We start from the raw sequence: 56,377 nt of genomic DNA on the forward strand, positions 1-56,377 counted from the left end.
TTGCGCGAAGCGCTGACACGCGACGCCGTGCGAACGCTGCTCGGCATCACGAAACAAGCGCGCTTCACGCCGATCGGCCGCATGGTCGACGAGCGCGTGATCGTCAACGCGATGGTCGCGCTGCTCGCCACCGGCGGCTCGACCAACCACCTGATTCACTGGGTGGCGGTGGCGCGCTCGGCCGGCATATTGATCGACTGGACCGACTTTTCCGACCTGTCGCACGCCACGCCGTTGCTGACGCGTGTGTACCCGAACGGCACGGCCGACGTGAACCAGTTCCAGTCGGCCGGCGGCCCGGGTTTCGTGATCCGCGAGCTGCTCGACAGCGGCGCGATGCACGCCGACGTGACCACGGTCACCGCCGGCGGCATGCGCGACTACACGCAGTTGCCGGTGAAGGAGGGCGCGCAGCTGAGCTGGAGCGCATTGCCGAAGGACAGCGGCGACGACTCGGTCGTCCGCACGGCCGCTCAACCCTTCAGCCCCGAAGGCGGCCTGAAGCTCTTGACCGGCAACCTCGGCCGCGCCGTCATCAAGGTCTCGGCCGTGCCCGAAGACCGCCACGTCGTCGAAGCGCCGGCCATCGTGTTCGGAACGCAGGAAGAATTGCAGGCGGCCTTCAAGGCCGGTGAGCTGGAGCGCGACTTCATCGCGGTGGTGCGCTTCCAGGGCCCGCGTGCGAACGGCATGCCCGAACTGCACAAGCTGACGCCGCCGCTCGCGGTGCTGCAAGGCAAGGGCTTCAAGGTGGCGCTCGTGACCGACGGCCGCATGAGCGGCGCTTCTGGCAAGGTGCCCGCGGCCATCCACGTCAGCCCCGAAGTGCTGGCCGGCGGCCCGCTCGGCAAGGTGCGCAGCGGCGACGTGATCCGGCTCGACGCGGTGGCTGGCACGCTCACTGCATTGGTCGACGAGGCGACCTGGGCGAAGCGCGAGCACGTCGTGCTCTCGGACGAACAGGCCGAGGTCAACGCCCACGGCCTCGGCCGAGAACTTTTCGGCGGCATGCGCCGCAACGTGCTGACGGCCGAAGAAGGCGCCGTCACCTGGTTGTGAATTCCGGAGCAATGTGATGAACACACTCGAACTCGTGCAATACGGCCCGGTGATTCCGGTCATCGTGATCAACCGACTCGAAGACGCGGTGCCAATGGCGCAGGCGCTCGTCGACGGTGGTGTGCGTGTGCTCGAAGTGACGCTGCGCACGCCGATCGCGCTGAAGTGCATGGAAGCGATCGCACGTTCGGTGCCGGGCGCGATCCTCGGTGCCGGCACGGTGCGCAGCACGGCCGACGCGCAGGCCGCGAAAGACGTGGGCTGCAGCTTCGCGGTGAGCCCGGGTTACACCAGCGCCATCGGCAACGCCTGCCGCGAGATCGGCCTGCCGCTGTTGCCCGGCACCGCGACCGGCAGCGAAGTGATGCAGGCGAATGCCGACGGCTACTTCTTCCTGAAGTTCTTTCCCGCCATGCAGGCCGGCGGCATCCCGATGCTGAAGGCCCTGGCCGGGCCGTTCACCGACGTGGTGTTCTGCCCCACCGGCGGCATCACGCTGGAGACGGCGCCGCAGTTCCTCGCATTGCCGAACGTGAAGGTCTGCGGCGGTTCGTGGCTCACGCCCGCCGATGCGGTGGCGTCGAAAGACTGGGCGCGCATCACCAGGCTCGCGAAAGAGGCGAGCGCGCTGCGCGGTTGAGGCCGATCAGCCGGCGCGCAACGCGTCGGGCGAGTCCGCGGTTTCCTTGCGCTCGATCAGCTCGACCTTGTAGCCGTCGGGGTCGGTGATGAAGGCGATCACGGTGGTGCCGCCTTTCACCGGGCCGGCCTCGCGCGTGACGTTGCCACCGCCGTGGCGGATCTTCTCGCAGGCCGCATACGCGTCGGGCACCCCGATCGCGATGTGGCCGTAGGCGGTGCCGAGTTCGTACGACGAGACGCCGTGGTTGTAGGTCAACTCGATCTCGGCGTGTTCCGGGTTCTTGCCATAGCCGAGGAAGGCCAGGCTGTAGTTCTGCGACGGGTTCTCTGATTGGCGGATCAGCGTCATGCCCATCACCTTCGTGTAGAAGTCGATCGAGCGTTGCAGGTCGCCGACGCGCAGCATGGTGTGGAGCAGTCTCATGTCAGGTTCTTTCTGGCCTCATGGGGCATCGAAGATGAAACAGGTGGTCGATGCGTGAGCGTACAGCTTTCCGTCGGGGCCGACCAAACGGCCTTCGGCCGTGGCCATGCGCCCGCCGACGTGGATCACCGTGCCGATCGCGCGCACCAGCGGAACCTTCACTGTCACCGCACGCACAAAATTGACCTTCAGTTCGGCCGTCGTGTAGGCCTTGCCGGCGGGCAGCGTGGAATGCACCGCGCAGCCGACGCACGAGTCGAGCAGGGTTGCGATCCAGCCGCCGTGCACCGTGCCGATCGGGTTGTAGTGCTCGAGCTTGGGCCGGCCCTGGAACACCGCGCGGCCGTGCGTGACTTCGACCGGCAGGAACGACAGCGTGGTGCCGATCGCCGGCCCGGGCGCACCACCGGCGAAGAGCATCTCGAAGAATTCGAGGCCGGTCTTGCCCTGCACCTGCTCCGGCTTGGCCAGGCCGGGGCCGGCCATCGCCGCCCGGCGCCGCTGTTCGTCGGCTTCCCATTGCGCCAGCACCTCGGTGGCATCGGTCGTCGTGCTCATGCGTTTTCTCCTGAACATTGCAATTACAACAATTGTAGCTACAATCAATTTCATGTCCAGCCAAGCCGACCTCAAGACGCGCCGCGGCGACGTGCCTGCATTGCCTGTGCCGCGCGGCTGCACCAACCTGAAGCTGCGCCAGCTCGGCCGCCGCGTGAGCCAGCACTACGACCGCATCGTCGGCACCGTGGGCTTGAAGACGAGCCAGTATTCGCTGCTCTCGCACGTCGTCACGCTCGGCCCGATCCGCCCCGGTGATCTGGCGGCGCAGATGGAGATGGACGCTTCCACGCTCACGCGCAACCTGCAGCCGCTGGTGGCGCAGGGCTGGGTCGAAATCGGCCCCGGTGAAGACGGTCGCAGCCGGCTCGTCACCGCCACCGACGCCGGGCGCGACAAACGCGCCGAGGCGCAACGCGAATGGAAGCGCGCGCAACTCGCGCTGAACGGCAAGCTCGGCATCGAGCGCGTGGCGCAATTGCACGCGCAGATCGACGAATGCCTCGCTTTGATGAACCAGGAACCCGGAGACACCGATGAGTGACACCCCCACCACCTTGCGGCGCTACGGCGTCGGCCTGGTCTTGCTCGCCGCCGCCGGCACCTTCGCGGTGACGATGGGGGTTCGCCAATCGATGGGCTTGTTCCTGAACACCATGAACAGCTCGACCGGCCTCGGCCTCGCCAGCATCAGCCTGGCGTTCGCGTTCGGGCAACTCTGGTGGGGCCTCACACAGCCGTTCGCCGGCATGGTGGCCGACCGCATCGGCACGGCGCGCGTGGTGGTGACCGGCGTGGTGCTGATCGCGATCGGCACTGCGCTCACGCCCTACATGACGAGCACGCTCGGGCTGATCTTCTCGATCGGCGTGCTCGCCGCCGGCGGCGCCGGCATGGCCGGGCCTTCGGTGTTGATGGCGGCGACCACGCGCCTCATCCCGCCCGAGAAGCGTGGCATGGCGACCGGCATCGTCAACGCCGGCGGCTCGTTCGGGCAGTTCGTGTTCGTGCCGATCGCCGGTGCCATCACCGCGGCGGCCGGGTGGGTCGGCGCGCTGCAGGGCATGGCGTTGATCACGCTGCTGGCCTTGCCGGCGGCCTGGGTGCTGCGGGGCAATTCGGTTCAGGCCGCGGTGGCCGGCGCTGCGCCCGTCAAGTCGGAAACCACGAGACAAGCCGTGTCGCGAGCGCTGGCCACACCGAGCTTTCGCCTGCTCGCGGCTGGCTTCTTCGTCTGCGGCTTCCACGTCGCTTTCATCGCCACGCACCTGCCGGGCGTTGTGGCGGCCTGCCAGTTGCCGGCATCTGTCGGTGCATGGTCGCTGGCCGTCGTCGGCTTGTTCAACATCGTCGGCAGCTTCACGGTGGGCTGGGCTGTGGGCCGCTGGCGCATGAAGTCCTTGCTGTCGCTGATCTATGCCGCACGCGCACTGGCCGTCATCGTCTTCGTGCTGTCGCCGAAGACCGAGGCGGTGATGCTGGTCTTCGCCGCGGTGATCGGCCTGACCTACCTCTCGACCGTGCCGCCCACAGCGGGCCTGGTCGCCAAGATGTTCGGCACGGCGCACATGGCCACGCTGTTCGGCCTGGTGATGCTGTCGCACCAGCTCGGCGGCTTTCTCGGCGCCTACATGGGCGGCAAATCCTTCGAGTGGACCGGCGCCTACGACTGGATGTGGTACGCCGACATCGTGCTGGCCGTCGGCGCGGCGCTGATCCACCTGCCGATCAGGGAAGCGAAGCTCGCGCCGCGCGCGGTGCCTGCGTGAACGCCCCAGCGTGAACCGCCGTCAGGAACCTCGCGCCGTTTCCGGGCCGGGGACCACGTTGTCGCCGTAAGCCGTTTTCCACAGCGCAGCGAGCTTTTCGCTCGCATCGAGCCGTTCACCCGGCAGGCCGTCTTCGGCATGCCAGTTCGCCACGCGCGATTCGACGGCGTAGTGCGAGGTGGGCTTGAGTGCCGACGGGTCATCGAAGGCGCCGACCGTCAGGTCCATCGACGCCGAATGCGGGAACTCGAAGCTGAGTGGCGTGCCACAGTGGCCGCAAAAGCCGCGCCGCGCGATCTTCGACGACGCGTAATACGTGGGCGCGGCGGCCGTCCAGGTGACCTGGTCCTTGCGCAGGTTGATGAACGCCGCACGCGTGTTGCCCACGGCGAGCTGGCACATGCGGCAGTGGCAGTAGTAGCCCTCGCGTTGGTCGGGCCGCGCTTCGAAGCGCACGCGGCCGCACAGGCAGCCGCCGGTCAGTGCTGCGGTGTCGTTCATGGTGCCACCGTGTAGTTGAGGGCCAGCCGCCCGCCGTCCACGTAGACGACCTCGCCGGTCATGTAGCTGGCCGCACTGCTGACGAGAAAGGCGCACACGTCGGCGATCTCGCCCGGCTCGCCCAGGCGCTTCATCGGCGTGCGGCTGAGGATGCGCTGCTTCGCTTCTTCGCTGCCGAGCACGGCGTTCTTCGCGAGTTCGGTCGCGATCGTGCCCGGCCCGACCGCGTTGACGCGGATGCCGTGCTCGGCGAGCGCGAGCGCCATCACGCGCGTCAGCTGGTTCACGCCGCCCTTGCTGGCGTTGTAGCTGGCGATGCTCGGGATCGCCATCACCGCGTTGACCGAACTCATGTTGACGATGGCGCCGCCGCCGGTCTTGGCCATCTCGCGCGCCACTGCCTGGCCGACGAGGAAGGCGCCTTTGAGGTTCACGTCGATCACCGCGTCCCAGTCGGCTTCGGTGATGTCGAGAAAGTTCGCGGCCTTGAAGATGCCGGCGTTGTTCACGAGCGCGTCGATGCGGCCGAAGGCCTTCAGCGTGGCAGCGACGCAGGCCTCGACTTCGGCGCGCTTCGCCACGTTGCAATGCAGGTAGACCGCGCGCTGCCCACGCGCTGTGATCGCATCCGCCAGGGCTTGCCCGCGCGCATCGTCCACGTCCCACAACGCGACCGCGGCGCCGTCTTGCGCAAGCCGTTCGGCACACGCCGCGCCGATGCCTTGCGCCGCGCCGGTGACGATGGCGACCTGGCCTTCGAAATGAAATTGCACTGGGTTCATCGTGCTCTCCGGTTCAGCCACACGGCCATGCCCTGGGCGTTGAGTTCGAGGTCGAGTGCGAGCAGTTCGAGGATCTGCGCATCGGGCAAGGTGCAGCCGTGCGCGCGGAGGCTCGCGACATAGATCTCGCCGAAGCGCTGCGCCATGCGCGCATGGCGCTCGGCGTCGTTCGGCAGCGATCTGGCGAACGCCACCATCTGGTCCATCAGCCCGAGCATCAGCGTGCCGAGACGCTGCACGTCGCCCACTCGACCGTAGTGCGTGAGGTACAGGCACTCGGGCTCGAAGGCGAGCATGCGTTGCACCGAAGCGCGCATCGCTTCGGGCTCGAACTGGACCGGCGTGGAAGTCGGCATCAACCACGCGCCCCGGGCCGTGTCGAAGTCGCGGTACGACAGGCCGAAGGTGTCCCCGGTGAAGAAGCCGCGGCTGCGCTCGTCCCAGATGCAGTGGTGGTGGCGGGCATGGCCGGGCGTGTCGAGAAACTTCAGCGGCCGGCCCGCCAGCGCGAGCACGAAGCCGTCTTCGGTGCGAAGCACCCGTTCGGCGGCCACCGGCACGATGCGGCCGTAAGAGCGGGTCACCTCCGGCTCGCCGTACACGGCTCGGGCGCCGTTCGTCAGCCTTTCCGGGTCGATCATGTGGCGCGCGCCGTGCGGGTGCACCACGAGCCGGGCGTTCGGCAACTGCTGCATCAGCAGCCCGGCGCCGCCGGCGTGGTCGAGGTGCACGTGGGTCACGATGACGAAGTCGACGGCTTCAGGGGCGAGCCCCAGCGATGCCAGCGTCGCCATCAGCCGGGGCACCGCGTGGTTGGTGCCGGTGTCGACGAAAGCGGCGCGGCCGTTCTCATTGATCAGAAAGCTCGCGTCGAACAGCGGCCGGTGAAAGCCGGTGTCGATCACGTGGATTCCGTGGGCGATCGCTTGCACGAAGGGCAGGGTGGGCATGATTCGATTCTATGGAGTCGCGCTGAAACTCTTGCGGGTGGGTGGGGTCAGAATGCGCTGGCGAGCAATCTTCGGAGGTGAGCATGGTGTCGAATCTGGTTCCACGCGCGGCGCTGCTGTTCGCAGCACTGCTCGCCGGCTGCGCGGCGCTCGCGCCTGCGGCGGCGCCGCTGGGCACGCCGATCGCAGAAGTGCGGCGTGGCTCCTTCGGCCCGACCGGCGAATACCCGTTGCCCGGCGGCGGCACGCGGCTCGAGTTCGCGCAGGGTTCGTTCGGCAAGCAGACCTGGATGATGGACTTCGACGCCCAGGGCAAGCTGGTGGCCAAGGAACAGGTGCTCACCGAAGCCAACTTCGCGCGCATCGTGCCCGGCATGCAGGGTACCGAAGTGCAGATGCGCCTGGGCCGGCCGGCGCATGTGTTCTCGGTGCAGCGCCAGCACCTCCAGGTCTGGAACTACCGATACTTCGGCGGTGACTGCGTGTGGTTCCAGGTCTCGGTGAGTGACGCCGGGCCTGTGACGCAGGCAGGCATCGGCACCGACCCGGCCTGCGACGGGCCGAGCAACGCACGCGACTGAGACCACCCCATGACGATCAAGCTCTACGGCATCCCCAATTGCGACACGGTGAAGAAAGCGCGCGCCTGGCTGGCAGACAACAGCCGCGACGTTCAGTTCGTCGACTTCAAGAAGGGCGGCGTGCCGTCAGCGCGGCTCGACGCCTGGCTCGCCAGCGTGGGCTGGGAGACGCTGCTCAACCGCAAGGGCACCACTTGGCGCAAGCTCGGCGACGACGTGCGCGAAGCAGTGGTCGACTCGGCGAGTGCGCGCAACTTGATGCTCGAACAGCCGAGCGTGATCAAGCGGCCGGTCGTCGAATGGGCCGACGGTCGCACCACGGTCGGCTTCGACGTTGCCGCCTGGGCGAAACGCTGAAGCCCGCGCTCAGAGCCGCAGGTCGAAGCCCGCGCTCGCCACCACCTGCCCGTTGATTCGCAAGTCGACCGCGTGGTGCCCGGCGTGGTACACGCGGGTCGTGATCAGGCGCATCGAATGGCTCTTGCGCAGCGCGCGTTGCTCGTGCGCCGCGAGTTCGATCGTCCAGCCCTTGAACACCTTGTCGGTGGTGCCACCGTTGGCTTTCACGTGGTGAACGGCGTAGTCGATCACGAGCTTCTGCGCGCGGCTCGCGGTCGACGCGAGCGTCACGGCCAGTTCGAGGTTGCCGCCGACCGCCACCCGCTTCGGCGTGATCGAAAGCGCCGCAGTCCCGCGCAGTGGCTTGCCCAGGCCCCAGGCCTTCAGCACGCGCGCATCGCCCTTCTTCACGAGGGTGCGCGTGGCGTGCTTGAGCAGCGCGCGGCGTTCTGGCGAGGCATCGGCCAGGTGCTGTTCGAGCCACTCGGCGACAACGGCAGGGTGATCTTTTGCGATGTCGTTCAAGTGGTTCGCCACGCTGCGGCGCACGTAGTCGCTCGCATCGTCCTGCAGTGCCAGCAGCAGCGGCAAGGTCGGCGTCGGGTCCTTGATCAGACCCTTGAGCTGCAAACCCCAGGGCAGCCGCGGCCGGCTGCCCTCGCTGACCAGCCGGCGCACGTGTTCGCTCGGGTCGGTGGCCCATTGCGCCAGCGTGGCGAAGGTGAGTTCGGGGTGCTGCTCGATGAACGCGCGGATCGGCCATTCGGCGGTGAAACGTTGCGTCAAGGCGTGCAGCGCGGCGAGCGCGCGCTCGGGCGACTGCAGGCCGCGCCTCGACACGTATTCGCCCATCGGCCAGACTGCCCATCCTGCGAGTGCGCCATTACCTACCTGTGCCCAGCGCGGGTCGTTCTGCGCGCCGGGTGGGGCGAGCGTGGCTTCGAGCAAGGCAGCGGCCTCATCGAAGTCCTCGGGCAAGGTCGCTTCCAGCGCGGCGCTCACGTGGCGCGCGCGGGCCTTGAATTCGAGCGCGTCGAGACCGGTCTGCCCGAGCTTCAGGAAGCGTTTTCGGTCGAAGGCCGGCCAGGCTTTCTGCAGCGCTGTGCCGATCGCCTCGACCGTGCCCTGGTTGATCAGGTTCTTGAACGGCTCCATCGACCGATCAGGCCAACAACTGTCGCAGCACGAAGGGCAGGATGCCGCCGTGCTTGTAGTAGTCGACCTCGATCGGCGTGTCGATGCGCAGCGTCAGGTCGACCTTGCGTTTGGAACCGTCGGTGCCTGTGATCACGAGCTTCGCCTGCTGCTGCGGCTTGATCTCGGCCGCGAGCTCGATGTCGAAGGTCTCGTTGCCCTTGATGCCGAGCGACTCCCAGGAATCGCCGGGTTTGAACTGCAGCGGCAGCACGCCCATGCCGACCAGGTTGCTGCGGTGGATGCGCTCGAAGCTGCGTGCGACCACGGCCTTGATGCCCAGCAACTGCGTGCCCTTGGCGGCCCAGTCGCGGCTCGAGCCGGTGCCGTATTCCTCGCCACCGAAGATGACCGTGGGCGTGCCGGCGGCCATGTACTTCATGGCGGCGTCGTAGATGAACATCTTCTCGCCCGAGGGCTGGAACAGCGTCACGCCGCCTTCTTCGCGCGAGCCGTCGGCGCCGGCCGGAATCATCAGGTTCTTGATGCGCACGTTGGCGAAAGTGCCACGCACCATCACGTCGTGGTGGCCGCGGCGCGAGCCGTAGGAGTTGAAGTCGGCCTTCTGCACGCCGTGCGCTTTCAGCCAGGCGCCGGCGGGTGAAGCTTCCTTGATCGCGCCGGCCGGCGAGATGTGGTCGGTGGTGATCGAGTCGCCGAACAGCGCCATCGCGCGGGCGCCCGTCACGCCGGCCACCAGGGCGGCCGGTTTCATCGTGAAGCCGTCGAAGAACGGCGGCTCGGCGATGTAGGTCGAGCGAGGCCAGTCGTAGACCTGCCCCTTCACGCCCTTGATGTTCTTCCACAGCTTGCCGGGTTCGCTCGCGACCTTGTCGTAGTTCGCGCGGAAGGCCTTGCCGTTCATCGCGTACTTCATCAGTGCGTAGATCTCGTCGCTGGTCGGCCACACGTCGCCGAGGTACACGTCGCGCCCGCCCTTGCCTTTGCCGAGTGGCTCGCTCATCAGGTCCTTGTTGACGGTGCCGGCGATCGCGTAAGCCACGACCAGCGGCGGGCTGGCGAGGAAGTTGGCCTTCAGGTTCGGGTGGATGCGCGCTTCGAAGTTGCGGTTGCCCGAGAGCACGGCGGCGCAGATCAGGTCGTTCTTGGTGATGGCTTCGTTGAACTCGGGGCGCAGGTCGCCGGCGTTGCCGATGCAGGTGGTGCAGCCGTAGGCCGCCACGTTGAAGCCGAGCTTCTCGAGGTAGGGCAGCAGGCCGGCCTTTTCGAGGTATTCGGTGACGATGCGCGAGCCCGGTGCGAGCGAGGTCTTGATGTGCGGCGCGACCTTGAGGCCGGCCTCGACCGCCTTCTTCGCCAGCAGCCCGGCGGCGAGCAGCACGCTCGGGTTCGAGGTGTTGGTGCACGAGGTGATCGCGGCGATCAGCACGTCGCCGTTGCCGAGCGAGATGTCGCCGGCCTTCGGCGGAATGGGCGGCGCTTCGGAATGCGCTGCTTCGAGCGTCGGGTGGCCGCCCACCATCTCGACGACCTGGCGCGGGGCGCCCGGCGCGGCCGCAGGCACCGCGGCCGGCGCCTTGGCCACCGCGTCTTGCGCGCGCACCACATGGCGGGTGTGCAGATGCGCGGCCGGCAGGTTGAAGCCGTTCTCCGAAGGCGGCTTGCTGTAGAGCGACGCGAACTGCGTTTTCACGTGGCCGAGTTCGATGCGGTCTTGTGGCCGTTTCGGCCCGGCCAGGCTGGGCGCGACCGTGCCGAGGTCGAGCGACACGACCCGCGTGTACTGGATGTCGGCGAGCTGCTTCGAAGCACCCGCCGCCCCCGGCACGCCGAACATGCCCTGGGCGCGGAAGTAGGCCTCGAAGGCTTCGATCTCGGCGGTGGTGCGGCCGGTCCCCTTGAAGTAGGCGAGCGTCTTGTCGTCGACCGGAAAGAAGCCCATCGTGGCGCCGTATTCCGGTGCCATGTTGCCGATGGTCGCGCGGTCGGGCAGGGCCAGGCTGGCCGTGCCTTCGCCGAAGAACTCGACGAACTTGCCGACGACCTTTTCGCGCCGCAGGATCTCGGTGACGGTGAGCACCAGGTCGGTCGCCGTCACGCCTTCGCGCAACCGGCCGGTGAACTCGAAGCCGACCACGTCGGGCGTCAAGAAGTACACCGGCTGGCCGAGCATGCCGGCCTCGGCCTCGATGCCGCCCACGCCCCAGCCGACCACGCCGATGCCGTTGATCATGGTGGTGTGGCTGTCGGTGCCCACGAGCGAGTCGGGGTAGTAGGTCTTGTCCTTCGTCTTGTGCACGCCGCGCGCCAGGTACTCCAGGTTCACCTGGTGCACGATGCCGAAGCCGGGCGGTACCACGCCGAAGGTGTCGAAGGCCTGCATGCCCCACTTCATGAACTGGTAGCGCTCTTCGTTGCGCTTGAACTCGAGCTTCATGTTCAAGTCGAGCGAGTTCTTCGTGCCGTAGTGGTCGATCATCACCGAGTGGTCGACGACCAGGTCCACCGGCACCAGCGGCTCGATCGTCTTCGGGTCGCGGCCCATCGCCTTGGCCACGGTGCGCATCGCGGCCAGGTCGGCCAGCAGCGGTACGCCGGTGAAGTCTTGCAGCACCACCCGGGCGACGACGAACGGGATCTCGTTGACACGCTCCGCGTTCGGCTGCCAGTTGGCCAGCTCGGCCACGTGTTCTTTCGTGACCTTCTGGCCGTCGCAGTTGCGCAGCACGCTCTCGAGCACGATGCGCATCGAGACCGGCAGGCGGTTCACGTTCGGAAAGGCCTTGGCGAGCTCGGGCAGTGAATGGAAACGGCCTTTTTTGCCTGAGGCGGTCTCGAAACTCTTGAGGGTCTTCGCGAAAGCGTGGGCGGGCTGGCGGGCGTTCATGGTGTGGTCCTTTTCGAGCTTGGGCACAGCGAAAAGAACATTGTGTCAGCCCCGTGTGACAGCGCTGGCCAGCGGGTGATTCGGCCGACGGCAGCCTCAGCCTGAAGCGGCCACCAGAAAGCGTCGCAGCACCGCATTCAGCTCCTGTTCGTGAAAAGGCTTGGCCAGGTGGTCGTTCATGCCCGCGTCGATGCTGCGCTGGCGGTCGCTCTCGAGCGCGTTGGCGGTGAGGGCCACGATCGGTACGGGTCTCGCCGCACCAGCGCGCTCGGCCGCGCGGATGCGCGCCGTCGCCTCGAAGCCGTCGACCCCGGGCATCTGGCAATCCATCAGGATCAGCGCGTAGCGTGTGGCCGCAGCGCGCGCCACGGCCATCGCACCGTCGGCGACGACGTCGACCTCGAGGCCGGTGCGCAACAGCAGCGCTTCGGTGACGATGGCGTTGACGGGGTTGTCTTCGGCCACGAGCACGCGGCCGCTGAGGATCAACTGCGTCTCGGGCACGGCCGGCACCTGCACCACGGGCGCGCCCGGCGGCAGCGGCACGTCGAGCACGAAGCGCGCGCCACCCGTCGGCGCTGCGGTGCAAACCAACTCGCCGCCGAGCGCGCGGGCGAGCTCGCGCGAGATCGTCAGCCCCAGGCCCGTGCCACCATGTTTGCGGCCGAACGACCCGTCGGTCTGGTGAAAGGCGTCGAAGATCAGCTCGTGCTGGTCGGCGGCGATGCCGGGGCCGGTGTCGGTCACTTCGATCTGGGTGGCGCCGGCCGGTGCGCGCTGCACGCTCAGCCGCACCTGGCCGGTGTCGGTGAACTTGACGGCGTTGCCGGTCAGATTCAGCAAGACCTGGCGCAGGCGGGCCGGGTCGGAATGCACCCAGCAGGGCGACGGCACACCGAGGTCGAGCACCAGGGTGAGGCCTTTCTCGGCCGCCGAAATGCGCGCCAGGTCGGCGACCGATTCGACGAGCGCGGCGAGATCGAAGTCGACGGGTTCCACGCGCAGATGGCCACCTTCGATGCGCGAATAGTCGAGCACATCGTTGATCAGGCCGAGCAGGTGCTCGCCGGTGCGCTCGATCATCTGGAGCCGCTGCGTGCGATCGCGCGCCGGGCTGTCGGCGGGGGCCGACCGGAGCAGGCGCGTCACACCGAGAATGCCGTGCAGCGGCGTGCGCATCTCGTGGCTCATGGTGGCGAGAAACTGGCTCTTCACAGCGCTGCTGCGCTGTGCTTGGTCAAGTGCCTGCAGACGCTGCAATGCGAGCTCGTCCATGCGAAAGCGCAGTCTCAACATCGCCAGCGTGTGTTCCGAGGCACGCCGGCCCTCCGACGCGATCAGGCCCAGAAACACGAGCATGCCCAGCCCCGCAAAGGTCGAGAGGCGGTTGCCCTGGGCGAGTTCGACCGCGATCGTCGGCAGCAACAGCGGCAACACGAAAGCAAGCGTGGATCGGAATTTGGTGGACAGCACGACCATGGCGACCGAGGCCACGGCCACCAGCGACGCGAGCAGGATGGCGGCGGTCGCCGGTTCGTGGCGCGGCAGCAGCACGGTGCCGAGCAGGCCATAGACCAGACCCGCACCGAACAGCGCAAAGTCGTAGTGGTTGCCCCAGACCGTGGCGTCGGTGTGTGCGTCGCGCACGAAACGCTGATGCACCGCTTCGCGCCACGCCGCCGCGAACACCAGCAGCGCGAACCAGCCCAGCAGGAGGCGGTGGTCCACCGTGAGCCACAGCAACCAGCACACCAGAGCGCCGACCACCGGGGCCATGCGGTTGGAGACGAGCGCGCGGCCGAACACCAGGCTGGCCTGCGCGGTGCGGGCCTGGCGCTCGACGTCGGCCGAGTACTGTGTTTCGGGGGAGATTTCCGGCGCCACGCGCGGGGGCGAGGCGTCGGTTCTTGGCGCGGTCATGGCAAGGGCGAGTCGGACGGTATCAACGTCGATATCGGCCGCTCGCCAGCGATCATGAGGCCGCGTTCGGCCCCGTTTCCTGGAGATACCGGACCGACAGCACACCGGCGATGCCGGCCAGGTCTTGCAGCAGCGTGGCCGGCACGGGGCTGTCGACGTCGACCAGCGTGTAGGCCATGTCGCCGCGCGACTTGTTCACCATGTTGTGGATGTTCAGGCCGGCGTGGGCCATCGCGGTGGAGATTTGCCCCAGCATGTTGGGCACGTTGGCATTGGCGATGGCGATGCGGTGCGCCGATTCGCGCTCCATCGAAACCGGCGGGAAGTTCACCGCGTTGACGATGTTGCCGTGTTCCAGGTAGTCGCGCAGCTGCTCGGCCACCATGATGGCGCAGTTCTCTTCGGCTTCGGCCGTGGAAGCACCCAGGTGCGGCAACGCGACCACGCGGGCGTGGCCGTTGATCGCGGCACTGGGAAAGTCGCACACGTACCAACCGAGCTTGCCGGCGTTCAGCGCGTTCAGCACCGCGTTTTCGTTGACCACGCCTTCGCGAGAAAAATTGAGCAGCACCGCACCCGGGCGCATCAGCGTCAGGTTGTCGGCGTTGACCAGGTCGCGCGTGGCGTCGATCAGCGGAACATGCAGCGTGACGAAGTCGGAGTTCTTCAGCACCTCGTTGACGCCGGCGGCTTTTTTCACCTGCGCCGGCAGGCTCCAGGCGGCGTCGACGGTGATGTGCGGGTCGTGGCCGAACACGTCCATGCCGAGCTTGATGGCGGCATCGGCGACCAGACAACCGACCTTGCCCAGGCCGACGATGCCGAGCGTGTGGCCGGCGAGCTCGCGGCCGGCGAAGTGTTTCTTGCCTTCTTCGACGGTCTTGTCCATGCCTTCGGCGGCCGGGTCGAGCCCCGCCACGAAACGCAGCGCCGGCGCGAGGTTGCGCGCCGAGAGCAGCATGCCGGCGAGCACCAGCTCCTTCACCGCGTTGGCGTTGGCGCCGGGGGCGTTGAACACCGGCACGCCGCGTTCGCTCATCGTCTTGACGGGGATGTTGTTGGTGCCGGCACCGGCGCGGGCGATCGCGCGCACGCTGGGCGGGATGTCGAGTGCGTGCATGTCGGCCGAGCGCACCAGCACGGCGTCGGGCGAGGGCAGGTCCTTGCCCACGGTGTAGCGGTCGCCCGGCAGGCGCTTCAGGCCGTTCGGTGAGATGGCGTTGAGCACCATCACCTTGAACGGCTCAGCGCGGGCATCAGCCATGGCTGGCCTCGAACTCTTTCATGTAGGCCACGAGCGCTTTCACGCCTTCCATCGGCATGGCGTTGTAGATCGAGGCGCGCATGCCACCGACCGAGCGGTGGCCCTTGAGCTGCAGCATCGAACGCGCCTGCGCGCCCTTCAGGAAGGCTTCGTCGAGCGCTTCGTCTTTCAGCTTGAAGGGCACGTTCATCAGCGATCGGTCTTCGCGGGCCACCGGGCTCGTGTAGAACTTGCTCGTGTCGAGCAGGTCGTAGAGCAGCGCCGCCTTGGTGCGGTTGTGCTGCTCGATGCCGGCCAGGCCGCCCTGCGCCTTGATCCACTTGAACACCAGCCCGGCGATGTAGATCGCGTAGGTGGGCGGGGTGTTGAGCATGGAATCGTTGTCGGCCTGCTGCTTGTAGTCGAAGGCCGAAGGGCAGACCGGCAATGCCTGGCCGATCAAATCGTCGCGCACGATCACGATCGTGAGGCCGGCCGGGCCGATGTTCTTCTGCGCGCCGCCGTAGATCAGGCCGTACTTCGACACGTCGACCGGGCGCGACAGGATGCTCGAGGACATGTCGGCCACCAGCGGCACGTCGCCCACATCGGGCGTGAAGTGGTACTCGACGCCGCCGATGGTCTCGTTCGAGCAGATGTGCACGTAGGCCGCGTCCTTGTCGAGCTGCCAGGTGTCGCGCGGCGGGATGCGGTCGAAGTTCGTGGCCTCGGAGCTGGCGGCCACGTTGACCTTGGCGTACTTCTTCGTTTCCTTGATCGACTTCTTCGACCACTCGCCGGTGTTGATGTAGTCGGCGCTCGACTTGCCGCGCAGCATGTTCATCGGCACGATGGCGTTCTCGGCCATCGCGCCGCCCTGCATGAAGAGCACCTTGTAGTTCTTGGGCACGGCCATCAGTTCGCGCAGCAGGCTTTCGGCCTCGGCGTGGATCGAGATGAATTCCTTGCCGCGGTGGCTCATTTCCATCACCGACATGCCCGAGCCGTGCCAGTCGAGCATTTCTTCGGCTGCCTGGCGCAGCACCGATTCGGGCAGCGCGGCCGGGCCGGCGCTGAAGTTGAAAACACGGGTCATGGGCTGGTTCTCTTTCGCAAGTGCGCACCGGGCGCAAAGAAGTCGGCTCGTGAGCTTAGCCGAAGCCGCTCCTGTTAGATTGCCGCATGAGCGACCTGACCTTCTTCTGGCACGACTACGAAACCTTCGGTCGCGTGCCGCGCCGCGACCGGCCGGCACAGTTCGCCGGCATCCGCACCGATGCCGATCTGAACGAGATCGAGGCGCCGGTGATGCTGTACTGCCAGCCCGCGCCCGACTACCTGCCCGACCCGGAGTCATGCCTGCTCACGGGCATCCTGCCGCAGACCTGCCTGGCGCGTGGCGTGCCCGAGCACGCCTTCGCCGACGCGATCGAAGAGCAATTGGCCCGGCCCGGCACGGTGGGCGTGGGCTACAACTCGATCCGCTTCGACGACGAAGTGACGCGCCATCTTTTCTGGCGCTGCCTGATCGACCCCTATGCGCGCGAGTGGCAGAACCAGTGCGGCCGTTGGGACATTCTCGACGTCGTGCGCGCCGCCTGGGCGCTGCGCCCCGAAGGCATCGAGTGGCCGAAACACGACGACGGACGGCCCTCGTTCAAGCTCGAACACCTGACGCAGGCCAACGGCCTGGCGCACGACGCGGCGCACGACGCCTTGTCGGACGTGCGCGCCACCATCGCGCTGGCGCGGCTCATCAAGACGAAGCAGCCCCGGCTGTGGGACTTCTGCCTGAAGCTGCGCAAGAAAGACGCGGTCGTCGCCGAGATGGGCGTGGGCCAGCCCTTCCTGCACATCTCGGGCATGTACGGCGTGGAGCGTGGCGGCCTGGCCCTGGTGTGGCCGATGGCACCGCACCCGGCCAACAAGAACGAAGTGATCGTCTGGGATCTGAGCGCCGACCCGGCGGAACTGCTGACGCTGAACGCCGAGGCGATCCGCCTGCGCATGTTCAGCAAGTCCGAAGACCTGCCCGAAGGCGTGGCGCGGCTGCCGCTCAAGACCGTGCACATCAACAAGTCGCCGATCGTGATCGGCAACCTGAAGACGCTGAGCGACGCGACGGCGTCGAAGTGGGGACTCGACGTGGCGCAGGCGCATCGCCACGCAGACGTGCTGAAGGAGAAAGCCAACCTGCTCGCCGGCATCTGGCCCGCGGTGTTCGAGCGGCCGGCGCGCGAGGCCACAACCGATGTCGACGAAGACCTGTACGGCGGCTTCGTCGGCAATGAAGACCGGCGTGCGCTGGAGCGGCTGCGCGCGCTGGGTGGCGAAGAGCTGGCCGCCAAGCGCCCGGCATTCGCCGACGCCCGCCTCGACGAGTTGTTGTTCAGGTTTCGTGCCCGCAACTTCCCCGAGACGCTGAGCGAGCCGGAACAGTTGCAGTGGCAGCAGCATTGCGCGCACCGGCTGCACGAAGGCGCGGGCGGTGCGCTCACGCTCGCGGCATTCTTCGAACGAATCGACCAGCTCGAAGAACAAGCCGACGAGCGCGGGCAGGACATTCTTGGCGCCCTGGTCGACTACGCGACCGGCATCGCGCCCGAACTCGACTGACTTTGGGGGTGGCCCCTCTCACCGCCTTTGGAGTAGGCTCTCGCGTCATCAACGACGGAGCCTTCCATGCCGATGAATCAACGCGTTCTTGCACTCGCCGCGGCGAGCCTCGTGCTGGCCTCGTGCTCGCCGATGCCGGCGCAACCCCCGGTGACTCCGGGGGCTCCGGTGGCGGCGGTCAAGGACGGTGAGCTCGCCGTGCCGGCCAACTACCGCAGCTGGCCCAAGTTCCTGTCGGGCGTGCAGCGCCCCGACGCCAAGCAGGTGCGCGAGATCTACATGAACCCGGTCGCCACCGGCGCCACGGCGGCCTTCGGCTTCCCGAACGGCACGGTCTTCGTGATGGAGAACTACGCGGCGGCCGAGAAGCCCGACGGCACGCTCCAGCAAGGCCCGGACGGCAAGCTCGTGAAGGGCAGCCTGCTGCGCGTGTTCGTGATGGGCAAGAACGAAGGCTGGGGCGCGTCGGCCCCTGACGGCCTGAAGAACGGCGACTGGGTCTACGCGGCCTATCTGGCCGGCGGTGAAAAGGCGCCCGAGTCGACGCTCACGTGCCGTGCCTGCCACCTGCCGTTGACGGCGAGCAAGGACTTCGTGCACCGCTACGACGAGTACTTCGCCAGGGCAGCCGCACCGCGTTGACGCTGCGCGCGCCACTACAACTCCTCACAGCGCTGCAAAGGGCCAGCAGACAGAATCCGCTTCGGCCGGGTGGCCAGCGGTGTGTGGAGGGATTGCGATGAAGTTCGACTGGAAGTCTGCGGCGGCCGGCATCTGCCTGCCGCTGTTCCTGGCCGCCTGCGGTGGCGGCACCGACAGCCCGGCCGCGGGCCAGGCGCCCACCGCCAGCATCACGGCGCCGGCGGCTGACGCCACCTTCAAGGCCGGCGACACGATCGCGTTTGCTGGCACCGGCACCGACCCCGAAGACGGTGTGCTCGCCGGCACGCAGCTCACCTGGTGGGTCAACCTGCACCACGACACCCACAACCACCCGCTGTTGCTCGACACCACGGGCGCGAACGGAAGCGTGACCATACCGGTGCGCGGCGAAACTTCCGACAACATCTTCTACCGCTTTCACCTGCGTGCGACCGACAGCGCCGGCCAAACCCACGAGGTCACGCGCGACGTGCTGCCGCAGAAGGCGCAAATCACGCTGGCGACCGCTCCCGCGGGCCTGGCGCTTACGCTCGACGGCCAGCCGGTCACGGCGCCGCGGGTGGTGACCGGGGTGGTCGGCATCGAGCGTGACCTCGGTGCCGCGGCGCAGAACTTCAACGGCCGCCGCTACGTGTTCGCCACCTGGAGCGACGGCGGCGCCGCCACGCACACGGTGGCCACACCTTCGGCGAACACCACCTACACCGCGACCTTCACCGACACCGGCCCGGTCGCCAACAACGCGCCGGTGGTGGCACTCACCGGCACTCCGGCGAACGGCACCACCGGCGTGCAGATCACGCTCGCGGCCACGGCGACCGACAGCGACGACAGCGTGGCGAAGGTCGAGTTCTTCGACGGCGCCACCAAGCTCGGCGAAGACACGAGCAGCCCCTACACGCTGGCCTGGACGCCGGTCACCACCGGCGCGCACAGCATCACCGCACGCGCGACCGACAACTTCGGCCTGGCCGCCACCAGCGCTGCCGAGGTCGTGAACGTGAGCGCACCGGGCGGTGTCGACACCCAGGCGCCGGTGGCTGCGCTCACCGCGCCGGCCGCCTTCGCCGCCGGCCTGAGCGGCACGCTGACACTCTCGGCCACCGCAACCGACAACGTCGGCGTGACCGGCGTCGAGATCCAGCTCGACGGCAGCCAGATCGGCAGCACCAGCACCGGCAGCCCGCACAGCGTGAGCGTCGACACCAACGCCTACACCTCTGGCCAGCATGTGGTGCGCTCGCGAGCGCGTGACGCCGCGGGCAATGTGTCGGCCTGGGTCAGCCGCACCGTGCACTTCGGCGGCAACCGCGTGTTGCCGGCCGGCTTCACGATGAACCAGTCGTGGATCACGGGCCTGAGCAGCGCGACCGCGTTTGCGCAGGCGCCCGATGGCCGAATCCTCATCGCGCAACAAGGTGGCGCGCTCCGGGTGGTGAAGGCCGGTGCCCTGCTGGCTCCACCGATGCTCACGGTCACGGTCGATTCGAATGGCGAACGAGGCCTGATCGGTGTGACGGTCCACCCGAACTTCGCGAGCAACGGCTATGTCTACGTGTACTACACGACGGCCGAGGGCGGAACTCACAACCGCGTGAGTCGTTTCACCGCCACCGGCGACACCGCTGGCAGCGAACAGATCATTTTCGAACTGCCGGCGTTGTCGGCCACCAACCACAACGGTGGTGCGATGCACTTCGGCATTGACGGCAAGCTTTACGTGGCCGTGGGCGACAACGCCAACAGTTCGAACGCGCCCTTGCTTACCAGCGTCTTTGGCAAGATGCTGCGCCTCAACGACGACGGCACGGTCCCGGCCGACAACCCGTTCGTCGCCACCACCACCGGCCAAGCCCAGGCCATCTGGGCGCGCGGCTTGCGCAACCCATTCACGTTCGCCGTGCAGCCCGGCACCGGCCGGATTCACATCAACGATGTGGGCGAGGGCACCTGGGAAGAGATCAACCTCGGCGTGCCAGGCGCGAGCTACGGGTGGCCGGGCTCGGAAGGGCCCGACAACGTGAGCGCCGGCGTCACCGGGCCGCTCTTCACCTACAAGCACAGTGCCGCAACGCCGGTGGCCGGTGCCGGGCCGGGTGGTTTCTTCACCGGCTTCGCGATCGCCGGCGGCGCGTTCTACCCCGATGCTGCCCCGTTCCCGGCGGGTTACCGCAACAGCTACTACTTTGCCGACTACGTGAGCAAGTTCGTCGGGCGCTACGACTGGGTGAACAACGCAAGCTACGCCTTCGCCACGGTCAGCGGTTCGCCGGTGGACTTGCTCACCGGTACCGATGGCGCGCTCTACCTGCTGACACGCGGTGGCATCACACGCTTCAGCGCACCATGAAAAAGGCCGGCCGCGCAGTGACGCGCTGCCGGCCCGATCTTCGGAGCCGTGAGATCAGGCGCCGACCTTTTCTGCCGCGTCGTTGAATTCTTCGATCTTGTCGAAGTTCAGGTACTGGTAGACCTTGCTGCTGGCGGCGTCGAGCACGCCCATGTCGGCCATGTATTCGGCCCGTGTGGGAATGCGGCCGAGCTTCGAGCAGATCGCTGCCAGTTCGGCCGAGCCGAGGTAGACGTTGCTGTTCTTGCCGAGCCGGTTCGGGAAGTTGCGCGTGCTGGTGCTGAACACCGTGGCGCCTTCTTTCACCTGGGCCTGGTTGCCCATGCACAGGCTGCAGCCAGGCATTTCCATGCGCGCGCCGGCGTTGCCGAGCACGCCGTAGTGGCCTTCGTCGCTGAGCTTCTTCGCGTCCATCTTGGTGGGCGGTGCGACCCACAGCTTGACGGGGATGTCGCGCTTGCCTTCGAGCAACTTGCTCGCGGCGCGGAAATGGCCGATGTTGGTCATGCACGAGCCGATGAACACTTCGTCGATCACGGCACCCGACACTTCGCTGAGCGTCTTCACGTCGTCGGGGTCGTTGGGGCAGGCGACGATGGGCTCGTGCACGTCGGCCAGGTCGATCTCGATCACGGCGGCGTATTCGGCATCGGCGTCGCCCTTGAGCAACTGCGGGTTCGCGAGCCAGGCCTCTTGGGCTGCAATGCGGCGCTGCAGCGTGCGCGCGTCGGCATAGCCCTCGGCGATCATCCACTTCATCAGCGTGATGTTGCTGTTGATGTATTCCTTGATCGGCTCGGGGTTCAGGTGCACGGTGCAGCCGGCGGCGCTGCGTTCGGCCGAAGCGTCGCTCAGCTCGAAGGCCTGTTCCACCTTCAGGTCGGGCAGGCCTTCGATCTCGAGGATGCGGCCGCTGAAGATGTTCTTCTTGCCCTTTTTCTCGACCGTCAGCAGCCCCGCCTTGATGGCGTAGAGCGGGATCGCGTTGACCAGGTCGCGCAGCGTCACGCCGGGTTGCAGCTTGCCTTTGAATCGCACCAGCACGCTTTCGGGCATGTCGAGCGGCATCACGCCGGTGGCGGCGGCGAAGGCCACCAGGCCCGAGCCGGCCGGGAAGCTGATGCCGATCGGGAAACGCGTGTGGCTGTCGCCGCCGGTGCCCACGGTGTCGGGCAACAAGAAGCGGTTAAGCCAGCTGTGGATCACGCCGTCACCCGGGCGCAGCGAGATGCCGCCACGCGTGCTGATGAAGGCCGGCAGCTCGTGGTGCGTTTTCACGTCGACCGGCTTCGGGTACGCGGCGGTGTGGCAGAAGCTCTGCATCACCAGGTCGGCGCTGAAGCCCAGGCAGGCCAGGTCTTTCAGTTCGTCGCGCGTCATCGGGCCGGTGGTGTCTTGCGAGCCGACCGAGGTCATGCGCGGCTCGCAGTAGGTTCCAGGGCGCACGCCTTGCTGCACGCCGTTCACGACCGGCAGGCCGCAGGCCTTGCCGACCATCTTCTGGCCCAGGCTGAAACCCTTCTTCGTGTCGGCCGGGTTCTGCGGCAGGCGGAACAAGGTGCTCGGTGCCAGGCCCAGCGCTTCGCGCGCCTTGGCGGTCAGGCCGCGGCCGATGATCAGCGGAATGCGGCCGCCGGCGCGCACTTCGTCGAACAGCACGTCGCTCTTGACCGTGAACTCGGCGATGACCTTGCCGTCTTTCAGCGCCTTGCCGTCATAGGGGCGCAGCTCGACCACGTCGCCCATGTTCATCTGGCTCACGTCGAGCTCGATCGGCAGGGCGCCCGAGTCTTCCATCGTGTTGTAGAAGATCGGCGCGATCTTGCCGCCCAGGCACACGCCGCCGAAACGTTTGTTCGGCACGAAGGGAATGTCTTCGCCGGTGAACCACAGTACCGAGTTGGTCGCCGACTTGCGCGACGAGCCGGTGCCGACCACGTCGCCCACGTAGGCCACGAGGTGGCCCTTGGCGCGCAGGTCTTCGATGAACCGAACAGGGCCCCGCTTGCCTTCTTCTTCGGGCACCACACCGGCGCGCGGGTTCTTGTGCATGGCCAGTGCGTGCAGCGGGATGTCGGGGCGGCTCCAGGCGTCGGGTGCCGGCGACAGATCGTCGGTGTTGATCTCGCCCGTCACCTTGAAGATGCTGACGGTGATGCTCTTCGGCACTTCGGGGCGCGAAGTGAACCACTCGGCGTCGGCCCAACTCTGCAGCACCGCCTTGGCGTTGGCGTTGCCCTTGGCGGCCTTGTCCTGCACGTCGTGGAACTGGTCGAACATCAGCAGCGTTTTCTTCAACGCGTCGGCCGCGGTGGCACCGACGGTCGGGTCATCGAGCAGGTCGGTCAGCGGGTGGATGTTGTAGCCGCCGAGCATGGTGCCCAGCAGTTCGGTGGCACGCTGGCGATCGATCAGCGGGCACTTCTCGGTGCCGTGCGCCACGGCGGCGAGGTACGAGGCCTTGACCTTGGCGGCGTCGTCCACGCCGGCGGGCACGCGGTGCGTGATCAGATCGACCAGCGTTGTTGCTTCGCCAGCCGGCGGGGCCTTCAGCAACTCGATCACTTCAGCGGTCTGCTGGGCCGACAGCGGCAGCGGCGGGATGCCGAGCGCAGCGCGTTCGGCGACATGTTGGCGGTAGGCTTGAAGCATGGTCGTGGCTCCTGGGAAGGTCGGGTGAAATCGGGCCGGAACGTCAGGGTGCCTTGGGCACGATGACTTTCAGACCCTTGAAATAGTCGCGGAAGAAGCCCGCGTCGCGTGTGATGAGTGCGCTGCATTGAAGCAAGGCATGTGCCCCGACGATGAAGTCGGGCACGGTGCGCTGAGCCGTCGGGCCGGTCTTGCCGAGCGTGCGCAGGCGCTGCTTGTAGCGGCGCTGCATCTCGCCTGCGCGGATCGCCGCCTTGCGCTCGACGGGCAGGTAGCTCATGCCCATCTCTTCGACCACGTCCATGATCTCGGCGCCGTGGCCGAGGCCGGCCGTGATCTCGCTGACGACCACGTCGCACAACACCACCGGGCCGTGCGCGAGCGCGTCGCGCAGGCTCAGCTCGGCGGCGCCGGCGCGGGCGTCTTCGCCCAGCAGGTCGATCAGCACCGAGGTGTCGATGGCGATCATCAGGCGTCGGTCGGGTCGCCGGGCGCGCGGCCGCGCAGTTCGCGCATCACGTCGTCGGTGGTCACGCCGGCCGGCAGCTTGAAGCGGCCGCGGGCGCGCGAAATGGCGTCGTCGACGTTTTTGCGCAGGATGATCCTGCCGCCGTCGAGCTCGACCTTGAGCTGGGTGCCCTTGGTCAGGCCCAGGGCGTCACGCACGGCCTTGGGCAGGGTGATCTGGCCGCGTTCGGCCACGGTGGCTTCCATGCATCGCCCTCCGAAACAGTATGCATGAATTGTACATACTTTCAGTTGCGTACTGGAGTGAACTTCCGGGGCGCCGCAAAAGAAGCGGGCTCCGTCGCGCAAGGCGACGGAGCCCGTTCCGGGGGAGGGCGGCGGATCAGCTCGCGGCCGACGCGACCTTGGCGTGCTTTTCGTTGACGCAGCCGTCGAGCAGGCGCTGGCCCGACTTGACGTTGAGCAGCATCGACTTGTTGGCGATCTGGATCACCAGGGTCTCGCCCTTCACGTCTTCGAGACGGATTGCGCCGGTTTCGGAGGCCACGGGCTTCATCACGTACACCGACTTGCCGAAGCGCAGTTCGGCGTAGCCGGGGAACTTGGGAATCGACGAGACCTGCACGCTCTTGTCGAACTCGCACAGGTAGGTGCCGTAGAACACGCGCTCGGCAGCGGCCAGTTGCGCCGGGGTGGCGGCGACCGGGTCGGCAGAGGCGGCAGCCGGTGCAGCCTTCTTGGCGGCGACAGGCGCCTTGGCAGCCGGTTTGGCGGCCGGCGCGGCGGTTTGAGCTTGGGAAGCGACGCTGGCGGCGCACAGGGCGACGGCCAAGCCGATGGTGGACAGACGGTTCATTCGGGAATCTCCTCAACGCGATGGTGGTGCGAGCGCATTGTCTGCACACGGCAGCCGGTCCGCCACGCCGTCACGATTCCGATTGAAACAAAGTGCAGAGAGCGGCGAGGCCCGGCCGCGCGAGATGTCTGCGCACTATTGCGCACACGCCGCTGTGCCGACAGCGCCCGGCGTGAGCCGCATCACGTCTTGCCGTGCCGCACGGTCCCACAGCGTCGCGGCGCGCTGCTGCCGCCGTTTCGTTTCGGATACAGGAGCGACGTTTTGCGCCGCGGTGCTTCAGGCGCTGCCCGTGCCGAACCAGGCGCGCCCGGCTTCGGCGGGCAAGGCCTGCCCGGTGCGCGCGGCCCGCTCGAGCACCTGCCAGAAGTAGCGGTAGCTGGCGCGGTCGTGCAGCGAGTCGCGGCCGCCGGACCGGTGGCGGATCGGCGCCCAGTGCGCCGCCTGCGCAGCGCTGATGATCTCGGTCGCCTGTTCGATCTCGGCCGCACCCGGCGCGAACGCGGCGACGATCGGCCGGATCTGGTTCGGGTGAATGCTCCACATCCGCGTGTAGCCGAGCTCGCGCGCGGCTTTCGTGGCGGCTGCGGACACGGCTTGCAGGTCGTTGAACTCGGTCACGACGCAGTGTGAAGGCGTCTTGGCAAAGCCGTGGCACGCGGCGGCGATGGCGAGCTTGGCGCGCAGCACCAGCGGGTGTGTGAACTGGCCTTCGACACTCATGCCGCTGGCCGGGATTGCACCGCGGTGGGCGGAGACGAAGTCCATCAGCCCGAACGAGACCGACTCGACGCGCGGGTGCGCGGCGATGCGCTCGACATCACGCAGCGCGCCATGGGTTTCGACGAGCACATGCACGGGGATTTGCCGGCCGACGCCGTGCACACGGATCTGGTGGTCGATCTCGGCGCAGGCACGTTCCACATCGGCGAAGTGGCGTGGCTTGGGCACCATCAGGTAGGCGAGCCGGCTGCCGGCGCGCTTGACGAGTGTGCCGGTCTCCTGAGCGAACGCCGGGTGATCGACCGGATGCACGCGCGCGCCGACGCGGCCGTGAACATTGGCCGCCGACATGAGCATCTCGGCGACCAGGTGCGCGTGTTCGGCCTCGCCGCCGACCGCGGCACCGTCTTCGCAGTCGAGCGTCACGTCGAACACCGGCCCGAGCTCTGCCTGCAGCTCCAGGCTCTTGCGCATGCGCACTTCGACGCCGGCGTAGTGGTCGCACACCGGCAAGGGCGTGGCGCCCTCATCGGTGTCGAACAGGGCCTGGCGCGGGTGAACGAACGTGTCGCTCATGGCCGCAGCGCGATCAGAGCAGGTGCTTCACGCCGTCCTGTTCGCCTTGCAGCTCGGCCAGCGTCACGTTGATGCGCTCCTGGCTGAAGGCGTCGATGGCCAGGCCTTCGACGAGCTTGTATTCGCCACCGGCGCAGGTGACCGGGAAGCCGAACATCACGTCTTTCGGGATGCCGTACTGGCCGTCGGACGGGATGCCCATCGTGACCCACTTGCCGTTGGTGCCGAGCGCCCAGTCGCGCATGTGGTCGATGGCGGCGTTGGCGGCCGAAGCGGCCGACGACACGCCACGCGCCGCGATGATGGCCGCGCCGCGCTTGCCCACGGTGGGCAGGAAGGTGTCGGCGTTCCAGACCTGGTCGTTGATCATGTCTTTCACGCTCGCGCCGCCGACGGTGGCGAAGCGGTAGTCGGCGTACATGGTCGGCGAGTGGTTGCCCCAGACGGTGAGCTTTTCGATGTCGGCCACGGCCTTGCCGGTTTTCGCGGCGATCTGGCTCAGCGCGCGGTTGTGGTCGAGGCGCAGCATCGCGGTGAAGTTCTTGCGCGGCAAGTCGGGCGCGCTCTTCATCGCGATGTAGGCGTTGGTGTTGGCCGGGTTGCCGACCACGAGCACCTTGACGTTGCGGCTGGCCACGGCGTTCAGCGCCTTGCCTTGCGCCGTGAAGATCTCGGCGTTGACGGCCAGCAGCTCGGCGCGTTCCATGCCCGGGCCGCGCGGGCGCGAACCGATCAGCAAGGCGTAGTCGACGTCCTTGAATGCCGTCATCGGGTCGCCGTGGGCTTCGATGCCCGCCAGCAGCGGGAAAGCGCAGTCTTCGAGCTCCATGATCACGCCCTTGAGCGCGGCTTGCGGTTTTTCCATCGGCACTTCGAGCAGGCTCAGGATGACGGGTTGGTCCTTGCCGAGCATTTCGCCCGAGGCGATGCGGAACAGCACGGCGTAGCCGATCTGGCCTGCGGCACCGGTGACGGCAACGCGAACGGGTTTCTTGCTCATGGGAGATCTCCGAAGAAGGGTAGGCAGGAGGAAGGGTGGAAATGGGGCGCGACGGGCTCGCGGCAGGGCTGAAGTTTAGGCCAGACGGGAGGCTGGATTCGGGATTTCCCGGGCCCAGACAGATCTTATGTCTTACATAAGACATCATTTCGCGGAGCCGTGGACGCTCGCGAGCGCATGTGATGCAATCCGGGCATGCCTGTTTCCGCCACGTCTTCCGCGACCGCATCGCTCTTGACCGAAGAAGCTGCAGACAGCCCCGCCTTCAGCCCGCTGTACCAGCAGATCAAGACGCTGATGACGCGCAGCCTGCAGCAGGGCGAGTGGCGGCCCGGCGAGGCGATTCCGAGCGAGACCGAACTGGCGCTGCGCTTCAAGGTCAGCCAGGGCACGGTGCGCAAGGCGATCGACGCGATGGCGGCCGACAACCTGCTCGTGCGCCGCCAAGGCAAGGGTACCTTCGTGGCGACGCACGCCGAAGAGAAGATCCAGTTCCGCTTCCTGCGGCTGATGCCCGACTCGGCCGAGCAGGGCGGCATGAGCCGCCGCTTCATCGACTGCCAGCGCCAGCGCGCACCGGCCGAACTGGCGCGTGCACTGAACCTGAAGCCGAGTGACGCGACCATCCGCGTGCGGCGCCTGCTGTCGTTTCGCGGCGCGCCGGTCGTGCTCGACGACATCTGGCTGCCGGCCCAGCTTTTCAAGGGCCTGACGGCCGAGCGCCTGAGCAGCTACCGCGGCCCCATGTACGGCCTGTTCGAGAGCGAGTTCGGCGTGCGCATGATCCGCGCCGAAGAAAAGATCCGCGCGGTGGCGGCCGACGACGCGAGCGCCGCGTTGCTGGGCTTGCCGCCGGGTTCGCCTTTGCTCAGCGTCGAGCGACTGTCGATGACCTACGGCGATCGGCCCGTCGAACTGCGGCGCGGTTTGTACAGCACTGCCGCGCATTACTACCGGAATGAACTCAGTTGAAGCCGCTTCGCGGCGCACCGTTTTGGCCTATTCCGACCGGTCGGCCGATGAACTCTGTTGCATTGCAATAAACTCTACGGGTTACCGAGAGGTTTCCTCCCATCTGAACTACGTCGAGAGGCAAGGCTGAACATGGCGCTGACAGCAAAACCAAGACCGGGCGAGAACATGCGGCTGCTCGACGCGCTCGGCTACCGCCTGCCGCTCGCGGGCGTGGTGTCGATCCTGCACCGTGCCAGCGGCGGCCTCATGTTCATCCTGATGCCGTTCATCATCTGGATGTTCGACACCAGCCTGACCTCCGAAATCTCTTACGCGCAGTTCACGGCCGTGTTCGCCGGCGGCGCTGGTTTTCTGCCGGGTTGGTTCTTCAAGCTGGTCGCGCTCGCCCTGATCTGGGCCTACCTGCACCATTTCATCGCAGGTGTGCGCCATTTGTGGATGGACGCCACGCACGCCGTCACGCTCGAGTTCGGCCGCAAGTCGGCGATCTTCACGTTGGTGGTGAGTGTCGTGTTGACGCTGGCGCTCGGCGCCAAGCTCTTCTTCTGAGGCGGCACGAGCCATGGCAAACAATTTCGGTTCCAAGCGCATCGTCGTCGGGGCGCACTACGGTCTGCGCGACTGGCTTTCGCAGCGCGTCACGGCGGCGCTGATGGCCTTGTTCACGCTCGCCGTCATCGTGCAGGTGCTGCTGCCCGGCGAGATGGGTTACGACAAGTGGGCCGGCATGTTCTCGCGCCAATGGATGAAGGTGCTGACCTTCGTCGTGATCGTGTCGCTGCTGGTTCATGTGTGGGTCGGCATGCGTGACATCTGGATGGACTACGTGAAGCCGGTCGGCGCACGGCTCGCGGCCCAGGTGTTCACGATCGTGTGGCTGGTCGCCTGTGCGGGTTGGGCCATTCAAGTGCTTTGGAGACTTTGACGATGCAAGCGGGTACTACTCCCCTGTCGGCCGGCACGGCTTCCGTGTCGCGCCGCAAGTTCGACGTGGTGATCGTCGGTGCCGGTGGTTCCGGCATGCGCGCTTCGCTGCAACTGTCGCTTGCCGGCCTGAACGTGGCCGTGCTGTCCAAGGTGTTCCCGACGCGTTCGCACACGGTGGCAGCGCAAGGCGGCATCGGCGCTTCGCTCGGCAACATGAGCGAAGACAACTGGCACTACCACTTCTACGACACCGTGAAGGGCTCCGACTGGCTCGGCGACCAGGACGCGATCGAGTTCATGTGCCGCGAGGCGCCCAAGGTCGTGTACGAGCTCGAGCACTTCGGCATGCCCTTCGACCGCAACCCCGACGGCACCATTTACCAGCGCCCGTTCGGCGGCCACACCGCGAACTACGGCGAAAAGCCGGTGCAGCGCGCCTGCGCCGCGGCCGACCGCACCGGCCACGCGATGCTGCACACGCTGTACCAGCAGAACGTCAAGTCGCGCACCAACTTCTTCGTCGAGTGGATGGCGCTCGACCTGATCCGCGACGCCGATGGCGACGTGGTCGGCGTCACCGCGCTCGAGATGGAAACCGGCGACGTGCACATTCTCGAGGCCAAGACCGTGCTGCTCGCCACCGGCGGGGCAGGGCGCATCTTCGCTGCCAGCACCAACGCCTTCATCAACACCGGCGACGGCCTGGGCATGGCGGCGCGCGCCGGCCTGCCGCTCGAAGACATGGAGTTCTGGCAGTTCCACCCGACCGGCGTGGCCGGTGCCGGCGTGTTGCTGACCGAAGGCTGCCGTGGCGAGGGCGCCATTCTGCGCAACAGTGACGGCGAGCGCTTCATGGAACGTTACGCGCCCACGCTGAAAGACCTGGCGCCGCGCGACTTCGTCTCGCGCTGCATGGACCAGGAAATCAAGGAAGGGCGGGGCTGCGGCCCGAACAAGGACTACATCGTCCTCGACATGACGCACCTCGGCGCCGAGACCATCGCCAAGCGCCTGCCCAGCGTGCTGGAGATCGGGCACAACTTCGCCAACGTCGACATCACGAAAGAGCCGATTCCGGTGGTGCCGACGATCCACTACCAGATGGGCGGCGTGCCGACCAACATCCACGGCCAGGTGGTCGCGCCGAAAGACGGCAACCCGAACGCCATCGTGAACGGCTTGTACGCGGTCGGTGAATGTGCGTGCGTCAGCGTGCACGGCGCCAACCGTCTGGGCACGAACTCGCTGCTCGACCTGCTGGTCTTCGGCCGCGCCGCCGGCAACCACATCGTCGACAGCGCGCTCAAGACCAAGACCCACAAGCCGCTGCCGGCCGACGCGGCCGACTACACGCTGGCACGCCTCGCCAAGTACGACGCCACCACCGGCGGCGAGTACGCCCAGGACGTGGCCAACGACATCCGCAAGACGATGCAGCAGCACGCCGGCGTGTTCCGCACCCAGGCGTCGATGGACGAAGGCGTGGTCGCCGTCAAGGCGCTCGCCGAGCGGGTCAAGGGAATCCACCTGGCCGACAAGTCGAAGGTGTTCAACACCGCACGCATCGAAGCGCTCGAGGTCGACAACCTGATCGAAGTGGCCCTCGCCACCATGGTCTCGGCCGCCGCCCGGCGCGAGAGCCGCGGCGCGCACACCGTGAACGACTACGGCGATTCGCCGGAGTTTCCGAACGGCCGCAACGACGGTGTCTGGATGAAGCACTCGCTCTGGTACAGCGAGGGCAACCGGCTCGACTACAAGCCGGTGCAGCTGAAGCCGCTCACCGTCGATTCGATCCCGCCCGTGGTTCGCACGTTTTAATTCCAGAGGCAGCCGTCATGACGAAGCGCGTGTTCCAGATCTACCGCTACGACCCCGATACCGACACCAAGCCGCGCATGCAGACCATCGAGGTCGAGCTCGACGGCAGCGAGCGCATGCTGCTCGACGCGTTGAACAAGCTGAAGGCCGTCGACCCAACCTTGAGCTTCCGGCGCTCGTGCCGTGAAGGCGTGTGCGGCTCCGACGCGATGAACATCAACGGCAAGAACGGTCTGGCCTGCCTGACCAACATGCGCACGCTGCCCGGCGTGGTGGTGCTCAAGCCGTTGCCCGGCCTGCCGGTGATCCGCGACCTGATCGTCGACATGACGCAGTTCTTCAAGCAGTACAACTCGATCAAGCCGTATCTCGTGAACGACGAGGCACCCCCCGAGAAAGAGCGCCTGCAGTCGCCCGAAGAGCGCGACGAGCTCAACGGCCTGTACGAGTGCATCCTGTGCGCAAGCTGTTCCACGAGCTGCCCGAGCTTCTGGTGGAACCCCGACAAGTTCGTCGGCCCCGCCGGCCTGCTGCAAGCCTACCGCTTCATCGCCGACAGCCGCGACCAGGCGACCGGCGACCGGCTCGACAACCTCGAAGACCCGTACCGCCTGTTCCGCTGCCACACCATCATGAACTGCGTCGACGTCTGCCCGAAGGGCCTGAACCCGACCAAGGCGATCGGCAAGATCAAGGAACTGATGGTGCGCCGCGCCGTCTGACCTGCAGCCGCGTCAGTGAAAAGTCATCCACGCCATGCACACTGCGATCGACGAGCGGGCGCTGAGCAAGCTGCGGTGGCGTTGCCGGCGAGGGCTGCTCGAGAACGACCTGTTCGTCGAGCGCTTCTTCAACCGGCATGCCAGCACGCTGACACATGATCAGGCCCAAGGTTTGCAAGTGCTGATGGATCTCTCGGACAACGACTTGCTCGACCTTCTGCTGGCCCGCAAGGAGCCTGAAGGCGAGTTGCTGCGCGACGATGTGGCGCAGGTGTTGCAAATGATGCGGACGCCCCCGTGACGGGGCGCCAGCGGCCCGTTAAAACCAGGAACTTCAAGGAAAGCCCATGACCCCGTCCGACGTGAAAGCCACCCTGTCCTTTTCCGACGGCAGCCCGTCCATGGAGATGCCGCTTTACAAGGGCACGATCGGCCCGGATGTGATCGACATCCGCAAGCTCTACGCGCAGACCGGCAAGTTCACCTACGACCCGGGTTTCCTCTCGACCGCGTCGTGCAACTCCACCATCACCTACATCGACGGCGACAAGGGCGAGCTGCTGTACCGCGGCTACCCGATCGAGCAGCTGGCCGAGAACTGCGACTACCTCGAAACCTGTTACCTGCTGCTCAAGGGCGAGCTGCCCAACGCGACGCAGAAGACCGACTTCACCAAGCTCGTGACCAACCACACCATGGTCAACGAGCAGATGCAGTTCTTCCTGCGCGGGTTCCGGCGCGACGCGCACCCGATGGCGATCATGACCGGCCTCGTCGGCGCGCTCTCGGCCTTCTATCACGACAGCACCGACATCCATAACCAGGAGCACCGCGACATCTCGGCGATCCGCCTGATCGCCAAGATGCCCACGCTGGTGGCCATGGCCTACAAGTACACCGTCGGCCAGCCCTACATCTATCCGAAGAACGATCTCTCGTACGCCGGCAACTTCATGCGCATGATGTTCGCCACGCCCTGCGAAGAATACGTGCCCAACGACGTGCTGGTGCGCGCGATGGACCGCATCTTCATCCTGCATGCCGACCACGAGCAGAACGCGTCGACCTCGACCGTGCGCCTGTGCGGGTCGTCGGGCACCAACCCGTTCGCTGCCATCGCGGCGGGCGTGGCCTGCCTGTGGGGCCCCGCGCACGGCGGCGCCAACGAAGCGGCGCTGAACATGTTGTCCGACGTGCAGCGGGCCGGCGGCGTCGAGAAGATCGGCGAGTTCATCAAGCAGGTGAAAGACAAGAACTCCAACGTCAAGCTGATGGGCTTCGGCCACCGCGTGTACAAGAACTACGACCCGCGCGCCAAGCTGATGCGCGAGACCTGCCACGAAGTGCTGGACGCGCTCGGCCTGCACAACGACCCGATCTTCAAGCTGGCGATGGCGCTCGAGAAGATCGCGCTCGAAGACGACTACTTCGTGTCGCGCAAGCTCTACCCGAACGTCGACTTCTATTCGGGCATCGTGCAGCGCGCGATCGGCATCCCGGTGCCGCTGTTCACCGCCGTGTTCGCTCTGGCGCGCACGGTCGGCTGGATCGCGCAACTGAACGAAATGATCGGTGACCCCGAGTACAAGATCGGCCGCCCGCGCCAGCTGTTCAACGGCTCGACCGCGCGCAGCGTCACGCCGCTCGCCAAGCGCGCCTGAGCTGCAGGGCAGGCGCTGCGCCAAGCCGCCCCTGTGAAGGGTGCGGCTTGCGCCTAAAATCGCTGTTTTGACTGGTGCCCTCGGGCGCTGCAGTGACCATGCCACGCACGCTGTACGACAAGATCTGGGACGAGCACGTCGTCCACACCGAAGACGACGGCACGGCCGTGCTCTACATCGACCGGCATCTGGTCCATGAAGTGACGAGCCCGCAGGCTTTCGACGGGCTCACGCTCGCGGACCGCAAGGTCTGGCGCTTGTCGGCCAACCTGGCGGTGAGCGACCACAACGTGCCGACCACCGACCGTTCGCATGGCATCGCCGACCCGGTCTCGCGCCTGCAGGTCGACACGCTCGACGCCAACTGCGACCGGCTCGGCATCACGCAGTTCAAGATGAACGACCGGCGCCAGGGCATCGTGCACGTGATCGGGCCGGAGCAGGGCGCCACGCTGCCGGGCATGACCGTCGTGTGCGGTGACTCGCACACCTCGACCCATGGCGCGTTCGGCGCGCTGGCGCACGGCATCGGCACGAGTGAGGTCGAGCACGTGCTCGCCACGCAGACGCTCCTGGCGAAGAAGGCGAAGAACCTGCTGGTGCGCGTCGAAGGCAAGCTGAGCGCGGGCTGCAGTGCCAAAGACATGGTTCTGGCCATCATCGGCAAGATCGGCACCGCCGGCGGCACCGGCTACACCATCGAATTCGCAGGCTCCGCCGTTCGTGCCCTCAGCATGGAAGGGCGCATGACGGTCTGCAACATGGCCATCGAAGCCGGTGCACGTGCCGGTCTGGTGGCGGTGGACGACACGACGATCGCCTACGTGAAGGGCCGGCCGTTCTCGCCGGCGCCCGGGCTCGAATGGGACCAGGCGGTCCGCTACTGGAGCACGCTGCATTCCGACGCCGGCGCGCACTTCGATCTCGTGGTCGAGCTCGACGCGGCGCAGATCCGCCCGCAGGTCACCTGGGGCACCTCGCCCGAGATGGTGCTGTCGATCGAAGACCGCGTGCCCGACCCCGACCGCGAGAAAGACGCGAACAAGCGTGGTGCCATCGAGCGAGCCCTGTCGTACATGGCGCTCGAGCCCAACAAGCCGATCGCCGACATCCTGATCGACAAGGTGTTCATCGGTTCCTGCACCAACTCGCGCATCGAAGACCTGCGCGAAGCGGCCGCCGTGGTTCGCCGCATCGGGCGCAAGGTCGCTTCGAACGTGAAGCTCGCGATGATCGTTCCCGGCTCGGGCCTCGTGAAGGAACAGGCCGAACGCGAAGGGCTCGACAAGATCTTCAAGGCGGCGGGTTTCGAGTGGCGCGAGCCAGGCTGTTCGATGTGTCTGGCCATGAACGCCGATCGTCTGGAACCGGGTGAACGCTGCGCTTCCACCAGCAACCGCAATTTCGAAGGCCGCCAGGGCGCCGGTGGGCGCACCCACCTCGTCAGCCCGGCGATGGCCGCGGCCGCCGCCATCGAAGGCCACTTCGTCGACGTGCGCCGCCTCGTCTGACGCTACCACCGAGCACACCATGACACCGTTTCGCATTCACGCCGGCCTGGTCGCTCCGATGGACCGCGAAAACGTCGACACCGACGCGATCATTCCGAAGCAGTTCCTGAAGTCGATCAAGAAGTCGGGCTTCGGCCCCAACCTGTTCGACGAGTGGCGCTACCTCGATCTCGGCGAGCCTGGCCAAGACCCGGCCTCGCGCCGGCCGAACCCCGACTTCGTGCTGAACCAGCAGCGCTACAAGGGCGCCTCGGTGCTGCTGGCACGCAAGAACTTCGGCTGCGGCTCATCGCGCGAGCACGCACCCTGGGCGCTCGACCAGTTCGGATTTCGTGCCCTGATCGCGCCGAGCTACGCCGACATCTTCTACAACAACTGCTTCAAGAACGGCCTGCTGCCGATTGTGCTGCCCGAATACGAAGTGGCGAAGCTGTTCGATGAGGTCGCGGCCTTCGTGGGCTACTCGCTGACGATCGACCTCGAACGCCAGGTCGTGATCAAACCCGATGGCACGACACTCGCCTTCGATGTGCAGCCGTTTCGCAAGTACTGCCTGCTGGGCGGTTTCGACGACATCGGCCTCACGCTGCGCCATGCCGACAAGATTCGGGCCTTCGAGGCCGAGCGCCTGCTCAGCAAGCCCTGGCTGGCGCACCGCATCTGAGCGATGGCCGACGAAGCGCCTTACAGCCGGCTTTACCTGTTCCTTGCCCGGCGCTGGTGGGCCGCATTCGTGCTGCTCGGCGTGAGCTTCGTGCTCGGCGGCCTGGTGACGCTGAACCTGCTGCACATGCTGAGCGCGAACCTCGAGTTTCTGTCGTCGTACGGCATCGATGCGCTGCGTGACGGCGGCTTCAGGCAACTGTTCGAGATCGTCGTGTCGGGCTACTTTGCGGCGGCGTGTTACGTCGTCTTCAAGCTCTGCGAAAAGGTGCTCGTGGAGCGCCTGTCCAAACAACAACAAGGAATTGATTCGTGAAGATCGCGATCCTGCCGGGTGACGGCATCGGCACCGAAATCGTGGCGCAGGCCGAGCGCGTGCTGGGCTCGCTCGACCTGCAGTTCGAGACCGAACAGGCGCTCGTGGGCGGTGCTGCGTACGAAGCGCATGGTCACCCGCTGCCCGAGTCGACGCTGCGCCTGGCGCAAGCCGCAGACGCTGTGCTCTTCGGCGCCGTGGGCGACTGGAAGTACGACACGCTGGAGCGTGCGCTGCGGCCCGAGCAGGCGATCCTGGGCTTGCGCAAGAGCCTGGGGTTGTTTGCCAACTTCCGGCCGGCGATCTGCTACGAGCAGCTCACCCACGCGTCGAGCCTCAAGCCCGAACTGGTGGCGGGCCTCGACATCCTGATCATCCGCGAGCTCACCGGTGACATCTATTTCGGCCAGCCGCGCGGCCGGCGCGAATCGCCCGACGGCGCGTTCGCCGGTGCCGAAGAGGCCTTCGACACGATGCGCTATTCGCGCCCCGAGATCGAGCGCATCGCACACGTCGCTTTCCAGGCCGCGCGCAAGCGCAGCAAGCGGCTCACGAGCGTGGACAAGGCCAATGTGCTCGAGACCTTCCAGTTCTGGAAAGACATCGTCACCGAAGTGCACGCGCAATACCCCGATGTGGCGCTCGACCACATGTACGTCGACAACGCGGCGATGCAACTGGTGCGCGCGCCGAAGAAGTTCGACGTGATCGTCACCGGCAACATGTTCGGCGACATCCTGTCCGACGAGGCCGCCATGCTCACCGGTTCGATCGGCATGCTGCCCTCGGCCTCGCTCAACGCCGCCGGCAAGGGCCTGTACGAACCCAGCCACGGCAGCGCGCCTGACATCGCCGGCAAGGGCCTGGCCAACCCGTTGGCTACAATCTTGTCTGCCGCCATGATGCTTCGATACTCCCTCAGCCAGCCCGCCGCCGCCGATCGCATCGAATCGGCGGTGCAGCAGGTGCTCGCCTCGGGTCTGCGCACGCCGGACATCTGGTCCGAGGGTACGAAGAAGGTCGGCACCCGCGAGATGGGCGACGCTGTCGTCGCCGCACTGGCCGGCAACATCACTAAGAAGACGATCAAGGGCTAGCAAGCTCCGGTTCGTCTCGCCCCTGCACCTGGCGAACGAGCCGGGGCAGCAAGAGGTTTCAACAACTTTCTGAAAGGGCGAACGATGAGACTCACAGGTTTGGTTGGATGGCGCGGCATGGTCGGTTCCGTGCTGATGGACCGCATGCAGGCCGAAGGTGACTTCGACCACATCGAGCCGGTGTTCTTCAGCACCAGCAATGCCGGCGGCAGCGCGCCGGCCATGGCGAAGAACGAGACCAAGCTCTTCGACGCTTACGACGTCGAGGCGCTCAAGCGCTGCGAGATCATCATCACCGCGCAAGGCGGTGACTACACGAGCGACGTGTTCCCGCGCCTTCGCGCCGCCGGCTGGAAGGGCCACTGGATCGACGCCGCCTCCACGCTGCGCATGAACGACGACGCGGTCATCGTGCTCGACCCGGTCAACATGCCGGTCATCAAGAACGCGCTGGCCGCCGGGGGCCGCAACTGGATCGGCGGCAACTGCACCGTGAGCTGCATGCTGATGGGCGTGGGCGCGCTGTACAAGGCCGGGCTCGTCGAGTGGATGAGCACCATGACCTACCAGGCCGCTTCGGGCGGCGGTGCCGCGCACATGCGCGAGCTGCTCACCCAGTTCGGCACGCTCAACGCCGAAGTTCGGCCGCTGCTCGACGACCCGAAGAGCGCGATTCTCGAGATCGACCGCCTGCTCGCCGCCAGGCAGCGTGGCCTTGCTGGCGACGAGATCGCGAACTTCGGTGTGCCGCTCGGCGGCAGCCTGATCCCGTGGATCGACAAGGACCTCGGCATCGGGAAGCAGCCCGACGAGACGGGCTGGGGCATGAGCAAGGAAGAGTGGAAGGGCGGCGCCGAGACGAACAAGATCCTCGGCCAAGGCGCGGGCTTCGGCGCGCCGGCCGTACCGGTCGACGGGTTCTGCGTGCGCGTCGGCGCGATGCGCTGCCACAGCCAGGCCTTGATGTTCAAGCTGAAGAAGAACGTGCCGATGTCAGACATCGAAGCGCTGATCGCGAACGACAACGCGTGGGTGAAGGTGGTGCCCAACACCCGCGAGGCCAGCATGCGCGAGCTGACGCCGGTGGCGGTGACCGGAACCATGTCGATCCCGGTCGGGCGTCTGCGCAAGATGGCGATGGGCCCGGAGTATCTGGGGGCGTTCACGATCGGTGACCAGTTGCTCTGGGGTGCGGCCGAACCCCTGCGCAGGATCCTGCGCATCGTGATCGAGGCGTGAACTTTGCGGCAGGTGTTTCGAGCCGTTGCCGCATCGCAACATGCGTGTGTGCAAAACTCGCGGTTCGTGCACCCGGCGCAATGTCAGCCATTGGATGAGCTTGTCAGCGTATCTCATTGATGCTATTGTGATTTCTGGTAATTCACCGAAAATTTACTCGATTCACGTCATTGACTGTTACGTGATTGCCGGGCCTGTATGGCTGCCCGCTTCGTCCAATTGGGAGACGCCTTGAAAAGAAAATCGACGTTCTCGGGGCGTTTCGCCCTGACCGGGGTGGCAGCGGCCGCACTTTGCATCGTGGCGCCTGCCGCCTGGGCCCTGGGCCTGGGCAAGCTGCAAGTTCAATCGGCCTTGGGCGAGTCGCTGCGGGCCGAGATCGACATCACGAGCCTGTCACCCGAAGAAGCGTCGAACCTGCGCATTCGCGTCGCGCCGCCCGAGTCCTACCGGGCCGCAGGCGTCGACTACAACCCGGTGCTGCCGGGGACCGAAGTCGCGCTGCAGCGCCGCGCAGATGGGCGGCCTTACCTGCGCATCACCAGTGATCGGGGCGTTCAGGAGCCCTTCGTCGACGTGATCCTCGAGATCACCTGGGCCACCGGGCGTCTGGTGCGCGAGTACACGCTGCTGCTCGATCCCCCAACGGCCACCGCGCGCGCGCCCGCCGCTCCGGCGCCCGCCGTGGCGCCGACGATGTCGGCGGCAGCGCCTGCGCCCGCACCGGCTGTATCCAGCACCCCGGAACGCAGGGCAGTGCCTGCCCGTGCAGAGCCCGAGCCCGCAGCGCCACGTGAACCGCGTGCACCGCGAGCGGCAGCCGCACCGGCCGCTGCGGCGCCCGCCGGCCCCGAGGGTGCCGACGAGTACCGCGTGAGGGCGGGTGACTCGCTCTCGAAGATCGCGTCGCGCACCCAGCGTGCCGGCGTGTCGCTCGACCAGATGCTGGTGTCGCTGTACCGCAGCAACCCGCAGGCCTTCGTCGACAACAACATGAACCGGCTGAAGTCGGGCGTGGTGCTGTCGGTGCCGAGTGCCGAAAGCGCGAAGGGCACGACGCCCTCGGAAGCGCGCCAGGTCATCCAGGCGCAGAGCGCTGACTTCGGCGCCTATCGCCAGCGCCTTGCAGGCGCCGTTCCTGCGGCCAAGACCGAAGGCAGTGCGCGCCAGGCCAGTGGCAAGGTGCAGGCTTCGGTCGAAGACGGCAAGCGCAGCGCGGCCCCGGCACCCGACAAGCTCACCCTGAGCAAAGGCGCAGCGCCGGCAGGTGCTGCTGCCAGCGCCGAAGCCCAAATTTCGAAGGACCGCGAGAAGAAGGCCGCCGACGCGCGAGTCGCCGAGTTGTCGAAGAATGTCGACGAACTGAAAAAGCTGTCTGGCGCCGCTGCGTCCAGCGCTGCCGCCAAGCCTGCCGCCGTCCCGACCCCTGCCGTGGTCGCAGCGGCGCCGCCGCCGGCTCCGGCGCCCGCGCCCGCCAAGCCGCCAGCCGCTGCGCCTGCTTCGGCCCCCGTTCCGCCGGTCGCGGTGGCGCCGCCGGCCTCGGTGCCGGCCGTCCCGGCCTTGTTGCCGCCACTGGTGGCCTCTGCGCCCACCGCCGCTGTGATCGCGTCGGCGCCTGCGCCGGCAGCGCCGGCTCCTGCGTCTGCCCCGGTGGTCGTTGCCGCCGCGCCCGCCTCTGCCGCGAGTGCCGCTGTCAGCCCGCCTCCGGCCGCGGCGTCACGCCCGACCATGCCCGCACCTGCGCCTGTCGTGGCCGAGCCCAGTTTTGTCGACACGCTGCTCGAAAACCCCTTGGCACTCGGCGGCGGTGCGCTGGCCTTGTTGCTGGGCGGCCTGGGCTTCTATGCCTACCGCAAGCGTGGCAAGAAAGACAGTGGCGAGACCTCGTTCCTCGAGAGCCGCCTGCAGCCCGATTCCTTCTTCGGCGCCAGCGGTGGCCAGCGCATCGACACGCGTGACGCAGCCGGCGCTTCGTCATCGATGAGCTACTCGCTGAGCCAGCTCGACGCGATCGGCGATGTCGACCCGGTGGCCGAGGCCGACGTGTACCTCGCCTACGGCCGCGACCTGCAGGCCGAAGAAATCCTCAAGGAAGCGATGCGCAGCAGCCCGGAACGCATGGCGATCCGCACCAAGCTGCTCGAGGTGTATGCCAAGCGCCGCGACACCAAGGGCTTCGAGCTTCTGGCCACGCAATTGTTCGCGCTGACCCGCGGCACCGGCGAAGACTGGGCCAAGGCTCAGGAACTCGGCGCCGAGATCGACCCCGACAACCCGCTGTTCCGCCCGGGCGGTACGCCGGCCGTTGTGACCGGCCATGGTGGCGAGATCATCGAGCCGCTCGGCGCGAGCACGATGCCGCAATCGGTGCTGCCGTCGCCGTCGCAATACGGTGCGGCGGTGAGCGGCTTGCCGACGCTCGATGGCGGCGGCGATCTCGACCTCGATCTGGGCGAGCCGGTGGCCACCACGGCGCCGTCTCCGCTCGAAGCGACGCAGGCTTTCGCGCCACCCGCTGCGCGGGCCGCAGAAGATGATTCGATGTCGCTCGACTTCCCGACCTCGAGCCCGACGCCGCTGCGCAGCGAGCCGCCGAGCGTCAAGTTGCCGGAACCCGAGCCCTTCGACCTCTCGGGAATCTCGCTCGACCTCGATCTGCCGGCCACCGACGACGAGAAGACCGTGCCGCGCCTGGCCAAGTCGAATGCCAACGCCAAGTTCGACGACAGCGATCTGCCGTCGCTCGATGACGATGGAAACGACGATCCGCTGGCCCGCAAGATCGAGCTCGCCGAAGAATTCCGCCAGATCGGCGACAAGGACGGCGCGCGCGACCTGCTGAACGAAGTCGTGGCCAAGGCGACAGGCGCCGTGAAGTCGAAGGCGCAGAGCATGCTGGCCGACCTGGGGTGATTCCCCGGCCCCGGCGCGACACGCTGTCGATTTGCGGCAGCGCTTGAAGATGAGAGTCGCGCTGGGCGTCAGCTACCGCGGGCAGGCCTACCAGGGATGGCAGAGCCAGCCCGGTGGCAACACCGTTCAAGACAAGCTCGAAGGCGCGCTGTCGCGCTTCGCCGACCAGCCGCTGCGGGTGATGTGCGCCGGCCGCACCGACACCGGCGTGCACGCCCTCAACCAGGTCGTGCACCTCGACACCCCGATCGAACGCGAGCCCTTCTCGTGGGTGCGCGGAACCAACCGCTACCTGCCGCCCGACATCGCCGTGCAGTGGGCCCAGCCCATGCCCGACGAGTTTCATGCGCGCTTCAGCGCGCAAGGTCGGCGCTATGTCTACGTGCTGCTGGAATCGCCGGTTCGACCGGCTGTGGAAGCCGGTTCGGTGGGCTGGAGCCTGCGCGCGCTCGAAGCCTCGGCAATGGGGTCAGCCGCACGGCTGCTGCTGGGTGAGCACGACTTCAGCGCCTTTCGTTCGGCAGAGTGCCAGGCGGCGTCGCCGGTCAAGACGATCCGCGACATCACCATCACCCGGCGCGGTGCTTACTGGCGCTTCGAGTTCGACGCCAACGCTTTTCTGCACCACATGGTGCGCAACCTCATGGGCTGCCTGCTGGCGGTGGGCTCGGGCGCGAAGAACGAAGCCTGGTTGCGCGAGGTGCTCGAATCGAAAGACCGGCGGCTCGCTGCGGCCACTTTTTCAGCCGATGGCCTGTACTTCATCGGGCCGTACTACGATCCGATGCATGCGATTCCGAACCGACCCGTTGCACTCGACTGGCTGCCCTGAGCGGCGGCCGCGCCGATGAACCAGCGCACCCGGATCAAGATCTGCGGCCTGACGCGCGAGGCCGATGTCGACGCCGCCGTTGAAGCCGGTGCAGATGCGATCGGCTTCGTGTTCTACGAAAAGAGCCCGCGCCACGTCAGCTTGCTGAGGGCGAAAGAGCTCGCGCGGCGCCTGCCGGTGTTCGTGACGCCCGTGGGACTCTTCGTCAACGCGGGCGCCGCCACCCTCGAGGCCGCGGTGCAGGCGATCCCGCAACTTCTGCCGCAGTTTCATGGCGACGAAACGGTGGAAGACTGTCGCCGCCCGGGCCGGCCTTACCTGCGCGCCGCGCGCATGGCGCCGGGCTTCGATTTGTTAGACTTCGCCTCTCGTTTTTCAGACGCCCAAGCGCTTTTGCTCGACGCCCATGTCGACGGCTACGGTGGCGGTGGAAAGGTTTTCGATTGGTCCGTCATTCCGCACGACGTGCCCCTTCCAGTCGTTTTGTCTGGTGGGTTGCATGCAGGAAATGTGATCCCTGGCATCCAGCTCGTCCGGCCCTGGGCCGTTGACGTGAGCTCCGGCGTGGAGTCGGCCAAAGGCATCAAGGATGCCGAGTCGATCCGCCGGTTCTGCGATGCAGTGCGCGAGGCCGATGCCCGCATCGCTGCATCGGTTGCCTGATCAGGATTCACCCACCATGTCGAACTACCAACAACCCGATGAACGGGGCCATTTCGGCCCCTATGGCGGCAGCTTCGTTGCCGAGACGCTCGTGCATGCGCTCGATGAACTCAAGCGCTGTTATGCCGAGGTGCAGAACGATCCGGAATTCACCCGGGAATTCAAGTCGGAGCTGGCGCATTTCGTCGGCCGCCCGAGCCCGATCTACCACGCCGCACGCCTGAGCCGCGAGCTCGGCGGGGCGCAAATTTTCCTGAAGCGCGAAGACCTCAACCACACCGGCGCGCACAAGGTCAACAACACCATCGGCCAGGCCATGCTCGCGCGCCGCATGGGCAAACCGCGTGTGATCGCCGAAACCGGTGCCGGCCAGCACGGCGTGGCCACCGCCACGATCTGCGCGCGCTACGGCCTGGAGTGCGTGGTGTACATGGGCAGCGAAGACGTGAAGCGCCAGTCGCCCAACGTCTACCGCATGAACCTGCTGGGCGCGACCGTGGTGCCGGTCGAGAGCGGCTCGAAGACGCTGAAAGACGCGCTCAACGAAGCGCTGCGCGACTGGGTCACGAACGTCGAGAACACCTTCTACATCATCGGCACCGTGGCCGGCCCGCACCCCTACCCGACGATGGTGCGTGACTTCCAGCGGGTGATCGGCGACGAGTGCCTGGTGCAGATGCCGCAGATGACCGGCCGGCAGCCCGACGCTGTTATCGCCTGCGTGGGCGGCGGCAGCAACGCCATGGGCATCTTCTACCCGTACATCGACCACGCGGCCACTCGGTTGATCGGGGTTGAAGCTGCAGGGCAGGGGCTGGATACCGACAAGCACGCGGCTTCGCTCACCAAAGGCTCGCCTGGCGTATTGCACGGCAACCGCACCTACCTGCTGCAGGACACGAACGGGCAGATCACCGAAACCCATTCGATCTCGGCAGGCCTCGACTACCCCGGCGTCGGCCCCGAGCATGCGTACCTGAAAGACATCGGCCGCGCCGAGTATGTCGGCATCACCGATGACGAAGCGCTCGTTGCGTTCCACCGCCTGTGCCGCACCGAAGGAATCATCCCAGCCCTCGAATCGGCGCATGCCGTCGCCCACGCGATGAAGATGGCGCCGACGATGCGCAGCGATCAGCACCTGCTCGTGAACCTGTCGGGTCGCGGCGACAAGGACATCGGCACCATCGCCGACCTGTCGGGTGCCGACTTCTTCTGCCGGCCGTCGTGCCAGGGCCAGAGCGCCAAGGGCTCGGCTGCGATCATGAAAGGCCCGAAATGAGCCGCATCGCCGCCACCTTCAACGCGCTTCAGGCCAGCGGCCGCAAGGCGCTGATCCCCTACATCACCTCGGGTGACCCGTTCGCCGATGCCACCGTCGACATCATGCTGGCCATGGCCGAGGCCGGCGCCGATGTGATCGAACTCGGCGTGCCGTTTTCCGACCCGATGGCCGACGGCCCGGTGATCCAGAAGGCCGGCGAACGCGCGCTGGCCCGTGGCATCGGCATGCCGCAGGTGCTCGACTTCGTGCGCGGCTTTCGCCTGAAGAACGATCACACACCGGTCGTTTTGATGGGCTACGCGAACCCGGTCGAGCGTTACGGCATCGATCGTTTCGTGGCCGATGCCAAGGCCGCCGGCGTCGACGGTGTGCTCGTCGTCGACTACCCACCCGAAGAGTGCGAAGCCTTCGCCGCCACGCTCAAGCGCAACGGCATCGACCCGATCTTCCTGCTCGCGCCCACCTCGACCGAAGCGCGCATGCAGCAGGTGGGCCGCATCGCGAGTGGCTACGTCTACTACGTGTCGCTGAAGGGCGTGACCGGCGCCGGCCACCTCGACACGGCCGCCGTGGCCTCGATGATCCCGCGCATCAAGAACTTCGTGAAGCTGCCGGTCGGCGTGGGCTTCGGCATCCGTGACGCGAAGACGGCGCAGGCCGTGGCGGCGGTTTCCGATGCCGTCGTCATCGGCACGGCGCTCGTGCAATTGCTGGAAACGCGCACGCGCGACAATGTGGCCGCTGCGGCCGGCGAGTTCATCGCCGGGATCCGCAAGGCACTCGATTCCTGAAAGGATCCACCGCATGAGCTGGCTCGAAAAACTGCTGCCACCGAAGATCCAGCCGAACGAACGCGGCGAGCGCCGCACCGTGCCCGAAGGCTTGTGGATCAAGTGCCCTTCTTGCGAAACGGTGCTCTACAAGACCGACCTCGAGCAGAACGTGTACGTGTGCCCGAAGTGCAGCCACCACCACCGCATCGGCGCGCGGGCGCGGCTCGACGCCTTCCTTGACCCCGAAGGCCGCTACGAGATCGGCCAGGAAGTGCTGCCGGTCGACGCGCTGAAGTTCAAGGACAGCAAGAAGTACCCCGAGCGACTGAAAGACGCGCTCGAAACCACCGGCGAAACCGATGCGCTCGTGGTCATGGGTGGTGCGGTGCATGCGGTGCCGATCGTGGCTGCGTGTTTCGAGTTCGAGTTCATGGGCGGCTCGATGGGCTCGGTGGTCGGCGAACGTTTCGTGCGCGGCGTCGAGTCGGCGATCGAACAGAAGACGCCGTTCGTCAGCTTCACCGCGACCGGCGGCGCGCGCATGCAGGAGGGCCTGCTCAGCCTGATGCAGATGGCCAAGACCAACGCAGCGTTGACACACCTGGCCAAGGCACGCCTGCCCTACATCAGCGTGTTGACCGACCCGACGATGGGCGGTGTGTCGGCGAGCTTCGCCTTCGTGGGCGACGTGGTCATTGCCGAGCCGAAAGCGCTGATCGGTTTTGCCGGCCCGCGCGTGATCGAGAACACCGTGCGCGAGAAGCTGCCCGAAGGTTTTCAGCGCGCAGAATTTCTGATGCAGACCGGCGCGATCGACATGATCGTCGACCGGCGCGAGATGCGCGCCTGCGTGGCGCGCGCCATCGCGATCCTGCAGCGCCAGAGCGCCGATGCCGTCGTCTGACGCGGCTTCGCCCCTTTCACCCCTGCCCACGACGCTGGCCGACTGGCTGGCGCGCTGCGAACGGCTGCACCCGAAAGAGATCGACCTGACGCTCGAGCGCGTGCGCAGCGTGTCGGGCCGCTTGGGGCTGTCGTTCGACGTGCCGGTGGTGTCGGTCGCCGGCACCAACGGCAAGGGCTCGACCTGCGCCATGCTCGAAGCGATCGCCTTGCAGGCCGGGTATCGCGTCGGCCTCTACTCCAAGCCGCACCTTGTGCACTTCGAGGAACGCTGCCGCGTCAACGGCGAGCAGGTGGGTGCTGCAGATCTGCTGCCACACTTCGAAGCAGTGGAACAGGCGCGTGGCGACGTGAACCTGACCTACTTCGAGTTCACCACGCTCGTGATCGCGCGCCTGCTGTCGAAGGCGCCACTCGATCTCGTGATTCTCGAAGTCGGCCTCGGCGGCCGGCTCGATGCGGTCAACGTGGTCGATGCCGACTGCGCCGTGATCACCAGCATCGACATCGATCACACCGAGTTTCTGGGCTCCACGCGCGAAGCCATCGGCTTCGAGAAGGCCGGCATCATGCGCGCCGGCAAGCCGGTGGTCGTGAGCGACCCGGTGCCCCCGCAGAGCCTGGTCAACCACGCGCAGAAGATCGGTGCCGACCTGTGGTGCTTCGGGCGCGACTTCAACTACGCCGGCGACAAGCTGCAATGGAACTGGGCCGGGCGCACGAAGCGCTTCAACGCGCTGGCCTACCCGGCGCTGCGTGGCGCGAACCAGTTGCTCAACGCGTCGGGCGCGCTGGCCGCTTTCGAGGCCTTGCGCGAGCGCCTGCCGATCACCGCTCAGGCCGCGCGCAACGGGATGGCGATGGTCGAGTTGCCCGGGCGCTTCCAGATCATTGCCGGGCAGCCGACGCTGGTGCTCGACGTGGCGCACAACCCGCACGCCGTGGCCACGCTGGTGCAGAACCTGGACCAGATGGCGTTTTTCCCGCGCACGCACGTGGTGCTCGGGGTGATGCGCGACAAGGACCTCGACGCCATCCTGACGAAGCTGGCACCGATCGTCGATCACTGGCATTTCGCCGACCTTCCGCCACCGCGCGGCGCCACGGCGCAAGCGCTGGCGCAACGCCACGCCGCATTGCAGCTGAAAGGGCCGGGGCCGGTGAGCGTGGCCTGCCACGCCAGCCCGCGCGAAGCCCTGGTCGCAGCGCTGGGCCACGCCGACCCCGCTGATAGAATCGTGGTCCTCGGATCATTCCAAACCGTGGGCGGCGTGTTGAAGGACGGCCTGCCCCGGTTGACCGGCAAACACGCTGTCTGAGCGCCCCGCGCCGACGACTCGAAGGGCGGGCGCGAAGGCGCCAGAAAAGCCTGCCGAACCCCGCAATTCTGGAACTCTCGCCGCATGGGTTTGCTGTCCAATTTGAGCCGCAAGAAAGTCACCGACGCGGGGCCCGGGGCGGTTCAGGAACCCGCCGACGCGGTGCTCCAGGCGCGCACGCGTGCGCGCCAGCGACTCATCGGCGCCGCGGTGCTCGTGGTGATCGGCGTGATCGGCTTCCCGCTCGTGTTCGAAACCCAGCCCCGCCCGATTCCTGTCGACATTCCGATCGTGATCCCGCGCAAGGACGGTGCGCCGCCGCTGGCCATGCCGCCGGCCCGTGTGCCATCGGCGGCGGCGCAGGCCGCGCCCGCCGAAGCCCCTGCGCCGGCGATCAAGAGCCCGCCCGACGAGGTGATCACCGAGACGCGCGAACAGGCCGGCAAGGAAGTGGCGGCGACGCAGCCCGCACGGCCACCGTCGGCGCCTGTCGTCGCAGAGAAGGCAGCCTCGAAACCTGCCCCGAAGCCGGCTCCAGTGGAGGCCGCGCCCAAGCCGGTGGCCGAACCCAAACCTCCGGCCAAGCCCGACGACGCCGTGCGTGCCAAGGCCTTGCTCGAAGGCACACAGCCGGCCGCGGCTGCCGGGGGTCGCTTCGTTCTGCAGGTGGGCGCTTTCGCCGACGCGAGCGCGGCGCGCGAGACGCGCCTGAAGGTCGAGAAACTCGGCCTGAAAACCTACACCCAGGTCGCCGAGACGCCCGCTGGCAGCCGCATCCGCGTGCGCGTCGGGCCGTTCGCTTCCCGAGAAGAAGCCGACAAGGCGCTGGCCAAGGCGCGCGGCGCCGGGCTGAGCGGCGTCGTGCTCACGTTGTGAACCTCGATCATGAGCGTGGACTTGGGCTGGGTCGACATCGGGCTGCTGCTGTTCATGGTGCTGTCGGTCGTGGTCGGGCTGATGCGCGGCGTCGTGTTCGAGATCCTTTCGCTCGCCGGTTGGGTCGTGGCCTACCTCGCAGCGCAATTGCTCACGCCGCTGGTTCAGCCGCACACCTCGATCGGCCAGCCGGGCTCGGCCTTGAATCACGCGGTCGCGTTCGCATCTGTGTTCTTCGTGTCGCTGGTGCTGTGGGGGCTGGGCGCCCGGCTGGTGCGTGTCTTGATTCGGGCCACGCCGCTCAGTTCAATCGACCGCCTGCTCGGCGCCTGCTTCGGTGTGGTGCGCGGCTTGCTGGTGTTGCTGTTGCTGGCGCTGGTGATCGGGTTCACGCCGATCGCGAAGTGGCCGTCGATGCAGCGCTCGCAAGGCGTGGCATGGCTGAACATGGTGGTCAAGGAGATCATGCCTTGGCTGCCGATCCAGGTGGTTCAACCCTCGTCGGCGTGAAACGCGCGCTCGACTGAAACAAGGCGGAAAGCATGTGCGGCATCGTGGGTGTCATCTCGAAGGCACCGGTCAACCAGCTGATCTACGACGCTTTGTTGCTGCTGCAGCACCGCGGGCAAGACGCGGCCGGCATCGTGACCATGCAAGGCACCAAGTGCTTCATGCACAAGGCACGTGGCATGGTGCGCGACGTGTTCCGCACCCGCAACATGCGCGGCCTGCCGGGCACGGTGGGCCTGGGCCAGGTGCGTTACCCGACTGCCGGCAACGCCTACAGTGAAGAAGAGGCGCAGCCCTTCTACGTGAACGCGCCCTTCGGCATCGTGCTCGTGCACAACGGCAACCTCACGAACGCGCAGGCGCTCAAGCAGGAGCTGATCGACGTCGACCGGCGCCACATCAACACGACCAGCGACACCGAAGTGTTGATCAACGTCGTCGCGCACGAACTCGCGCTGGCCGCGCGCGGCCGACCCTTGTCGCCCGATGAAGTGTTCACGGCGGTGTCTGCAGTGCACAAGCGCATCCGCGGTTCCTACGCGGTGGTCGCGTTGATCGCGGGCCACGGCCTGCTGGCTTTCCGCGACCCGTTCGGCATTCGCCCGCTGTGTTTCGGCGAAGGCATGGGCGCAGACGGTGGCGAGGTGATGGTGGCGAGCGAGTCGGTCGCCATCGAAGGCACCGGCCACAAGGTCACGCGCGACGTGGCGCCGGGTGAAGCCTTGTTCATCGACCTGCAGGGCCAGGTGCACTCACGCCAGTGCGCCGAGAACCCGACCCTGAACCCGTGCATGTTCGAGTACGTCTACCTGGCTCGGCCCGACTCCATCATGGACGGTATCTCGGTCTACCAGGCGCGCCTGAACATGGGCGAGACGCTGGCCCAGCGCCTGATCTCGACCATCCCGCCGAACGAGATCGACGTGGTGATCCCGATCCCCGAATCGAGCCGGCCTTCGGCCATGCAACTCGCGCAGCGCATCGGCAAGCCCTACCGTGAAGGCTTCGTGAAGAACCGCTACGTGGGCCGCACCTTCATCATGCCGGGGCAGGGCGTGCGCAAGAAGTCGGTGCGCCAGAAACTCAACGCGATCGGTGTCGAGTTCAAGGGTCGCAACGTGCTGCTCGTCGACGATTCGATCGTGCGTGGCAACACCTCGAAAGAGATCGTGCAGATGGCGCGTGAAGCCGGCGCGCGCAAGGTCTACATGGCCTCGGCCGCGCCGCCGGTGCGCTACCCGAACGTCTACGGCATCGACATGCCGACCAGCGAAGAGCTGATCGCGCACAACCGCAGCATCGAGGAGATCCGCGAGTTCATCGGCGCCGATGCGCTGATCTACCAGGACGTGAACGCGATGAAGCGTGTGGTGGGCGGGCTCAACCCGGCGGTGAAGAGCTTCGAGGCCTCTTGCTTCGACGGCGTCTACATCACCGGCGACGTGAGCGCTGCCGAGTTCGACGCGATGGCCGCACAGCGCAAGGCGCAGGGTGATGAAGAAGAGAGCGACGACCGTTCGCGTCTCGCCCTGCAAAGCGCCACGGAGCTGGGTTGATGAACGACAAGAAGATCCCGCGCGTGGCGCTGCCGGCCGATGCGCGGCTCGACACGCTGGCGGTGCGCGAAGGCCTGCCGCCGAGTGCCTGGAACGAGAACTCGGAAGCGCTGTTCCTGACCAGCAGCTTCGTGCAGCCCGACGCGGCCACGGCCGCGGCTCGCTTCGCGAACGAAGAAGAAGCCTTCATCTACTCGCGCTTCACGAACCCCACGGTGATGATGATGGAGCGCCGGCTCGCCGCGCTCGAAGGCGCCGAAGCCTGCATCGCCACATCGAGTGGCATGAGCGCGATATTGCTGCTCGGCATGGGCTTGCTGAAGGCAGGCGACCACGTGATCTGCTCGCGCAGCGTGTTCGGCTCGACCATCATGCTGTTCAGCCGCGAGTTCGCGAAGTTCGGCGTCGAGACGAGTTTCGTGTCGCAGACCGACCCGCGCGAATGGCAGCAGGCCGTCAAGGCGAACACGAAGCTGTTGTTCGCCGAGTCGCCGACCAACCCGCTCACCGAGGTGTGTGACATTCGGGCGCTCTCGGCGATCGCGAAGACTGCCGGTGCCTGGCTCGCGGTCGACAACTGTTTCTGCTCGCCCGCCCTGCAGCGGCCGATCGAGTACGGCGCAGACATCGTCATTCACTCGGGCACCAAATACCTCGACGGGCAAGGCCGCGTGATCGCGGGTGCGTTGTGCGCCACCGAGCAACTCGTCAACGAGAAGTTCGTGCCGGTGATGCGCAGTGCCGGCATGTCGCTCTCGCCGTTCAATGCCTGGGTGGTGCTGAAGGGGCTGGAGACGCTCTCGATCCGCATGCAGGCGCAGAGCGCGCGGGCGCTGGCGCTCGCCACCTGGCTCGAAACCCAGCCGCGGGTCGAGCGGGTGTACTACCCCGGCTTGAAGTCACATCCGCAACACGAACTGGCGATGGCGCAGCAATCGGGCAGCGGCGGTGCGGTGGTGTCGTTCATCGTCAAGTCGCAAGACACCGATGGCGCGGCAGCGGCGCGCAAGAACGCATTCCACGTGATCGACCAGACACAGGTGTGTTCGATCACCGCGAACCTCGGCGACACCAAGACCACCATCACGCACCCGGCCAGCACCTCGCACGGGCGGCTGACAGAAGAGCAACGCCTGGCCGCCGGCATCACGCAGGGAATGATTCGCGTGGCCGTGGGGCTCGACGACGTGGAAGACATCAAGGCCGACCTGTTGCGTGGCCTGGGCACGCTGTGAACATGACCGCAAAGATACGAACCCGCATCGCGCCGTCACCGACCGGCTTTCTGCACCTGGGCACGGCGCGCACGGCCTTGTTCTCGTGGGCCTACGCGCGCCACTTCGGTGGAGAGTTCGTGCTGCGCATCGAAGACACCGACGTGGCGCGCACGACGCAAGACTCTGTCGACCAGATCCTCGCGTCAATGAACTGGCTGGGTCTGGCTTACGACGAAGGGCCGATCTACCAGATGCAGCGGCTGGAACGCTACAACGCCGTGATCGCGCAGATGCTTGCGGCCGGTACGGCCTACCACTGCTATTGCACGCCGCAAGAGCTCGACGACATGCGCGAAGCGCAGCGGGCTCGGGGAGAGAAGACGCACTACGACGGACGTTGGCGCCCCGAGCCGGGAAAGGTCTTGCCCGTGGTGCCGACAGGTGTGCAGCCGGTGGTGCGCTTTCGCAACCCGATCGATGGCGACGTGACCTGGAACGACCTGGTGAAGGGCCCGATCACGATCAACAACCGCGAGATCGACGACTTGATCATCGTGCGGCCCGACGGTGTGCCCACCTACAACTTCTGCGTGGTCGTCGACGACTGGGACATGAACATCAGCCACGTGTTCCGGGGTGACGAGCATGTCAACAACACGCCCTGGCAGATCAACATCTTCAACGCGCTGGGGGCGCCACTGCCGTTGTTCGGCCACGTGCCGGTCATTCTGGGTGATGACGGGCAGAAACTGTCGAAGCGGCGTGGCGCGGTCAGCGTCACCGCCTACGAAGAAGCAGGCTACCTGCCCGAAGCGATGCTGAACTACCTGGCGCGCCTGGGCTGGAGCCATGGTGACGACGAGCTCTTCAGCCGCGAGCAACTGGTGCAGTGGTTCGATGGCGAGCATTTGTCGAAGAGCCCGGCGCAGTGGGACCCGGCCAAGCTGGCCTGGGTGAACGCGCACTACATCAAGCAGATCGACGAGGCGCGTCTGGCCCGGCTTGTCGAGGCACAGTTGGCTCGACGAGGCATCGATGCGGGGCGGGGCGACCATGTCCAGCGTTTGTGCGCGCTCTTCAAGGACCGCTGTTCGACAATCGTCGAGATTGCCGACTGGGCCGGCATGTATTTCGTTGACGTGCGCCCGTCGGTCGAAGACCTGGCTGCCCATGTGACCGATGCGGTGCGGCCTGCTCTTGCGACATTGGGGCTGAAGCTCGAAACCGCGGAGTGGAGCCGCGCCGGCATCGCTCTGGCCATCAAGGAAACGCTGGCTGCCCACGGCCTGAAGATGCCGGTGTTGGCGCATGCCGCGCGCGTGCTGGTGTGCGGTCGAGCGCAGACACCGTCGCTCGACGCGGTGCTCGAACTCTTCGCACGCGAGACCGTGCTTCTGCGTTTGCAGAGGGCCTGAAAAGCTGGCTATAATCGTAGTCTCGCTTGAAACTGCGATGGCTGAACCGGATTGTGTTTTTGCTTGAGCCCGATGGGCTTTGGCAGCAAAGAATCGGGGGTATAGCTCAGCTGGGAGAGCGCTTGCATGGCATGCAAGAGGTCAGCGGTTCGATCCCGCTTACCTCCACCACATGGCCGGGTCGGCACAGCGCAGTTCAAGTAGCGAAGAAAGTTTGAAGTCCCCTTCGTCTAGAGGCCTAGGACACCACCCTTTCACGGTGATTACAGGGGTTCGAATCCCCTAGGGGACGCCAAGTTCGTGGCACTTGCGCAGCGATGCGGAAGCCACATGGAGTGGTAGTTCAGTTGGTTAGAATACCGGCCTGTCACGCCGGGGGTCGCGGGTTCGAGTCCCGTCCACTCCGCCAACAAGATGAAAAACGGGCCCTCGGGCCCGTTTTTCATGGTGTGCCGGCGCTCAGACGCTGTCTTCGGCAGCGCTTTTCGCCTGCGGAAGCCATTCGGCCAAGTGAGCCGCAATGCGCTCGGCCGCGCGGCCGTCCCACAAGGCTGGAATCTGGCTGCGCTTGCCACCGTTGAACAGGCAGTCCCAGACTGCTCGAGTCGCCAGCGCTCGGCTGTTTCCGACGGGCACCGTGCCGCCGATGGCCGCAGTCTCCATGCGCTGCGGATACAGGCCCAGCATCAGGCACGGAATGCCCAGGGCTGACGCTTCTTCCTGCAGGTTCCACGAGTCCGTCAGAACACAGGTGGCGTTGCGCAGCAGCTCCACGTAAGGGGCATAGGCCTGCACCGGGATGCAGGCAATGCGCTCACGCGCAATGAACGAGTCGAGCCGAAGTTTCTTGAGTTGGTCTTCGATGCGTGCGTGCAAGGGCCAGATCAAGGGCACGTCCCTGCTCACGTCCTTCAGGATGGACACCAGTTCTGACAGGTTCTGGCTGTCACCCACGTTGACACGCTTGTTCAGCACGACCAGCGCGTAGCCATTCCGATCGGCGACGAAGGACTTCGGCATGCCGACGGGCATGCCGGAAGGCGGCGACGCGATCAGCTTGCGAAGAGCTGTGTGCAGCGAATCGACCAGCAAGGTGCCCACGCAGTGAATGCGCGCCGCGGCTACGCCTTCTGTGGCCAGGGTCGCTGCTGCTTCGGCTTCGCAGGTGTAGAGCACGTCGGCGAGGTCGTCGGTCAGTTTGCGGGTCATGTCGGCGGCGGCGGAGCCATCGCTTGCACGCTGCCCGGCCCCGATGTGCACGACCGGCAGGTCCTTTCGTCGCGCAACCAGACCACAAGCCAGAGCGGCATCGCTGCCGTCGATCACCACCACTGCGCGAGGCTGGCTGTGGTCGATCACGAACTCGAACTTCTTCATGAGCTCGGCAGCCTGCTCCGCGTAGGTGCCACCCGTCACGTCGAGATTGACGACGCTGCTGGCGACCGCCAGGCTGTTGAAGAGATCAGGGTTGAGCTCGAGGGCATTGTTGCGATAGACACGCACGAGCTTGGCTGCAGGCAGGTCCGAGCGCTCGGCGATCGCATTCAGCAGCGGGGCCATCTTGATGTGGTCGCTGTGACCGCCGACCACGCACAGCAGCGGGCCCTGCTGGCGCGCCGGGTTGCGTTCGACAGGACGCGAATGCCCGAAAGCCGGAATCGGCTGATCCGGGCTGACGGGGATCGATGCGTCGGCCACACGTGGCACGTCTCGGTCTGCTGCCGGCGCAGCGATCACGGGCGGGTCGAGGCCGTCATCGGGGTCTCCGATCTCGACACGCAGGTCACGTGCCGTCTGCGCCACGGTGGCAGCGTCGATCTGCGTTTGCTGGGTGAGGAACCGCGAGAGCATCAGGCGGTTGCAGAGCAGGTTGATCTTGCGGGGAACACCCTCCGTCCAGCGAAACACTTCATCGAACGCAGCGGCATCGAATCCCGGGTTGCCGGTCCAGCCCACCCTGCGCAGGCGGTGTTCGATGTAGCTGCCGGTTTCAGACTGGTCGATCGGACCCAGGTGGCACGAGACAACGATGCGCTCGCCCAGGTGTCGGAGCTGCGGCGATGCGACGATGTCTCGCAACTCCGGCTGGCCGACGAGGCAGATCTGCAGCGCAGCTTCATCGCCCGAGCCCGGCGTGGTCAGGGCGACCAGTTGTTCGAACGCCGCCTGGTGGAGGTTCTGGGCCTCGTCCACGATCAGGACCGCGCGACGCTGCTCGCGCGACAGCGAGACGAGGAACTGCCGAACCGTCGCAGCCAGGTCGGTTTCGGGCCCGTGCTCGCCAGTGACGCCAAAGGCGAACAGGATCGCGCCGAGCAACTCATCGGCCTGCAGTTGGGTGCTCAAGACCTGCGCCACGGCGACGCTGGCCGGGTCGAGCTCTGCCAGCAGGGTGCGCACGAGCGTCGTCTTGCCCGCGCCGATTTCTCCGCTGACCACCACGAAGCCCGAGCCCTTGGTCAACCCGCGCCGGAACTCGACGAGCGCATGGTGGTGCCCGTGGCTGTCGAAATAGAAGCTCGGATCGGGCGTGAGCTGAAACGGCGGGCCCGTGATGCCGAAATGCGATTCGTACATTCGTGACCTACTCGTTCACGAGCCGCAAGGGCCTGTAGCCCGGCTTCCGGGGTGTCGCCCCGGAGGCTGGATTCAAATCGTATGAATGGTCGGCGAGCATTTGTCTCCAGTATGCCAAGCTCCCTGGTACCGGGCGGGCATCCACTGCGGCATGGCGACGCCGCGCAGGCAAGTGTTGCAAGACGCAGCCGAAGAGTCGTGGCCCATGCGCCTGATCCACTTCAGCCCAGCGCCTGACAAATGGTCGATGACTTCCGTCACCTGGCCCGCCTTCTTGGAGCGTTTGCGCCGCCAAATCACAACAAGTTGGCAGGTCAGGAGGTCCAACCCCCAACTGAGGGGGATGCGCCCGCACGGGCCGCTGCATAGACTTTCTCCATCCCGAGCCAAGCCAATTGGCGTGCTTGTTACAGATTTCTGACATGCGCTACACGGCTGCAAACCTTGCAGCCCTTCATGAAGGTCACGAACGTGAAAGTTTTTGAGCACTACGTACCGATTGCAACCTTGCTCGAACTGCTGGCTGACAGCATTCTGTGCTTCGTTGCCGTCCTGCTGGCCGTGACGCTTCTGCCGGGGAGCGCGGAGCACTCGGTGCCATTGTCGCAAGTGATGTTCCCGGCGGCCGTGTTCGCCGCTGTCATGTCGCTGCTGTTCTCGTTTGTCGGCCTGTACCGCCGTGGTGCCATCACCGTCAGCCTGCGGGCGAGCTTCGGCCGTGCGCTCGTTGCTCTGTTCATGGGCTCCTGCATTGCCTACTTCGCGCTGCGCGCAGAGGGAAGCCTCGACTACGCACTTCCGCTGGCGGCCTACGCGTTGCCGATGATGGCTTTTGGCGTTATCGCGGTTCGCAGTGTCGTGCATGTGGCACGCCGCGCGTCGGTCGGGGCTCGCCGGGTGTTGATCGTCGGTACCGGCGATGAGGCTCAAAGCGTCGCGACCGACCTGGGCGCCACCGGTTCGGCTCGCCGCACGATCGTCGGCTTCTACCCGACTTCGACAGACAACGCACCGGCTGGCTCGCAGGCTCTCGCTGCGCCGGTGTTCGCCAAAGGGCTCTCGATCGACGAAGTGGTGCAGAAGTACCGTGTCGACGAGGTGATCGTCGCCGTGCGCGAGCAGCGCGGTGGTGGTGTGCCGATGGACCAATTGCTGGCTTGCCGCATCCGCGGCATTCCGGTGCTCGATCTCGCCGGCTTCTTCGAGCGCGCGAAGGGCGAAGTGCCCACCGACAGCTTGAAGGCGAGCTGGCTCGTCTACGGCCACGGTTTCGTTCAGGGCGGCCTGCGGACTCTCGTCAAGCGGATCTTCGACTTGATCTCGTCGTCGATCCTCCTGATCATCGCGTCGCCCGTGATCGTATTGACCGCGATCGCCATCAAGCTGGAAAGCCACGGCCCGATCATCTACCGCCAGGAGCGCGTTGGCCTGGGTGGCCGGTCGTTCATGTGCCTCAAGTTCCGCAGCATGAGCACCGACGCCGAGAAAGACGGTGTGGCGCGCTGGGCCACCAAGAACGACTCGCGTGTGACCCGCGTCGGGGCCTTCATCCGCAAGATGCGCATCGACGAGCTGCCGCAGCTGATCAGCGTGCTCAAGGGCGAGATGAGTCTTGTGGGCCCGCGTCCCGAGCGGCCCAGCTTCGTCGCCCAGTTGAAGGAACAGATCCCGTTCTACGACATCCGGCACAGTGTGAAGCCGGGCGTGACTGGCTGGGCACAAGTGCGGTACAGCTACGGCGCCTCGGTTGAAGACGCTCGTCGGAAGCACCAGTTCGACCTGTACTACGTCAAGAACAACTCGCTGTTCCTTGACCTGCTGGTTCTGGTCGAAACCGTCAGTGTCGTGCTGTTCCGCGAAGGCGCGCACTGACGTCTGATCGCCGGCAGCCA

At 66.6% G+C, this 56,377-nt stretch carries 51 protein-coding genes and 3 tRNA genes (1 of these 54 only partly in view); 37 read left to right on the top strand and 17 right to left on the bottom strand.

The window, feature by feature from the left end; translation table 11 throughout:
• Together edd and eda are read left to right on the top strand one after the other, a co-directional pair.
• Window positions 1–1,059, top strand: partial view of a phosphogluconate dehydratase gene (gene edd, locus AC30PD_RS16645; RefSeq protein WP_489536783.1) — the 3' portion only. Its footprint begins 756 nt before the window's first position; the window shows 1,059 of its 1,815 coding nt (coding positions 757–1,815); the start codon falls outside the window, past its left edge; it ends in the stop codon at window positions 1,057–1,059.
• Between the two features lie 16 nt (window positions 1,060–1,075).
• On the top strand, window positions 1,076–1,699 hold the full coding sequence (gene eda / locus AC30PD_RS16650) for a bifunctional 4-hydroxy-2-oxoglutarate aldolase/2-dehydro-3-deoxy-phosphogluconate aldolase (RefSeq protein ID WP_489536784.1): 624 nt from the start codon (window positions 1,076–1,078) through the stop codon (window positions 1,697–1,699).
• A 6-nt stretch (window positions 1,700–1,705) separates the two neighbouring features.
• Here the strand turns inward: eda and gloA are convergent, their stop codons facing one another.
• Window positions 1,706–2,125 (bottom strand): lactoylglutathione lyase, encoded by a 420-nt coding sequence (gene gloA, locus AC30PD_RS16655; RefSeq protein WP_489536785.1) that lies wholly within the window; start codon window positions 2,123–2,125, stop codon window positions 1,706–1,708.
• A gap of 18 nt (window positions 2,126–2,143) precedes the next feature.
• The gene (locus AC30PD_RS16660; protein WP_489536786.1) at window positions 2,144–2,683 is read right to left on the bottom strand and encodes a PaaI family thioesterase; all 540 of its coding nucleotides are present in this window, start codon (window positions 2,681–2,683) and stop codon (window positions 2,144–2,146) included.
• A gap of 52 nt (window positions 2,684–2,735) precedes the next feature.
• Between AC30PD_RS16660 and AC30PD_RS16665 the strand changes: the two genes are divergently transcribed.
• Both AC30PD_RS16665 and AC30PD_RS16670 read left to right on the top strand, forming a co-directional pair.
• Complete coding sequence (locus AC30PD_RS16665; protein ID WP_489536787.1) at window positions 2,736–3,227, top strand: MarR family winged helix-turn-helix transcriptional regulator; 492 nt, start codon at window positions 2,736–2,738, stop codon at window positions 3,225–3,227.
• Window positions 3,220–4,452, top strand: a complete 1,233-nt coding sequence (locus AC30PD_RS16670; RefSeq protein ID WP_489536788.1) for an MFS transporter — start codon at window positions 3,220–3,222, stop codon at window positions 4,450–4,452. Before AC30PD_RS16665 ends, AC30PD_RS16670 begins: the two co-directional genes overlap by 8 nt.
• Before the next feature lie 21 nt (window positions 4,453–4,473).
• Here the strand turns inward: AC30PD_RS16670 and AC30PD_RS16675 are convergent, their stop codons facing one another.
• The 3 genes from AC30PD_RS16675 to AC30PD_RS16685 are packed head-to-tail and all read right to left on the bottom strand — an operon-like array spanning window position 4,474 to window position 6,685.
• Window positions 4,474–4,953: a GFA family protein gene (locus AC30PD_RS16675; protein ID WP_489536789.1), complete on the bottom strand. Its 480-nt coding sequence runs from the start codon at window positions 4,951–4,953 to the stop codon at window positions 4,474–4,476.
• Window positions 4,950–5,735, bottom strand: a complete 786-nt coding sequence (locus AC30PD_RS16680) for an SDR family NAD(P)-dependent oxidoreductase (RefSeq protein ID WP_489536790.1) — start codon at window positions 5,733–5,735, stop codon at window positions 4,950–4,952. The genes AC30PD_RS16675 and AC30PD_RS16680 overlap by 4 nt, the downstream gene beginning before the upstream one ends.
• Window positions 5,732–6,685 carry an MBL fold metallo-hydrolase gene (locus tag AC30PD_RS16685; RefSeq protein ID WP_489536791.1) on the bottom strand — a complete coding sequence of 318 codons (954 nt, stop codon included), beginning with the start codon at window positions 6,683–6,685 and terminating at the stop codon, window positions 5,732–5,734. Before AC30PD_RS16685 ends, AC30PD_RS16680 begins: the two co-directional genes overlap by 4 nt.
• A gap of 83 nt (window positions 6,686–6,768) precedes the next feature.
• On the opposite strand from AC30PD_RS16685, the gene AC30PD_RS16690 reads away from it, so the two are divergent.
• Both AC30PD_RS16690 and AC30PD_RS16695 read left to right on the top strand, forming a co-directional pair.
• Window positions 6,769–7,266: a hypothetical protein gene (locus tag AC30PD_RS16690; protein WP_489536792.1), complete on the top strand. Its 498-nt coding sequence runs from the start codon at window positions 6,769–6,771 to the stop codon at window positions 7,264–7,266.
• A gap of 9 nt (window positions 7,267–7,275) precedes the next feature.
• Complete coding sequence (locus tag AC30PD_RS16695; RefSeq protein WP_489536793.1) at window positions 7,276–7,623, top strand: ArsC family reductase; 348 nt, start codon at window positions 7,276–7,278, stop codon at window positions 7,621–7,623.
• A gap of 9 nt (window positions 7,624–7,632) precedes the next feature.
• On the opposite strand, the gene AC30PD_RS16700 is transcribed toward AC30PD_RS16695, so the two are convergent.
• The 5 genes from AC30PD_RS16700 to serC all read right to left on the bottom strand — a co-directional run bounded on the left by AC30PD_RS16700 (window position 7,633) and on the right by serC (window position 15,906).
• Entirely contained in the window at window positions 7,633–8,760 is a 1,128-nt protein-coding gene (locus AC30PD_RS16700; RefSeq protein ID WP_489536794.1) for a DNA alkylation repair protein, read from the bottom strand.
• A 7-nt stretch (window positions 8,761–8,767) separates the two neighbouring features.
• Window positions 8,768–11,647 (bottom strand): aconitate hydratase, encoded by a 2,880-nt coding sequence (locus tag AC30PD_RS16705; protein WP_489536795.1) that lies wholly within the window; start codon window positions 11,645–11,647, stop codon window positions 8,768–8,770.
• Window positions 11,648–11,743: 96 nt separating this feature from the next.
• Window positions 11,744–13,567 carry an ATP-binding protein gene (locus AC30PD_RS16710; protein WP_489536796.1) on the bottom strand — a complete coding sequence of 608 codons (1,824 nt, stop codon included), beginning with the start codon at window positions 13,565–13,567 and terminating at the stop codon, window positions 11,744–11,746.
• A gap of 52 nt (window positions 13,568–13,619) precedes the next feature.
• The gene (locus AC30PD_RS16715) at window positions 13,620–14,831 is read right to left on the bottom strand and encodes a phosphoglycerate dehydrogenase (RefSeq protein ID WP_489536797.1); all 1,212 of its coding nucleotides are present in this window, start codon (window positions 14,829–14,831) and stop codon (window positions 13,620–13,622) included.
• Entirely contained in the window at window positions 14,824–15,906 is a 1,083-nt protein-coding gene (gene serC, locus AC30PD_RS16720; protein WP_489536798.1) for a 3-phosphoserine/phosphohydroxythreonine transaminase, read from the bottom strand. The genes AC30PD_RS16715 and serC overlap by 8 nt, the downstream gene beginning before the upstream one ends.
• 86 nt (window positions 15,907–15,992) lie before the next feature.
• Here serC and sbcB point away from each other — a divergent pair, with 86 nt between their 5' ends.
• The 3 genes from sbcB to AC30PD_RS16735 all read left to right on the top strand — a co-directional run bounded on the left by sbcB (window position 15,993) and on the right by AC30PD_RS16735 (window position 20,439).
• Window positions 15,993–17,426, top strand: coding sequence for an exodeoxyribonuclease I (gene sbcB, locus AC30PD_RS16725; protein ID WP_489536799.1), 1,434 nt, complete (start codon window positions 15,993–15,995; stop codon window positions 17,424–17,426).
• 66 nt (window positions 17,427–17,492) lie between these two features.
• The gene (locus AC30PD_RS16730; RefSeq protein WP_489536800.1) at window positions 17,493–18,068 is read left to right on the top strand and encodes a cytochrome P460 family protein; all 576 of its coding nucleotides are present in this window, start codon (window positions 17,493–17,495) and stop codon (window positions 18,066–18,068) included.
• A gap of 97 nt (window positions 18,069–18,165) precedes the next feature.
• Window positions 18,166–20,439 (top strand): PQQ-dependent sugar dehydrogenase, encoded by a 2,274-nt coding sequence (locus AC30PD_RS16735; protein ID WP_489536801.1) that lies wholly within the window; start codon window positions 18,166–18,168, stop codon window positions 20,437–20,439.
• A 54-nt stretch (window positions 20,440–20,493) separates the two neighbouring features.
• Here AC30PD_RS16735 and acnB read toward each other — a convergent pair whose 3' ends face one another.
• The 6 genes from acnB to AC30PD_RS16765 form a co-directional block, all read right to left on the bottom strand.
• Window positions 20,494–23,091, bottom strand: a complete 2,598-nt coding sequence (acnB, locus tag AC30PD_RS16740) for a bifunctional aconitate hydratase 2/2-methylisocitrate dehydratase (RefSeq protein ID WP_489536802.1) — start codon at window positions 23,089–23,091, stop codon at window positions 20,494–20,496.
• Window positions 23,092–23,134: 43 nt separating this feature from the next.
• On the bottom strand, window positions 23,135–23,560 hold the full coding sequence (locus AC30PD_RS16745; RefSeq protein ID WP_489536803.1) for a type II toxin-antitoxin system VapC family toxin: 426 nt from the start codon (window positions 23,558–23,560) through the stop codon (window positions 23,135–23,137).
• The gene (locus AC30PD_RS16750) at window positions 23,560–23,805 is read right to left on the bottom strand and encodes an AbrB/MazE/SpoVT family DNA-binding domain-containing protein (RefSeq protein ID WP_489536804.1); all 246 of its coding nucleotides are present in this window, start codon (window positions 23,803–23,805) and stop codon (window positions 23,560–23,562) included. The genes AC30PD_RS16745 and AC30PD_RS16750 overlap by 1 nt, the downstream gene beginning before the upstream one ends.
• A gap of 136 nt (window positions 23,806–23,941) precedes the next feature.
• Window positions 23,942–24,415 (bottom strand): hypothetical protein, encoded by a 474-nt coding sequence (locus tag AC30PD_RS16755; RefSeq protein WP_489536805.1) that lies wholly within the window; start codon window positions 24,413–24,415, stop codon window positions 23,942–23,944.
• 279 nt (window positions 24,416–24,694) lie between these two features.
• A complete protein-coding gene (locus AC30PD_RS16760; RefSeq protein ID WP_489536806.1) occupies window positions 24,695–25,714 on the bottom strand; it encodes an HpcH/HpaI aldolase/citrate lyase family protein in 1,020 nt (339 codons plus the stop codon).
• 13 nt (window positions 25,715–25,727) lie between these two features.
• A complete protein-coding gene (locus tag AC30PD_RS16765; protein WP_489536807.1) occupies window positions 25,728–26,714 on the bottom strand; it encodes a malate dehydrogenase in 987 nt (328 codons plus the stop codon).
• A 195-nt stretch (window positions 26,715–26,909) separates the two neighbouring features.
• Between AC30PD_RS16765 and AC30PD_RS16770 the strand changes: the two genes are divergently transcribed.
• From AC30PD_RS16770 to AC30PD_RS16900, 27 genes are all read left to right on the top strand, one after another.
• Window positions 26,910–27,686: a GntR family transcriptional regulator gene (locus tag AC30PD_RS16770; protein ID WP_489536808.1), complete on the top strand. Its 777-nt coding sequence runs from the start codon at window positions 26,910–26,912 to the stop codon at window positions 27,684–27,686.
• Between the two features lie 132 nt (window positions 27,687–27,818).
• A complete protein-coding gene (sdhC, locus tag AC30PD_RS16775) occupies window positions 27,819–28,238 on the top strand; it encodes a succinate dehydrogenase, cytochrome b556 subunit (RefSeq protein ID WP_489536809.1) in 420 nt (139 codons plus the stop codon).
• A gap of 13 nt (window positions 28,239–28,251) precedes the next feature.
• Window positions 28,252–28,614, top strand: a complete 363-nt coding sequence (gene sdhD, locus AC30PD_RS16780; RefSeq protein WP_489536810.1) for a succinate dehydrogenase, hydrophobic membrane anchor protein — start codon at window positions 28,252–28,254, stop codon at window positions 28,612–28,614.
• Window positions 28,615–28,616: 2 nt separating this feature from the next.
• Window positions 28,617–30,437 (top strand): succinate dehydrogenase flavoprotein subunit, encoded by a 1,821-nt coding sequence (gene sdhA, locus AC30PD_RS16785; RefSeq protein WP_489536811.1) that lies wholly within the window; start codon window positions 28,617–28,619, stop codon window positions 30,435–30,437.
• 17 nt (window positions 30,438–30,454) lie between these two features.
• Window positions 30,455–31,159, top strand: a complete 705-nt coding sequence (locus tag AC30PD_RS16790) for a succinate dehydrogenase iron-sulfur subunit (protein WP_489536812.1) — start codon at window positions 30,455–30,457, stop codon at window positions 31,157–31,159.
• A gap of 34 nt (window positions 31,160–31,193) precedes the next feature.
• A complete protein-coding gene (locus AC30PD_RS16795; RefSeq protein ID WP_489536813.1) occupies window positions 31,194–31,460 on the top strand; it encodes an FAD assembly factor SdhE in 267 nt (88 codons plus the stop codon).
• 46 nt (window positions 31,461–31,506) lie between these two features.
• On the top strand, window positions 31,507–32,820 hold the full coding sequence (gltA, locus tag AC30PD_RS16800) for a citrate synthase (RefSeq protein WP_489536814.1): 1,314 nt from the start codon (window positions 31,507–31,509) through the stop codon (window positions 32,818–32,820).
• Between the two features lie 98 nt (window positions 32,821–32,918).
• Window positions 32,919–34,331, top strand: a complete 1,413-nt coding sequence (gene leuC, locus AC30PD_RS16805) for a 3-isopropylmalate dehydratase large subunit (protein WP_489536815.1) — start codon at window positions 32,919–32,921, stop codon at window positions 34,329–34,331.
• Between the two features lie 19 nt (window positions 34,332–34,350).
• The gene (gene leuD / locus AC30PD_RS16810; protein ID WP_489536816.1) at window positions 34,351–34,995 is read left to right on the top strand and encodes a 3-isopropylmalate dehydratase small subunit; all 645 of its coding nucleotides are present in this window, start codon (window positions 34,351–34,353) and stop codon (window positions 34,993–34,995) included.
• A 3-nt stretch (window positions 34,996–34,998) separates the two neighbouring features.
• Window positions 34,999–35,310, top strand: a complete 312-nt coding sequence (locus AC30PD_RS16815; protein ID WP_489536817.1) for a hypothetical protein — start codon at window positions 34,999–35,001, stop codon at window positions 35,308–35,310.
• Window positions 35,307–36,407 (top strand): 3-isopropylmalate dehydrogenase, encoded by a 1,101-nt coding sequence (gene leuB, locus AC30PD_RS16820; protein ID WP_489536818.1) that lies wholly within the window; start codon window positions 35,307–35,309, stop codon window positions 36,405–36,407. The genes AC30PD_RS16815 and leuB overlap by 4 nt, the downstream gene beginning before the upstream one ends.
• An 84-nt stretch (window positions 36,408–36,491) precedes the next feature.
• Entirely contained in the window at window positions 36,492–37,646 is a 1,155-nt protein-coding gene (gene asd / locus AC30PD_RS16825) for an aspartate-semialdehyde dehydrogenase (RefSeq protein ID WP_489536819.1), read from the top strand.
• A gap of 231 nt (window positions 37,647–37,877) precedes the next feature.
• The gene (locus AC30PD_RS16830) at window positions 37,878–40,559 is read left to right on the top strand and encodes a motility hub landmark protein FimV (RefSeq protein ID WP_489536820.1); all 2,682 of its coding nucleotides are present in this window, start codon (window positions 37,878–37,880) and stop codon (window positions 40,557–40,559) included.
• 49 nt (window positions 40,560–40,608) lie between these two features.
• Window positions 40,609–41,391, top strand: a complete 783-nt coding sequence (gene truA / locus AC30PD_RS16835; protein WP_489536864.1) for a tRNA pseudouridine(38-40) synthase TruA — start codon at window positions 40,609–40,611, stop codon at window positions 41,389–41,391.
• A gap of 15 nt (window positions 41,392–41,406) precedes the next feature.
• Window positions 41,407–42,054, top strand: a complete 648-nt coding sequence (locus AC30PD_RS16840) for a phosphoribosylanthranilate isomerase (protein ID WP_489536821.1) — start codon at window positions 41,407–41,409, stop codon at window positions 42,052–42,054.
• A 16-nt stretch (window positions 42,055–42,070) separates the two neighbouring features.
• Window positions 42,071–43,336 (top strand): tryptophan synthase subunit beta, encoded by a 1,266-nt coding sequence (trpB, locus tag AC30PD_RS16845; protein WP_489536822.1) that lies wholly within the window; start codon window positions 42,071–42,073, stop codon window positions 43,334–43,336.
• Entirely contained in the window at window positions 43,333–44,130 is a 798-nt protein-coding gene (gene trpA, locus AC30PD_RS16850) for a tryptophan synthase subunit alpha (RefSeq protein ID WP_489536823.1), read from the top strand. The genes trpB and trpA overlap by 4 nt, the downstream gene beginning before the upstream one ends.
• Before the next feature lie 13 nt (window positions 44,131–44,143).
• Window positions 44,144–45,016 carry an acetyl-CoA carboxylase, carboxyltransferase subunit beta gene (accD, locus tag AC30PD_RS16855; RefSeq protein WP_489536824.1) on the top strand — a complete coding sequence of 291 codons (873 nt, stop codon included), beginning with the start codon at window positions 44,144–44,146 and terminating at the stop codon, window positions 45,014–45,016.
• Window positions 45,003–46,334 carry a bifunctional tetrahydrofolate synthase/dihydrofolate synthase gene (gene folC, locus AC30PD_RS16860; RefSeq protein ID WP_489536825.1) on the top strand — a complete coding sequence of 444 codons (1,332 nt, stop codon included), beginning with the start codon at window positions 45,003–45,005 and terminating at the stop codon, window positions 46,332–46,334. Before accD ends, folC begins: the two co-directional genes overlap by 14 nt.
• An 84-nt stretch (window positions 46,335–46,418) precedes the next feature.
• Window positions 46,419–47,210 carry an SPOR domain-containing protein gene (locus tag AC30PD_RS16865; protein WP_489536826.1) on the top strand — a complete coding sequence of 264 codons (792 nt, stop codon included), beginning with the start codon at window positions 46,419–46,421 and terminating at the stop codon, window positions 47,208–47,210.
• Window positions 47,211–47,219: 9 nt separating this feature from the next.
• On the top strand, window positions 47,220–47,720 hold the full coding sequence (locus AC30PD_RS16870) for a CvpA family protein (RefSeq protein WP_489536827.1): 501 nt from the start codon (window positions 47,220–47,222) through the stop codon (window positions 47,718–47,720).
• A gap of 32 nt (window positions 47,721–47,752) precedes the next feature.
• Window positions 47,753–49,276 carry an amidophosphoribosyltransferase gene (gene purF / locus AC30PD_RS16875; protein WP_489536828.1) on the top strand — a complete coding sequence of 508 codons (1,524 nt, stop codon included), beginning with the start codon at window positions 47,753–47,755 and terminating at the stop codon, window positions 49,274–49,276.
• Window positions 49,276–50,511: an O-succinylhomoserine sulfhydrylase gene (locus tag AC30PD_RS16880; protein WP_489536829.1), complete on the top strand. Its 1,236-nt coding sequence runs from the start codon at window positions 49,276–49,278 to the stop codon at window positions 50,509–50,511. Before purF ends, AC30PD_RS16880 begins: the two co-directional genes overlap by 1 nt.
• A gap of 2 nt (window positions 50,512–50,513) precedes the next feature.
• Entirely contained in the window at window positions 50,514–51,908 is a 1,395-nt protein-coding gene (gene gltX / locus AC30PD_RS16885) for a glutamate--tRNA ligase (protein ID WP_489536830.1), read from the top strand.
• A gap of 95 nt (window positions 51,909–52,003) precedes the next feature.
• Window positions 52,004–52,079 (top strand) — tRNA-Ala (locus AC30PD_RS16890).
• 48 nt (window positions 52,080–52,127) lie between these two features.
• Window positions 52,128–52,203: transfer RNA gene (locus tag AC30PD_RS16895), tRNA-Glu, on the top strand.
• A gap of 37 nt (window positions 52,204–52,240) precedes the next feature.
• Window positions 52,241–52,317, top strand: a tRNA-Asp gene (locus tag AC30PD_RS16900).
• Window positions 52,318–52,367: 50 nt separating this feature from the next.
• On the opposite strand, the gene AC30PD_RS16905 is transcribed toward AC30PD_RS16900, so the two are convergent.
• Window positions 52,368–54,485: a UDP-N-acetylglucosamine 2-epimerase gene (locus AC30PD_RS16905; RefSeq protein WP_489536831.1), complete on the bottom strand. Its 2,118-nt coding sequence runs from the start codon at window positions 54,483–54,485 to the stop codon at window positions 52,368–52,370.
• A 456-nt stretch (window positions 54,486–54,941) separates the two neighbouring features.
• Here AC30PD_RS16905 and AC30PD_RS16910 point away from each other — a divergent pair, with 456 nt between their 5' ends.
• Complete coding sequence (locus tag AC30PD_RS16910) at window positions 54,942–56,357, top strand: sugar transferase (protein ID WP_489536832.1); 1,416 nt, start codon at window positions 54,942–54,944, stop codon at window positions 56,355–56,357.
• Window positions 56,358–56,377 lie beyond the last annotated feature (20 nt).

This window comes from Rhizobacter sp. (assembly GCF_032229685.1).
GTDB lineage: Bacteria > Pseudomonadota > Gammaproteobacteria > Burkholderiales > Burkholderiaceae_C > LMDS01.

Coding starts and splice junctions, on each gene's coding strand:
- eda (WP_489536784.1), top strand. CDS start 1,076: ATGAACACACTCGAACTCGTGCAATACGGCCCGGTGATTCCGGTCATC.
- gloA (WP_489536785.1), bottom strand. CDS start 2,125: ATGAGACTGCTCCACACCATGCTGCGCGTCGGCGACCTGCAACGCTCG.
- AC30PD_RS16660 (WP_489536786.1), bottom strand. CDS start 2,683: ATGAGCACGACGACCGATGCCACCGAGGTGCTGGCGCAATGGGAAGCC.
- AC30PD_RS16665 (WP_489536787.1), top strand. CDS start 2,736: ATGTCCAGCCAAGCCGACCTCAAGACGCGCCGCGGCGACGTGCCTGCA.
- AC30PD_RS16670 (WP_489536788.1), top strand. CDS start 3,220: ATGAGTGACACCCCCACCACCTTGCGGCGCTACGGCGTCGGCCTGGTC.
- AC30PD_RS16675 (WP_489536789.1), bottom strand. CDS start 4,953: ATGAACGACACCGCAGCACTGACCGGCGGCTGCCTGTGCGGCCGCGTG.
- AC30PD_RS16680 (WP_489536790.1), bottom strand. CDS start 5,735: ATGAACCCAGTGCAATTTCATTTCGAAGGCCAGGTCGCCATCGTCACC.
- AC30PD_RS16685 (WP_489536791.1), bottom strand. CDS start 6,685: ATGCCCACCCTGCCCTTCGTGCAAGCGATCGCCCACGGAATCCACGTG.
- AC30PD_RS16690 (WP_489536792.1), top strand. CDS start 6,769: ATGGTGTCGAATCTGGTTCCACGCGCGGCGCTGCTGTTCGCAGCACTG.
- AC30PD_RS16695 (WP_489536793.1), top strand. CDS start 7,276: ATGACGATCAAGCTCTACGGCATCCCCAATTGCGACACGGTGAAGAAA.
- AC30PD_RS16700 (WP_489536794.1), bottom strand. CDS start 8,760: ATGGAGCCGTTCAAGAACCTGATCAACCAGGGCACGGTCGAGGCGATC.
- AC30PD_RS16705 (WP_489536795.1), bottom strand. CDS start 11,647: ATGAACGCCCGCCAGCCCGCCCACGCTTTCGCGAAGACCCTCAAGAGT.
- AC30PD_RS16710 (WP_489536796.1), bottom strand. CDS start 13,567: ATGACCGCGCCAAGAACCGACGCCTCGCCCCCGCGCGTGGCGCCGGAA.
- AC30PD_RS16715 (WP_489536797.1), bottom strand. CDS start 14,831: ATGGCTGATGCCCGCGCTGAGCCGTTCAAGGTGATGGTGCTCAACGCC.
- serC (WP_489536798.1), bottom strand. CDS start 15,906: ATGACCCGTGTTTTCAACTTCAGCGCCGGCCCGGCCGCGCTGCCCGAA.
- sbcB (WP_489536799.1), top strand. CDS start 15,993: ATGAGCGACCTGACCTTCTTCTGGCACGACTACGAAACCTTCGGTCGC.
- AC30PD_RS16730 (WP_489536800.1), top strand. CDS start 17,493: ATGCCGATGAATCAACGCGTTCTTGCACTCGCCGCGGCGAGCCTCGTG.
- AC30PD_RS16735 (WP_489536801.1), top strand. CDS start 18,166: ATGAAGTTCGACTGGAAGTCTGCGGCGGCCGGCATCTGCCTGCCGCTG.
- acnB (WP_489536802.1), bottom strand. CDS start 23,091: ATGCTTCAAGCCTACCGCCAACATGTCGCCGAACGCGCTGCGCTCGGC.
- AC30PD_RS16745 (WP_489536803.1), bottom strand. CDS start 23,560: ATGATCGCCATCGACACCTCGGTGCTGATCGACCTGCTGGGCGAAGAC.
- AC30PD_RS16750 (WP_489536804.1), bottom strand. CDS start 23,805: ATGGAAGCCACCGTGGCCGAACGCGGCCAGATCACCCTGCCCAAGGCC.
- AC30PD_RS16755 (WP_489536805.1), bottom strand. CDS start 24,415: ATGAACCGTCTGTCCACCATCGGCTTGGCCGTCGCCCTGTGCGCCGCC.
- AC30PD_RS16760 (WP_489536806.1), bottom strand. CDS start 25,714: ATGAGCGACACGTTCGTTCACCCGCGCCAGGCCCTGTTCGACACCGAT.
- AC30PD_RS16765 (WP_489536807.1), bottom strand. CDS start 26,714: ATGAGCAAGAAACCCGTTCGCGTTGCCGTCACCGGTGCCGCAGGCCAG.
- AC30PD_RS16770 (WP_489536808.1), top strand. CDS start 26,910: ATGCCTGTTTCCGCCACGTCTTCCGCGACCGCATCGCTCTTGACCGAA.
- sdhC (WP_489536809.1), top strand. CDS start 27,819: ATGGCGCTGACAGCAAAACCAAGACCGGGCGAGAACATGCGGCTGCTC.
- sdhD (WP_489536810.1), top strand. CDS start 28,252: ATGGCAAACAATTTCGGTTCCAAGCGCATCGTCGTCGGGGCGCACTAC.
- sdhA (WP_489536811.1), top strand. CDS start 28,617: ATGCAAGCGGGTACTACTCCCCTGTCGGCCGGCACGGCTTCCGTGTCG.
- AC30PD_RS16790 (WP_489536812.1), top strand. CDS start 30,455: ATGACGAAGCGCGTGTTCCAGATCTACCGCTACGACCCCGATACCGAC.
- AC30PD_RS16795 (WP_489536813.1), top strand. CDS start 31,194: ATGCACACTGCGATCGACGAGCGGGCGCTGAGCAAGCTGCGGTGGCGT.
- gltA (WP_489536814.1), top strand. CDS start 31,507: ATGACCCCGTCCGACGTGAAAGCCACCCTGTCCTTTTCCGACGGCAGC.
- leuC (WP_489536815.1), top strand. CDS start 32,919: ATGCCACGCACGCTGTACGACAAGATCTGGGACGAGCACGTCGTCCAC.
- leuD (WP_489536816.1), top strand. CDS start 34,351: ATGACACCGTTTCGCATTCACGCCGGCCTGGTCGCTCCGATGGACCGC.
- AC30PD_RS16815 (WP_489536817.1), top strand. CDS start 34,999: ATGGCCGACGAAGCGCCTTACAGCCGGCTTTACCTGTTCCTTGCCCGG.
- asd (WP_489536819.1), top strand. CDS start 36,492: ATGAGACTCACAGGTTTGGTTGGATGGCGCGGCATGGTCGGTTCCGTG.
- truA (WP_489536864.1), top strand. CDS start 40,609: ATGAGAGTCGCGCTGGGCGTCAGCTACCGCGGGCAGGCCTACCAGGGA.
- AC30PD_RS16840 (WP_489536821.1), top strand. CDS start 41,407: ATGAACCAGCGCACCCGGATCAAGATCTGCGGCCTGACGCGCGAGGCC.
- trpB (WP_489536822.1), top strand. CDS start 42,071: ATGTCGAACTACCAACAACCCGATGAACGGGGCCATTTCGGCCCCTAT.
- trpA (WP_489536823.1), top strand. CDS start 43,333: ATGAGCCGCATCGCCGCCACCTTCAACGCGCTTCAGGCCAGCGGCCGC.
- accD (WP_489536824.1), top strand. CDS start 44,144: ATGAGCTGGCTCGAAAAACTGCTGCCACCGAAGATCCAGCCGAACGAA.
- folC (WP_489536825.1), top strand. CDS start 45,003: ATGCCGTCGTCTGACGCGGCTTCGCCCCTTTCACCCCTGCCCACGACG.
- AC30PD_RS16865 (WP_489536826.1), top strand. CDS start 46,419: ATGGGTTTGCTGTCCAATTTGAGCCGCAAGAAAGTCACCGACGCGGGG.
- AC30PD_RS16870 (WP_489536827.1), top strand. CDS start 47,220: ATGAGCGTGGACTTGGGCTGGGTCGACATCGGGCTGCTGCTGTTCATG.
- purF (WP_489536828.1), top strand. CDS start 47,753: ATGTGCGGCATCGTGGGTGTCATCTCGAAGGCACCGGTCAACCAGCTG.
- AC30PD_RS16880 (WP_489536829.1), top strand. CDS start 49,276: ATGAACGACAAGAAGATCCCGCGCGTGGCGCTGCCGGCCGATGCGCGG.
- gltX (WP_489536830.1), top strand. CDS start 50,514: ATGACCGCAAAGATACGAACCCGCATCGCGCCGTCACCGACCGGCTTT.
- AC30PD_RS16905 (WP_489536831.1), bottom strand. CDS start 54,485: ATGTACGAATCGCATTTCGGCATCACGGGCCCGCCGTTTCAGCTCACG.
- AC30PD_RS16910 (WP_489536832.1), top strand. CDS start 54,942: ATGAAGGTCACGAACGTGAAAGTTTTTGAGCACTACGTACCGATTGCA.